At 64.6% G+C, this 57,543-nt stretch carries 53 protein-coding genes, 1 tRNA gene and 1 riboswitch (1 of these 55 cut by a window edge); of the genes, 31 read left to right on the forward strand and 23 right to left on the reverse strand.

The genetic code is table 11. The features are described from left to right. Positions 1–39: 39 nt before the first annotated feature. Complete coding sequence (locus tag K359_RS0102205) at positions 40–408, reverse strand: helix-turn-helix domain-containing protein (protein ID WP_029077866.1); 369 nt, start codon at positions 406–408, stop codon at positions 40–42. Positions 409–512: 104 nt separating this feature from the next. Here K359_RS0102205 and K359_RS0102210 point away from each other — a divergent pair, with 104 nt between their 5' ends. The 3 genes from K359_RS0102210 to K359_RS0102220 all read left to right on the forward strand — a co-directional run bounded on the left by K359_RS0102210 (position 513) and on the right by K359_RS0102220 (position 3,468). Beyond that, on the forward strand, positions 513–1,970 hold the full coding sequence (locus K359_RS0102210; RefSeq protein WP_029077867.1) for a CDGSH iron-sulfur domain-containing protein: 1,458 nt from the start codon (positions 513–515) through the stop codon (positions 1,968–1,970). A gap of 101 nt (positions 1,971–2,071) precedes the next feature. Next, entirely contained in the window at positions 2,072–2,974 is a 903-nt protein-coding gene (locus K359_RS0102215) for a PHB depolymerase family esterase (RefSeq protein ID WP_245284488.1), read from the forward strand. A 143-nt stretch (positions 2,975–3,117) separates the two neighbouring features. Continuing rightward, complete coding sequence (locus tag K359_RS0102220; RefSeq protein WP_029077869.1) at positions 3,118–3,468, forward strand: RidA family protein; 351 nt, start codon at positions 3,118–3,120, stop codon at positions 3,466–3,468. 91 nt (positions 3,469–3,559) lie between these two features. On the opposite strand, the gene K359_RS50910 is transcribed toward K359_RS0102220, so the two are convergent. Next, positions 3,560–4,708: an alpha/beta fold hydrolase gene (locus K359_RS50910; RefSeq protein ID WP_245284489.1), complete on the reverse strand. Its 1,149-nt coding sequence runs from the start codon at positions 4,706–4,708 to the stop codon at positions 3,560–3,562. A gap of 194 nt (positions 4,709–4,902) precedes the next feature. After that, a complete protein-coding gene (locus K359_RS0102230) occupies positions 4,903–5,970 on the reverse strand; it encodes an aromatic ring-hydroxylating dioxygenase subunit alpha (RefSeq protein ID WP_035975842.1) in 1,068 nt (355 codons plus the stop codon). 106 nt (positions 5,971–6,076) lie between these two features. Between K359_RS0102230 and K359_RS0102235 the strand changes: the two genes are divergently transcribed. The 7 genes from K359_RS0102235 (at position 6,077) to K359_RS0102265 (ending at position 11,384) form a co-directional block, all read left to right on the forward strand. After that, complete coding sequence (locus K359_RS0102235) at positions 6,077–6,985, forward strand: LysR family transcriptional regulator (protein ID WP_029077871.1); 909 nt, start codon at positions 6,077–6,079, stop codon at positions 6,983–6,985. 104 nt (positions 6,986–7,089) lie between these two features. After that, complete coding sequence (locus K359_RS0102240) at positions 7,090–7,779, forward strand: RNA polymerase sigma factor (protein ID WP_029077872.1); 690 nt, start codon at positions 7,090–7,092, stop codon at positions 7,777–7,779. 94 nt (positions 7,780–7,873) lie between these two features. Further along, complete coding sequence (locus K359_RS0102245; RefSeq protein ID WP_029077873.1) at positions 7,874–8,395, forward strand: DUF4142 domain-containing protein; 522 nt, start codon at positions 7,874–7,876, stop codon at positions 8,393–8,395. An 11-nt stretch (positions 8,396–8,406) separates the two neighbouring features. Continuing rightward, on the forward strand, positions 8,407–8,727 hold the full coding sequence (locus K359_RS0102250; protein WP_029077874.1) for a cupredoxin domain-containing protein: 321 nt from the start codon (positions 8,407–8,409) through the stop codon (positions 8,725–8,727). 93 nt (positions 8,728–8,820) lie between these two features. After that, the gene (locus K359_RS0102255) at positions 8,821–9,183 is read left to right on the forward strand and encodes a nuclear transport factor 2 family protein (RefSeq protein ID WP_029077875.1); all 363 of its coding nucleotides are present in this window, start codon (positions 8,821–8,823) and stop codon (positions 9,181–9,183) included. Between the two features lie 125 nt (positions 9,184–9,308). Continuing rightward, complete coding sequence (locus K359_RS0102260) at positions 9,309–10,106, forward strand: helix-turn-helix transcriptional regulator (protein ID WP_029077876.1); 798 nt, start codon at positions 9,309–9,311, stop codon at positions 10,104–10,106. 108 nt (positions 10,107–10,214) lie between these two features. Continuing rightward, complete coding sequence (locus K359_RS0102265; protein ID WP_029077877.1) at positions 10,215–11,384, forward strand: cytochrome P450; 1,170 nt, start codon at positions 10,215–10,217, stop codon at positions 11,382–11,384. Between the two features lie 6 nt (positions 11,385–11,390). Here K359_RS0102265 and K359_RS0102270 read toward each other — a convergent pair whose 3' ends face one another. Continuing rightward, positions 11,391–12,320, reverse strand: a complete 930-nt coding sequence (locus K359_RS0102270; RefSeq protein WP_029077878.1) for a dihydrodipicolinate synthase family protein — start codon at positions 12,318–12,320, stop codon at positions 11,391–11,393. A gap of 25 nt (positions 12,321–12,345) precedes the next feature. After that, positions 12,346–13,512, reverse strand: a complete 1,167-nt coding sequence (locus K359_RS0102275; protein ID WP_029077879.1) for an NADH:flavin oxidoreductase/NADH oxidase — start codon at positions 13,510–13,512, stop codon at positions 12,346–12,348. 246 nt (positions 13,513–13,758) lie between these two features. Between K359_RS0102275 and K359_RS0102280 the strand changes: the two genes are divergently transcribed. Then, the gene (locus K359_RS0102280) at positions 13,759–14,778 is read left to right on the forward strand and encodes an LLM class flavin-dependent oxidoreductase (protein WP_029077880.1); all 1,020 of its coding nucleotides are present in this window, start codon (positions 13,759–13,761) and stop codon (positions 14,776–14,778) included. A 550-nt stretch (positions 14,779–15,328) separates the two neighbouring features. On the opposite strand, the gene K359_RS58560 is transcribed toward K359_RS0102280, so the two are convergent. From K359_RS58560 to K359_RS0102295, 3 genes are all read right to left on the reverse strand, one after another. Next, positions 15,329–15,571, reverse strand: coding sequence for a DUF3551 domain-containing protein (locus K359_RS58560; protein WP_084518239.1), 243 nt, complete (start codon positions 15,569–15,571; stop codon positions 15,329–15,331). A 32-nt stretch (positions 15,572–15,603) separates the two neighbouring features. Further along, positions 15,604–15,677, reverse strand: a tRNA-Gly gene (locus tag K359_RS0102290). A gap of 98 nt (positions 15,678–15,775) precedes the next feature. Then, positions 15,776–17,323, reverse strand: a complete 1,548-nt coding sequence (locus K359_RS0102295) for a 4-amino-4-deoxy-L-arabinose transferase (protein ID WP_029077881.1) — start codon at positions 17,321–17,323, stop codon at positions 15,776–15,778. Between the two features lie 156 nt (positions 17,324–17,479). Here K359_RS0102295 and K359_RS0102300 point away from each other — a divergent pair, with 156 nt between their 5' ends. Genes K359_RS0102300 through K359_RS0102315 form a run of 4 tightly spaced genes read left to right on the forward strand, consistent with a single transcriptional unit; the run spans position 17,480 to position 19,782 of the window. Beyond that, a complete protein-coding gene (locus K359_RS0102300; RefSeq protein ID WP_029077882.1) occupies positions 17,480–18,058 on the forward strand; it encodes a methylated-DNA--[protein]-cysteine S-methyltransferase in 579 nt (192 codons plus the stop codon). 9 nt (positions 18,059–18,067) lie between these two features. Further along, positions 18,068–18,907, forward strand: a complete 840-nt coding sequence (locus tag K359_RS0102305; protein WP_029077883.1) for an AraC family transcriptional regulator — start codon at positions 18,068–18,070, stop codon at positions 18,905–18,907. Between the two features lie 57 nt (positions 18,908–18,964). Then, a complete protein-coding gene (locus K359_RS0102310) occupies positions 18,965–19,324 on the forward strand; it encodes a VOC family protein (RefSeq protein ID WP_029077884.1) in 360 nt (119 codons plus the stop codon). A 41-nt stretch (positions 19,325–19,365) separates the two neighbouring features. Continuing rightward, positions 19,366–19,782 carry an SRPBCC family protein gene (locus K359_RS0102315; RefSeq protein ID WP_029077885.1) on the forward strand — a complete coding sequence of 139 codons (417 nt, stop codon included), beginning with the start codon at positions 19,366–19,368 and terminating at the stop codon, positions 19,780–19,782. A gap of 203 nt (positions 19,783–19,985) precedes the next feature. Here the strand turns inward: K359_RS0102315 and K359_RS0102320 are convergent, their stop codons facing one another. From K359_RS0102320 to K359_RS0102330, 3 genes are all read right to left on the reverse strand, one after another. Further along, entirely contained in the window at positions 19,986–21,428 is a 1,443-nt protein-coding gene (locus K359_RS0102320) for an MATE family efflux transporter (RefSeq protein WP_029077886.1), read from the reverse strand. A gap of 119 nt (positions 21,429–21,547) precedes the next feature. After that, positions 21,548–22,603, reverse strand: coding sequence for a hypothetical protein (locus K359_RS0102325; protein WP_029077887.1), 1,056 nt, complete (start codon positions 22,601–22,603; stop codon positions 21,548–21,550). A gap of 232 nt (positions 22,604–22,835) precedes the next feature. Beyond that, the gene (locus K359_RS0102330) at positions 22,836–23,942 is read right to left on the reverse strand and encodes a 2'-deoxycytidine 5'-triphosphate deaminase (RefSeq protein ID WP_029077888.1); all 1,107 of its coding nucleotides are present in this window, start codon (positions 23,940–23,942) and stop codon (positions 22,836–22,838) included. Positions 23,943–24,064: 122 nt separating this feature from the next. After that, a riboswitch (SAM riboswitch) is annotated at positions 24,065–24,144 on the forward strand. Positions 24,145–24,218: 74 nt separating this feature from the next. Here K359_RS0102330 and K359_RS0102335 point away from each other — a divergent pair. Then, entirely contained in the window at positions 24,219–25,412 is a 1,194-nt protein-coding gene (locus K359_RS0102335) for an O-succinylhomoserine sulfhydrylase (protein WP_029077889.1), read from the forward strand. Positions 25,413–25,562: 150 nt separating this feature from the next. Here the strand turns inward: K359_RS0102335 and K359_RS0102345 are convergent, their stop codons facing one another. From K359_RS0102345 to K359_RS0102365, 5 genes are all read right to left on the reverse strand, one after another. Beyond that, a complete protein-coding gene (locus K359_RS0102345; RefSeq protein WP_029077890.1) occupies positions 25,563–26,336 on the reverse strand; it encodes an SDR family NAD(P)-dependent oxidoreductase in 774 nt (257 codons plus the stop codon). Positions 26,337–26,440: 104 nt separating this feature from the next. Next, positions 26,441–27,586 (reverse strand): pimeloyl-CoA dehydrogenase small subunit, encoded by a 1,146-nt coding sequence (gene pimD, locus K359_RS0102350; RefSeq protein WP_029077891.1) that lies wholly within the window; start codon positions 27,584–27,586, stop codon positions 26,441–26,443. A 162-nt stretch (positions 27,587–27,748) separates the two neighbouring features. Continuing rightward, positions 27,749–28,939, reverse strand: a complete 1,191-nt coding sequence (gene pimC / locus K359_RS0102355) for a pimeloyl-CoA dehydrogenase large subunit (RefSeq protein ID WP_029077892.1) — start codon at positions 28,937–28,939, stop codon at positions 27,749–27,751. A 218-nt stretch (positions 28,940–29,157) separates the two neighbouring features. After that, positions 29,158–30,846 (reverse strand): dicarboxylate--CoA ligase PimA, encoded by a 1,689-nt coding sequence (gene pimA, locus K359_RS0102360; protein ID WP_029077893.1) that lies wholly within the window; start codon positions 30,844–30,846, stop codon positions 29,158–29,160. Positions 30,847–31,023: 177 nt separating this feature from the next. Beyond that, positions 31,024–33,120 carry a 3-hydroxyacyl-CoA dehydrogenase NAD-binding domain-containing protein gene (locus tag K359_RS0102365; RefSeq protein WP_029077894.1) on the reverse strand — a complete coding sequence of 699 codons (2,097 nt, stop codon included), beginning with the start codon at positions 33,118–33,120 and terminating at the stop codon, positions 31,024–31,026. 164 nt (positions 33,121–33,284) lie between these two features. Here K359_RS0102365 and K359_RS0102370 point away from each other — a divergent pair, with 164 nt between their 5' ends. The 11 genes from K359_RS0102370 (at position 33,285) to K359_RS0102420 (ending at position 46,020) form a co-directional block, all read left to right on the forward strand. Beyond that, on the forward strand, positions 33,285–34,151 hold the full coding sequence (locus K359_RS0102370) for an IclR family transcriptional regulator (RefSeq protein ID WP_029077895.1): 867 nt from the start codon (positions 33,285–33,287) through the stop codon (positions 34,149–34,151). A 69-nt stretch (positions 34,152–34,220) separates the two neighbouring features. Next, positions 34,221–35,018, forward strand: coding sequence for an ABC transporter ATP-binding protein (locus K359_RS0102375; protein WP_029077896.1), 798 nt, complete (start codon positions 34,221–34,223; stop codon positions 35,016–35,018). Continuing rightward, positions 35,015–35,728, forward strand: a complete 714-nt coding sequence (locus K359_RS0102380; RefSeq protein WP_029077897.1) for an ABC transporter ATP-binding protein — start codon at positions 35,015–35,017, stop codon at positions 35,726–35,728. The genes K359_RS0102375 and K359_RS0102380 overlap by 4 nt, the downstream gene beginning before the upstream one ends. Positions 35,729–35,740: 12 nt before the next feature. Further along, a complete protein-coding gene (locus K359_RS0102385) occupies positions 35,741–36,619 on the forward strand; it encodes a branched-chain amino acid ABC transporter permease (RefSeq protein ID WP_029077898.1) in 879 nt (292 codons plus the stop codon). A 2-nt stretch (positions 36,620–36,621) separates the two neighbouring features. After that, positions 36,622–37,644, forward strand: coding sequence for a branched-chain amino acid ABC transporter permease (locus tag K359_RS0102390; protein WP_029077899.1), 1,023 nt, complete (start codon positions 36,622–36,624; stop codon positions 37,642–37,644). A 29-nt stretch (positions 37,645–37,673) separates the two neighbouring features. After that, entirely contained in the window at positions 37,674–38,903 is a 1,230-nt protein-coding gene (locus K359_RS0102395) for an ABC transporter substrate-binding protein (protein ID WP_029077900.1), read from the forward strand. 116 nt (positions 38,904–39,019) lie between these two features. Next, complete coding sequence (locus tag K359_RS0102400; protein WP_029077901.1) at positions 39,020–40,246, forward strand: ABC transporter substrate-binding protein; 1,227 nt, start codon at positions 39,020–39,022, stop codon at positions 40,244–40,246. Positions 40,247–40,472: 226 nt separating this feature from the next. Next, positions 40,473–41,702, forward strand: coding sequence for an ABC transporter substrate-binding protein (locus K359_RS0102405; RefSeq protein ID WP_029077902.1), 1,230 nt, complete (start codon positions 40,473–40,475; stop codon positions 41,700–41,702). 161 nt (positions 41,703–41,863) lie between these two features. Further along, the gene (locus K359_RS0102410; RefSeq protein WP_029077903.1) at positions 41,864–43,090 is read left to right on the forward strand and encodes an ABC transporter substrate-binding protein; all 1,227 of its coding nucleotides are present in this window, start codon (positions 41,864–41,866) and stop codon (positions 43,088–43,090) included. Between the two features lie 192 nt (positions 43,091–43,282). Then, positions 43,283–44,509 (forward strand): ABC transporter substrate-binding protein, encoded by a 1,227-nt coding sequence (locus tag K359_RS0102415; RefSeq protein WP_029077904.1) that lies wholly within the window; start codon positions 43,283–43,285, stop codon positions 44,507–44,509. Between the two features lie 227 nt (positions 44,510–44,736). Beyond that, positions 44,737–46,020 (forward strand): glycerate kinase, encoded by a 1,284-nt coding sequence (locus K359_RS0102420; RefSeq protein WP_029077905.1) that lies wholly within the window; start codon positions 44,737–44,739, stop codon positions 46,018–46,020. A gap of 203 nt (positions 46,021–46,223) precedes the next feature. Here the strand turns inward: K359_RS0102420 and K359_RS0102425 are convergent, their stop codons facing one another. After that, positions 46,224–47,393, reverse strand: coding sequence for a trans-acting enoyl reductase family protein (locus tag K359_RS0102425; protein ID WP_029077906.1), 1,170 nt, complete (start codon positions 47,391–47,393; stop codon positions 46,224–46,226). A 334-nt stretch (positions 47,394–47,727) separates the two neighbouring features. Here K359_RS0102425 and K359_RS0102430 point away from each other — a divergent pair, with 334 nt between their 5' ends. After that, positions 47,728–48,213, forward strand: coding sequence for an adenosine-specific kinase (locus K359_RS0102430; protein ID WP_029077907.1), 486 nt, complete (start codon positions 47,728–47,730; stop codon positions 48,211–48,213). 91 nt (positions 48,214–48,304) lie between these two features. Here K359_RS0102430 and K359_RS0102435 read toward each other — a convergent pair whose 3' ends face one another. Next, positions 48,305–48,823 (reverse strand): MarR family winged helix-turn-helix transcriptional regulator, encoded by a 519-nt coding sequence (locus K359_RS0102435; protein WP_029077908.1) that lies wholly within the window; start codon positions 48,821–48,823, stop codon positions 48,305–48,307. Positions 48,824–49,002: 179 nt separating this feature from the next. Here K359_RS0102435 and K359_RS0102440 point away from each other — a divergent pair, with 179 nt between their 5' ends. From K359_RS0102440 to K359_RS0102450, 3 genes are read left to right on the forward strand one after another with little or no spacing between them, the layout of a single operon-like run. Beyond that, on the forward strand, positions 49,003–50,043 hold the full coding sequence (locus tag K359_RS0102440; RefSeq protein WP_029077909.1) for a branched-chain amino acid ABC transporter permease: 1,041 nt from the start codon (positions 49,003–49,005) through the stop codon (positions 50,041–50,043). A gap of 5 nt (positions 50,044–50,048) precedes the next feature. Beyond that, complete coding sequence (locus tag K359_RS0102445; RefSeq protein WP_051345945.1) at positions 50,049–51,818, forward strand: ATP-binding cassette domain-containing protein; 1,770 nt, start codon at positions 50,049–50,051, stop codon at positions 51,816–51,818. Further along, positions 51,815–52,546, forward strand: a complete 732-nt coding sequence (locus tag K359_RS0102450; protein WP_029077911.1) for an ABC transporter ATP-binding protein — start codon at positions 51,815–51,817, stop codon at positions 52,544–52,546. Before K359_RS0102445 ends, K359_RS0102450 begins: the two co-directional genes overlap by 4 nt. Before the next feature lie 59 nt (positions 52,547–52,605). Here K359_RS0102450 and K359_RS0102455 read toward each other — a convergent pair whose 3' ends face one another. The 5 genes from K359_RS0102455 to K359_RS0102475 all read right to left on the reverse strand — a co-directional run. Next, on the reverse strand, positions 52,606–53,757 hold the full coding sequence (locus K359_RS0102455) for an ABC transporter substrate-binding protein (protein WP_029077912.1): 1,152 nt from the start codon (positions 53,755–53,757) through the stop codon (positions 52,606–52,608). Between the two features lie 104 nt (positions 53,758–53,861). Next, the gene (locus K359_RS0102460) at positions 53,862–54,281 is read right to left on the reverse strand and encodes a thioesterase family protein (protein WP_029077913.1); all 420 of its coding nucleotides are present in this window, start codon (positions 54,279–54,281) and stop codon (positions 53,862–53,864) included. A gap of 194 nt (positions 54,282–54,475) precedes the next feature. After that, positions 54,476–55,237, reverse strand: coding sequence for an SDR family NAD(P)-dependent oxidoreductase (locus K359_RS0102465; RefSeq protein WP_029077914.1), 762 nt, complete (start codon positions 55,235–55,237; stop codon positions 54,476–54,478). A 20-nt stretch (positions 55,238–55,257) separates the two neighbouring features. After that, entirely contained in the window at positions 55,258–57,126 is a 1,869-nt protein-coding gene (locus K359_RS0102470; RefSeq protein ID WP_029077915.1) for a feruloyl-CoA synthase, read from the reverse strand. After that, positions 57,123–57,543, reverse strand: the 3' portion of a protein-coding gene (locus tag K359_RS0102475; protein ID WP_029077916.1) for a crotonase/enoyl-CoA hydratase family protein. It continues 374 nt past the right edge of the window; only the last 421 of its 795 coding nucleotides appear in the window; its start codon lies off the right edge, out of view; its stop codon occupies positions 57,123–57,125. Before K359_RS0102475 ends, K359_RS0102470 begins: the two co-directional genes overlap by 4 nt.

Genomic DNA, 57,543 nt, shown 5'->3' on the forward strand with positions numbered 1-57,543 from the left:
GGTGCACCGAGGCTGCGGCCCGACCGATCCAACCTGATTTCAATGATCTCCCGCTCGCCTCTCATCCGCCTCCGCGCTGAGGAAGCGGACGCCGAACGTGTCGGCGTTGGCCTCGCCCCAATCATAGAGCGCCTGCAGCATCGGCTTCAGCATCTCGCCGCGCTTGGTCAGGCAGTAGCGCGAGGAGCCGCCGCCGCGATCCTGCCTGATGAAGCCTGAATTGCAGAGATCGCGCAGGCGCTCGGTCAAAACCTTGTCGCTGAGCTGCGGGATATCGTGACGCAGTTCGCCATAGCGCATCGGCCTGACCTTCAGCCGGCTCAGGATCACAGTCTTCCATTTGCCGCTGAGCTGATCGATCGAGAATTCGACCGGGCAACCATATTTGCGCTTGGTCTTGCGGATCATCCCGTTCTCCCGCGGCACTTTCCATCTGGTTCGTTGAGAGCCGCCGTCGATCCATCTAAGCACGCTTTGCGCGGGCTGGGCGCGTTCAGGGATCATTGCAAGGCATGACAGAAGACAGTTCCGCCCACCGACTGAGCGACCAGCAACAGGTTCGCAATCGCATCACCGTCAGACGCAACGGGCCCTACGAACCCGAGCCCGGCATTCCGATCGTCGATCATCTCGGCGTGCCTGTTACAGCCGAGGCGGCGGTGTTGCTCTGCCGCTGCGGGCAATCTCAGACCAAACCGTTCTGCGACGACAGCCACGTCGCGCGCGGCTTCACCGACGCCAGGGATCCGCGGCGCGTGCCCGACAAGCTCGACGTCTATGCCGGGCAGCAGGCGTATGTGTTCGACAATCGCGGCACCTGCGCGCATTCCGGCTTCTGCACCGACCGGCTCAGCTCAGTGTTTCATCTCGGCGAGGAGCCCTTCATCGCGCCGAGCGGCGCGCGGCTCGACGATCTCATCAACGCGGTGCGCAGGTGCCCATCGGGCGCGCTCGGGATCGGCATTGGCCCCGTGCGCGACGCCAACCTGTCCGACGTCAGCCGGCCGCCGCAGATCGAAGTGTCGAAGGACGGCCCCTATCGCGTCACCGGCCATGTCGAACTGGTCGATGAGGACGGCACGCCGATCGCACAGAACACCGGCGCGTCGCAGGAGCATGTCAGCCTGTGCCGCTGCGGCTCGTCGCTGAACAAGCCGTTCTGCAGCGGCATGCACTGGAACGTCGCGTTTCACGATCCCGTTCCCGATCCGATGCGCGAGCCGACGCTGTTCGAATGGGCCGGCGGCTATCCCGCGCTGCTCGACATGACGCGCATCTTCTACAGCCGCTATGTGCCGGAAGACCCGCTGCTCAGTCCGCTGTTCGCCGAGATGTCGCCGGATCATCCCGAACGGGTGGCGGCTTGGCTCAGCGAGGTGTTCGGCGGCCCGCGCTTCTACACAGAACGCTATGGCGGCTATCGGCGGATGGTGTCGCAACATATCGGCAAGGAGATCAGGCCGGAGCAGCGTGCGCTGTGGGCGACCTACATGGTGCAGAGCGCCGACGATGCCGGGCTGCCGTCCGATCCGGAATCCCGCGCCGCTTTCGTCGCCTACATCGAATGGGGCTCACGGATCGCGGTGGAGAATTCGGGCGTCGGCGCAAAACCGCCGCCGAACATGCCGGTGCCGCGATGGTGGTGGGTCTGCAACGCAACGCCCGCTGCGCGGCCATCCGCAATTGAAGGCGACGCGCGAGCCGCAACCGAGACCAGCATAGCGCTGCCCGGTCCGGGCGAGGCGCTGCAGTTCGAAGCGCACATCCGGCCGCTGTTCCGGCCCATGGATCGCAACTCGATGCTGTTCGCCTTCGACCTCTGGAAGGAGGAGGACGTGATCAAGCATCGCCGGCAGATCCTGGCCCGGCTGGAGGCCGGGACCATGCCCTGCGACGGCGCTTGGCCGGCTGAACAAGTCGCGCTGTTCGCGCGCTGGGCCGATGCGCTGAAGCCGCCGGCCGGATCGTGACGCCACGCTCCGGCAAGACTGGTTGAACCCGCCTCGCCGGCATGCTGCAATCGCCGCGGCAGGAGCAGGCTTGTTCGGCGATGCGACGATGTCCAATCGGTATGCTTGCTTTGGCTGGCGCAATCGCCTTGAGCATCGTGCCGGTGCGCGCGGATTCACTCACCATCAAAGGCACGACGCGAACATTCACGCTGCAGCCACCTGCAACCAGGCCCGCGCCGCTCGTCATCGTGCTGCACGGCAAGACCCAGAGCAGCGCCGACATGATCACACGGACGTCGTGGCCACTGATCGCCAGGCGCGACGGCTTCGCGGTGGCGTATCCCGATGGGTTGAACCACGCCTGGGCCGACTCCCGGCCGAACACGCGGCGCGCCGCCGGTCCGCCGCCGGAAGGCACCGACGACGTCGCCTTCATTGCGCAATTGATCGCGAAGCTGGTGGGCGACGGCACCGCCGATCCGAAGCGCATCTATGTCACCGGCATCTCCAATGGCGGCGCGATGGCCATGACCTTGGCCTGCGAACGCGCCGACCGGTTCGCGGCGGCGGCCAGCGTCGTGATGAACCTGACCGACGAATCCGCCGGCGCCTGCCGGCCTGTGCGTCCAGTGCCGGTGCTCCTGATGAACGGCACCGTCGACCCGCTGATCCCCTATCGGGGTGGACGCGGCACCAGCTATTTCGCTGTCGACGGATTCTGGTCGACCGAACGCACCCTGCAATTCTGGCGGCGGACCAATGGCTGCGAGAACAAGGACGCCGCAACCACCGATCTGCCCGACCGCAACCCTTCCGATCAATCAACTGTCACACGGATCGACTCGGTCTGTCCGCAAGGACGTGACGTCGTGCTCTACCGGGTGAATGGCGGAGGTCACCGCATGCCCGGCCACTTCCCGGACGCCCATTTTACGAAACTGGCGGCCGCGCTGCTCGGGCCACAAAACGGCGATATCGACGGCGCCGATACGATTTGGGCCTTCTTCGCGCGTTTTCCGTGAGCGGTGCTGCAAATTGTGCAGTGGCGGTGGTCGCCGCGGCAGGCTAGAGGTTCTCTCGTTTTGACGCGTTTTCTTCACGCGAACCGGTAGCCACTTCGCTTGAAAACGCTATAGACATGCCCGCCATTCAAGTGGAGACCCAAATGAGCATTCAACGTTTCGAAACAGGCCCGCGCATGAGCCAGGCCGTCGTGCACGGCAACACCGTCTATCTCGCCGGCGTCGTCGCCGGCAAGGCCGCGGGCGGCAGCGTCATCGACCAGACCAAGGACATCCTGTCGATCATCGACGGCCATTTGGCCAAGGCCGGCACCGACAAGTCAAAACTCCTCAGCGCGACCATCTACATCACCGACATGAAGACGTTCCCGGAGATGAACGCGGTGTGGGACGGCTGGGTCTCGGAGGGTAACACCCCGGCCCGCGCCACCGTCGAGGCCAAGCTCGCGGCGCCGCAGTACAATGTCGAGATCATGGTTGTCGCGGCGAAGTAAACGCGGCAACTAAACGCGACGCAAATTGTCGCGACGGATATCGGATGCCCCGGATTGCAGAATTGCAGTTCGGGGCATTTTCATTTTGCACTCACGCGCTGATCCGCGATCGCTCGCCCGCGGCCTCACCGAGATCGGACTGCAGCCAGCGGGCAATCCGGCGCCATGAACCGGCCAGAGCCCTGCAGCCCATGAACAGGCCGAGATGGCCACAGGGCTCGGTCTCCCTTCGCAGCCACGCGGGCGGCGTGCCCAACAGCCGCATTGTTGCAAATGCCTGGTCGGGCGGAACAACGATGTCGTTCTCCGCGGCGAGCAGGAAGACCGGCAGCTTCACCGCAGCAAGATCGATCTTGCAGCCCAGCGCGACGAAGTCACCGGCGGCGATCCGGTTCTGGCGAAAGATCCAGTCGGTCACTTCAAGGTAGTAGGTGCCCGGCAGATCGAGCGTCTCACTGTTCCAGCGCGTGAAACGATCGAGCAGCGCCCTTGCATCCTCCGACTTGCCGTCGAGGCGCCGCTGCAGCGCCGCTTCCACGTCAGGCAGGCTGAACGGAATGCTCCAGAGCTGCAGCATGTGCTTGCCACTGACGATCCCATCTCCCTGGCGCACCATCGCCTCGAAGCCTTGCTGTGGCAGCGAGGCGACCATCCTGGAAAGCTCCGACGGCACCGAGACGTCGACCGGGCTGCCTGAAAGCACGAGCCGCCGCACCTTGCCGGGAAAGCGCGCCGCATAAAGCAACGACAGCCAACCGCCTTGACAGAGACCTGCAAGGTCGACCGGCGGCCCGATCGTGTCGACGGCCACGTTGAGATCAGACAGATAGGTGTCGATCGAGAAATATCGCGTCTCCGGTGCCGCCGAGCGCCAATCCGTGAGATAGAGACGCGCCAGACCCGCCTGCTGTAACGCCTCCATCAGGCTGTGGCCGGGGGCAATATCCGCGATCTGCGCGCGGTGCAGCGCATAGGGCGCGCAGACCAGCAGCGGCGGGCCTTCGACCGCGCTTGAAAAGTCCAGCAGGCGCATCGACGGCAGTTGAAGCGCGACCGAGTGGGCCGTCGTCCAGGGCAGCGCCGCGTCGCCTGACGCATCCGCCGGCTCCGGCGCGCGATTGGGGTACCACTGCGAGTAGATGTCCAGCGCCAATCGCGTGGCTTCAAACGGCCACAGCCAGGCGTCCTGCACCCAGCTGGCGCTCGCACTTCGTTCCGATGGATCCGCCTTGTCGCGCAAGCTCATTCACCGATTGATCGCCACCAGGAAAGTCTGGCCAACGCGGGTCGAAGCCTTGACCCTGATCGAAAACCGACGAATTCAAGTTGATCACTTTACGCCAAACCCGCTGGAGTGCAGCCACGCCGGGACGTCACGATCTCGCGATCCCGGCGCAGCTTGCGATCAGGCCGTGACGGCCGTCGCTTCAGCGACTATGCCGCGCGTGCCGCGCCCTTCTCCGCATCGATCCTGCGCGCGAACAGCCAGCGGAAATAGGTCAGCGGCGCATCGGCGCCGATCGCGAGCAGCTGATAGTCCGGATCAACGTCGAACACCTTCTGCTGGGCTTCGATGATGTCCTTGTCCTCATTGAAGGCCTCCTCAAGGGAATGCCGCAGCGACAGCGCGATGTTGGGGTTGTCGGTGTCGAAGTCGTGCAGGTAATTCCAGAAGAAGTGCGTCGACGAGCGCGTCTCCGGCGTCATGAATTGCGCGTTGCGATATGAGCGCGTACCCGGAACCTGAGCGCCCTTCTCCACGCCCTGCCCGGCCGGCGCAAACGTGGTATCGAGCGTGAAGATACCCGGAACGATCATGCGGCCGATATTGCGACGATCGACCTTATCGGCCCGGTTGGAAATCACCTTCTTGTGGTAAGGCGGCGCATCGGCGCCCATGTGCCAACGCTCGACGCGGAAGCCGTCGTCCAGCTTCTCGATCGCGACCGGCTTGGTCTTGTAGGCGTATTCCTCGGAACCGCCGAGCGTGTTGGTGTGAACGAAGGCGAGATGGGCGAAGTCGCTGAGGTTGTCGACGATCAGGAGCCAGTTGGCCTTGTAGTGCATGTAGCCCGGCAAGCCGCGCCATTTTGGATCTTCGAGCGGCGGATAATCCAGGATCAGCTTCGGATCGGCCTTCTCGGGATCGCCGGTCCAGATGAAGATCATGTTGTAGCGCTCGACCACGGGATAGCTGCGCACGCCGAGCTTGGCGGGGATCGCGTCCTGGCCGGGAATCTGGATGCACTTGCCGTCGGCCGCGAACTTCATGCCGTGATACATGCACCTGATGTCGTCGCCCTCGACGCGGCCCATCGAGAGCGGCGCGGCGCGATGGCAGCAACGGTCGTCGAGCGCGACCACCTTTCCGCTCGAGCCGCGATAGAGCACGATCGGCCGCTCCAGGATGGTGCGCGCCAGCTTCTTGCCGTCGATCAGCTCGTGATTCAGCGCCGCCACATACCAGGCGTTGCGCAGGAAAATTCCGTTGTCGTCGACCATCTCGCCCTTCCGATGCAGATTTGGTTGCGACCAGGTTAGGTGATTGCGATCACCGCGATAATCCGATTTGGCTGGACACACTGTACCGCTGGATGGACAATCGGCCATGGAGTGGCGCGATTGGGAGCTGTTTTGCGAGGTTGTCGAGCATGGCGGCTTCACCGCGGCCGCGCGCGTGCTCGGACATCCCAAATCGAGCCTCAGTGCTGCGGTGCAGCGTCTCGAGGCCAATCTCGGGCTGCGGCTGATCGAGCGGACCACGCGACACCTGCGGCTGACCGATTCCGGCGAGACCATCTATCGCAAGGTGCGCCCGCTGTTCACCGCGCTGCACGACACCCACAGCGAGGCGCTGGCGATGAGCAGCGCGGTCGCAGGCACGCTGCGCATCAAGGCGCCTTACGAATTCGGCGCGCATCACGCAGGGCCGGTCGCCTGCGCCGTGATGGGCCGCTATCCGGAGCTTGCGATCCGGATCGATGTCGAGCACGACATCGTCAACCCGATCGCCGAAAACTACGACATCGTGTTCGCGATGCTGGAGGCGCCGCTGCCGTCGGCCGACATCGTGATCCGCCGCGTCTTCACCCTCGAACGCGGCCTGTTCGCGGCGCCGGCGCTGCTGGAGAAGTTCGGCGAGCCGCGCACGCTGATTGAGCTGAGAAAGCTGCCGCTGTTGACCGGCCCGAGCGATCCGCCATGGGCGATCACCGCTCCCGGCGGTGCGGTCGAGCATCTCGCGGTCGACCGCGCCCGGCTCACCAGCTCGAATGCCCATGTCCGCCTGCAGGCGGCGCTCGCTGGTCATGGCGTGCTGCGGGTCACCGCAAGCTACACCCGCGCCGCGGTCGCCGCCGGCGAGTTGCGGCGGCTGTTGCCCGACCACGCCTGCGAGCCGCTGAACGTGCACGCGCTGTTGCCCGCGCGGCAATTTGTCCCGGCCAAGGTGCGCTGCTTCCTCGATGCGATGGAGGCGCATGCGCGGGGCGATCCGGAGGCCTATATCAGACCGTGACTACTGATTGACGGCTGTTTTGGCCAACCACGATTTTCTCGGGAACCTGGCCGGCCCCGCGGCATCTAATGTCGATAATCAGTGAACAGTGAGGCGATCCAGCCATGCGCCAGGCCCAGGTAAAGCAACCACCGCCGATCAGCTCTGGCGATGCCGAATTGGTGCAACGCGCGCTCGCCCGCGACGAGGCCGCGGTTCGCGCCATCATGCAGGCGAACAATCGCCGGCTGTTCCGGCTGGCGCGCGGCATCCTCCGCAACGATAACGAGGCCGAGGATGTGGTTCAGGAGGCCTATGTGCGCGCCTTTACCCATCTGGACCAGTTCCGCGGCGACTCCAGCCTCTCGACCTGGCTGTCGCGGATCGCGATCAACGAGGCGCTCGGCCGCCTGCGCAGCAGGCACACAAGCGTGGAATGGTCCGAGCTGCCGAGAGGCGCCCTTGAGGCCCAGATCATCCAGTTCCCCTTGTCGTCAGCGGACGATCCGGAAAAATCCATGGCCCAACGCGAAATCCAGCATGTTGTCGAGCGCGCTATCGATGAACTGCCCGAGGCGTTCCGCCTCGTCTTCATCACCCGGGTGATCGAGGGCATGAATGTCGAGGAGACCGCTGAAATCCTCGGCCTGAAGCCGGAAACCGTGAAGACCCGCCTGCACCGTGCCCGGACCATGCTGCGCGACAATGTCGAGCGGAAGATCGGCCCCATCGTGATGGAGGCCTTTCCCTTTGCGGGCAGACGCTGCGAGCGATTGACCGAGGCGGTTTTGAAACGGCTCGGCGCCACAGCATAGATTTTCGGGAACCTCTGCGCGTCCGCACCATCCAACTCCTGTGCAACCAACAACGTGCCGCGCGCTACGCCCGGCTCAACAGGAGTGTCAAACCATGTTCGTTCGATTGAGCATCGCGGTCGCCGCGCTCAGCGTTCTCAGCGGAGCAGCACTGGCGCAGGGCGCAAAGCCGACCGATCCGCAGATCGCACACATCGCCTACACCGCCGGCGTGATCGACATCAATGCCGCCAAGCAGGCGGAGGCGAAGGCGTCCAACAAGGAGGTCAAGGCGTTCGCCCAGGACATGGCGCGCGACCATGAGGCGGTGAACAAGCAGGCGCTCGACCTCGTCAAGAAGCTGAAGGTGACGCCGGAGGACAACGACACCAGCAAGGCGCTGTCGAAGCAGGCGGCCGACAAGCTTGCCGAGCTCGGCAAGCTGACGGGCACCGCCTACGACAAGGCCTATATCGACAACGAGGTCGCCTACCACAAGACCGTCAACACGGCGCTGGAGACGCAGCTGATCCCCTCCGCCAGCAATCCCGAGCTGAAGGGCCTGCTGGAGACCGGCCTGAAGATCTTCCAGGGCCACCAGCAGCATGCCGAACATGTCGCGGCCAGCCTGAAATAGGGAGACGCATGATGTTGCCAGGACGCTATCTCGCAACGCTCGCCTTGCTCGTGTTCGGCGCGACGGCTGTCCCGGCGCATGCGGCCACCATCCAGATCGTGATGGAGAATTTGGTAATCGCGCCGGCCGAGGTATCGGCCAAGGTCGGCGACACCATCGAATGGGTCAACAAGGACGTCTTGGCCCACACCGCCACCGCGAAGAACGGCGACTTCGATGTGACGATTGCGCCGAAGAAAACGGTCAAGTCGGTTCTGACCAAGGCCGGTACGGTCGACTATTACTGCCGCTACCATCCCAACATGAAGGCGGTGCTGACAATCGCGCCGTAGCTCGCGCGATGACCTCCGAGGTAATCGATCGATGCCTGCGAACCTTCGATAGTCCGGACAGCCGCACAGTCCGGCCCATCGAAGGAGAGCACCATGACCGACCACGCCACCATCGCCCGCAATTACATCGAGCTCTGGAACGAGCGGACGCCGAGCCGGCGCCGGGAGATGCTGAGCCAGAACTGGACCGCCGATGCGCGCTATGTCGATCCGCTGATGAGCGGCGACGGCCATGAGGGCGTCGACGCGCTGATCGCAGGCGTGCAGCAGAAGTTTCCGGACTTCACCTTCAAGCTGATCGGCGAGCCGAACGGCTTCGGCGACCATGTCCGCTTCTCCTGGGGTCTCGGACCCGACGGCGTCGACAGCCCGATCAAGGGCACCGACTTCGCCATGCTGAAGGACGGCCGGATCAGGAGCATCACCGGCTTCCTCGACCAGGTGCCGGGCGCCTGACGCGAGCTTCTTGTTCGACTCGTTTTCTTCGCGCGAACCGGGCCCCACTTCACTCGAATACGCTATGGTCCGCTTCCAAGTCGGTGATGTCGCTGCTAATCTTCCCGAAACACAGGGAGGACGCCATGAAGGCAGATTTCGCCTTCAAGACTTCTGTCGTCAGCGACATCACGCCGGCGCTGCTGGCGATCGGCCGTGACAGCTTTCCGCAAGCCCTGATCGGTTCGCTGCGCCGCGTCGCCGGCGTCGGCCACTGCATGGTGTTCTCGTTTACAGGCCCGCGGTCCACCGCGTGCCTGCTCGACGTCGGCAACATCCCGACCGGGCGTGAGCTTGGGATCGCCTATTCCGAACATTTCCATCAGGCCGACCCGAACCGCGATGCGGTGTTCGAGGGGCAGGCGCAGGCCACGCCGATCGTGCTGCCGAACTTTGCTCGCCGGATGTACAGCGACGGCTACCGCAAGATCTTCTTCGACGATTCCGACATCGTCGACAAGTTCGCCTCCGCGATCTGGACCGGCGACACCTGCTTCTATGTCAACTTCTACCAGATCACAGCGCAGGGCCGCTTCAGCCGCGAACAGATCGCGCGGCTGGCCGCGGTCGCGCCCGCGTTGACCGCGGCCGTGGCGCGGCACTTCCAGCGCGACATGGCGCCGGATGCCGACCCGATCGCCCGGCTGCAGACCCTGTTTGCCACGGCAGCACCGCTCGCCCGGCTGACCGGGCGCGAGAGGGAGGTCTGCCTGCGCATCCTCTCCGGCCTCAGCTCGGAAGCGATCGCCGCCGACCTCGGCATCGGGCTGCACTCCGCCCTCACCTATCGCAAGCGTGCCTATGACAAGCTCGGCATTTCCTCGCAGAACGAGCTGTTCGCGATCGCGCTGCGCCTGATCGCGTCCGCGCGCCAGTTGAACTGAGGGGGCCTTGAGCGGTGGCTTCCGTCTGTCCCCAACGGTGGGGACAGACCGGCGGCGCTTTCCAGCCTATGCTTGGCCCGAAACCTGAGGCCAACCTGAGATCAAGTCGTGAGCACCGCACCCCATTTCGACATCGATGTGCCAGCCTTCTGGCAGGACCCCTATCCGACGCTCGCGCGGATGCGCAAGGAAGCGCCGATCGCCTTCGTGCCGCAGCTCGGCAGCACCCTGCTGTGCAACCGCGACGACATCTTCGTCTCCGAGAAGCAGATCGACGTGTTCTCGTCGCACCAGCCCGAAGGATTGATGAACAGACTGATGGGCCACAACATGATGCGCAAGGACGGCGATGCGCACATGAACGAGCGTAAGGCGATCTTCCCGGCGATCTCGCCGAAGACCGTCAGGTCGCACTGGACCGCGCAATTCGAGCGACATGCCACGCGCATTCTCGACGAATTGAAGCCGGACGGGCTGGTTGATTTCGTGCAGGCCTTCGCGCTGCCGTTCTCGGCCGAATGCCTGAAGTCGATCACCGGCCTCACCAACATGCGCTTCCAGGACATGAACGCCTGGTCGCAGGGCATGATCGACGGGATCGCCAATTATGTCGGCGACCCGGCGATCGAGGCGCGCTGCCACGCGGCGACCTCGGGCATCGATGCCGCGATCGACGACATGGTGCCGGTGCTGCGCAAGACGCCCGATCTCAGCCTGCTCGGCGTGATGCTGCAAACGGACATGCCGATGGAAAGCGTGCGCGCCAACATCAAGCTCGCGATCTCGGGCGGCCAGAATGAGCCGCGCGACGCGATCGCCGGAACGGTGTGGGCGCTGCTGACCCATCCGGATCAGCTTGCGCTAGCGACCAGCGGCGCGGTCCCGTGGTTGCAGGTGTTCGAGGAATATGCGCGCTGGATCTCGCCGATCGGCATGTCGCCGCGGCGGATCGCAAAGCCCTGGACGATCCGGGACGTCGCGTTCGAGACCAATGAGCGCGTGTTCCTGATGTTCGGCTCGGCGAACCGCGACGAGAAGCATTTCGACCGGCCCGACGCGTTCGACGTGCGCCGCGACGCCAGCAAGAGCATCGCGTTCGGCGCCGGCCCGCATTTCTGCGCCGGCGCCTGGGCCTCGCGCGCCATGGTCGCCGACGTCGCGCTGCCCGCGATCTTCAACCGGCTGAAAAACCTGCGCCTGATCGAGGACAAGCCGCCGCGGATCGGCGGCTGGGCGTTCCGCGGCCTGCTGGATCTGCCACTGGCGTGGGACGCATAAGCGCTGTTACCGTCCCCAACGCAGCACGACCGGATCGAGCGCGCGCGCGATCTCGATCAGCCCCGCTCGCGTAGCCGGGTGCAGCGGCTGTAGTGGATGGCGCACCATGTCGGACTTGATGACGCCGCCTTCGCGCATCAGGACCTTGCAGGCCTGCAACCCGCATTGGCGGTTCTCGTAGTTGATCAGCGGCAGCCAGCGCGCATAGGCCCGCACTGCTTCGTCGCGCCGGCCCGCGAAGAACGGATCCATGATCTGGCGGATGCCGTCGGGATAGCCGCCGCCGGTCATCGCGCCGGTGGCGCCGGCGTCGAGATCGGCCATCAGGGTGATCGCCTCTTCGCCGTCCCACGGCCCCTCGATCTCGGCGCCGCCCTTCTCGATCAGGCCGCGCAGCTTGTTCGCCGCCATCGGCACCTCGATCTTGAAGTACCTGATATTGGCAAGCCCCTTCGCCATTCGCGCCAGAAAATCCACCGAGAGCGGCGTGCCCGCGACCGGCGCGTCCTGGATCATGATCGGGATCTTGATGGCATCCGATACCACCCGATAGAACTCATAGATGCCCGGCTCCGGCACGCGGAAGGTCGCGCCGTGATAGGGCGGCATCACCATGACCATGGCGGCACCGGCGGCTTCCGCCTCCCGGCTGCGCGCCGCACAGACCGCCGAGGAGAAATGCGTCGTCGTGACGATGACGGGAATCCGCCCCGCAACATGTTCGAGCACGGCGTGCATCACGGTTTCGCGCTCGGCATCGGTCAGCACGAACTGTTCGGAGAAATTGGCGAGGATGCAGATGCCGTGGGAGCCGGCGTCGATCATGAAGTCGATGCAACGCCGCTGGCCTTCGAGGTCGACATTGCCGTTGGCATCAAAGATGGTCGGCGCCACGGGGAAGACGCCACGATAGGGACGCTTTGCGATTGATGTCATGATGACGACCTCTCAGGGCTTCATGTCAGATCTTGCGGAACGGCAGCGGCGGGCCTTCGAGCCTGCGCAGGCCCGGCTCGCGCCGCTCCAGCCACCAGCCATATTGCTTCGGCCAGGACGCGAAAACCTCGCCGCTTCTGCCGCCAAGCGCAAGCTCGGCATGCAGCGGCCAGTTCGGATCGAACAGCGCTTCGCGGCCGATCGCGACCAGATCGGCATGGCCGCCCGCCAGAACATCCTCGGCCTGCTGCGGATGCAGGATGAGGCCGACTGCAATGGTGGCAACATCGGCGGCGCGGCGGATTTCGGCGGCATAAGGCACCTGAAAGCCGTAGCCGCGCGGAATCCGCGCCGCCGTCGCCGAACCGAGCAGGCCGCCCGACGAGCAATCGATCAGATCGGCGCCGCGCGCCTTGGCTTCCCGGGCGAATGCGATCTGGTCCTCGAGCGCGAGTCCGCCGTCGATGCCGTCGACCGAGGAGATGCGTACCGACAATGGCCGCTCCGCGGGCCAGGCCACGCGCACGGTCTCGATGATCTCGAGCGGATAGCGCATCCGCCCGGCACGGTCGCCGCCATAGGCATCGCTGCGGCGGTTCGACAGTGGCGAGAGGAATTCGTGCAGCAGATAGCCATGCGCACAATGCACCTCGACGAATTCGAAACCGGCCTCCACCGCGCGCAAGGTGGCGCGCCGCCATTGCTCGCGCAGCGCTGCGAGATCGGCGACGTCGAGCGCGTGCGGCATCAGCCAGCCGTCTTCCATCGGGATCGCGCTCGGCGCCACCGTCCGCCATGGCAGTTCGCCACGGGCGCGGTCGGCCTCGTCGAGTGCGGCATTGCCGTACCATGGACGCTGCATGCTGGCCTTGCGGCCGGCATGCGCGAGCTGGATCGACGGCACAGCGCCGTTGTCCTTCAGGAAGGCCGCGATGCGCTCGAGCGGCGCGATCTGCTCGTCGTTCCAGATACCGACATCGCCATGGGTGATGCGGCCCTCGGCCGTAACCGCCGCGGCCTCGACCATCACGAGCCCAGCGCCGCCCTGGGCGAATTTGCCGAGATGCACAAGGTGCCAGTCATTGGCGATACCGTCGGTCGCCGAATATTGGCACATCGGCGAAATCAGGATGCGGTTTCGGGAGGTCACGCCGCGAAGCGTGATCGGCTGAAACAGAACGGGCTGCGACATCGGGACCTGCGGAAACGTGGTGGCGGGAAAACGGCCGCCGAAAGCTAAGCGGCGCGCCGCATCATCGCAAGCTGCACAACGGCGCAGGCGGCAGGACCTGGATGCATGCGCCGTGCACGCGATGGGGAATCATCCAAACCCGAAGCCCCGGCTGCAGAAATTTTCACGGGTTGATAAACACTTTCGTGTCACCGCCGTATCACGCAACCGATCGCAATTTGCGTCAGGCATGCCTACATTGCCGATATGAAAAAAATCGGATTCCTCTCGTTCGGGCACTGGACGCCCTCGCCGCAATCGCAGGCCCGCTCAGCCGCCGATGTGCTGCTGCAATCGATCGACCTCGCGGTCGCCGCCGAAGAGCTCGGCGCGGACGGCGCGTATTTCCGCGTCCATCACTTCGCCCGCCAGCTGGCCTCGCCCTTCCCGCTGCTGGCGGCGGTCGGCGCGAAGACCAGCCGGATCGAAATCGGCACCGCCGTGATCGATATGCGCTACGAAAATCCGCTCTACATGATCGAGGACGCCGGCGCGGCCGACCTCATCGCCGGCGGACGCCTGCAACTCGGCATCAGCCGCGGCTCACCCGAGCAGGTGATCGATGGCTGGCGCTATTTCGGCTATCAGCCGGGCGAGGGCCAGACCGACGCCGACATGGGGCGGCGTCACGCCGAGATCTTCCTTGACATGCTGCGCGGACAGGGGTTTGCGCAGCCGAATCCACGGCCGATGTTTCCCAATCCTCCCGGCCTGCTGCGGCTCGAACCGCTCTCGGAGGGCCTGCGCGAGCGCATCTGGTGGGGCGCCGGCTCGAACGCCACGGCAGTCTGGGCCGCGAAGCTCGGAATGAATCTGCAGAGCTCGACGCTGAAGAGCGACGAGACCGGCGAAGCCTTCCACATCCAGCAGGCCGCCCAGATCCGGGCCTACCGCGCCGCCTGGAAGGAGGCCGGCCACACCCGGGCGCCGCGCATCTCGGTGAGCCGCAGCATCTTCGCGCTGGTCGACGATCGCGATCGCGCCTATTTCGGCAACGGGCAGGAGGAGGACCAGATCGGCTTCATCGACGAGCGGACGCGCGCGATCTTCGGCCGCGGCTATGCCGCCGAGCCGGACAGACTGATCGAGCAGCTCAAGACGGACGAGGCGATCGCCGAGGCCGACACCCTGCTTCTGACCGTGCCCAATCAACTCGGCGTCGCCTACAACGCGCATGTCATCGAGACGATCCTGACTCAGATCGCGCCCACCTTGGGCTGGCGCTGAGTTTGGTGGCGCTGAGCTTGCCGCGGGATCAGGACCCGCGGCGGCCGTCTTCCAGGGGGTGGTTGAGAGGGGACGATCCGCCGCGGGCTTGAACCGACCGTTCTCGCCGGAGGATGGCCGGTTCTATATGGCCAATGCGGGAACCGGCGCGATCGTTCCGGCGGAACTTCGTTCTCAAACGCGGAGAACTACGGAAACATAACTGCGCCCTGTGAGAAGAACAGGTTGAGTACAGTGCGTTAGATGCGCACGTTGCGTGAACAGATCGCCGTATTATCCCGGGATCATCGCGGGAAGCCTGCCTGCGGATTGGCTCTGCGAATCTCGGTCAGGAATCCCTGTCGCGATTGCGGCGAGTGAGATCGAGACGCTCGACGCGCTCGTCAATCCGCCGGTTCAGTTCCTGATCCTCTTTCGAATTCTTGCCGCGACGGCCGCGAACCACAAATGCGCACCCGATCAGAACGACCGCAAAGAGCGCGTAGTGCCACCATTCCATGCATCGATCTCAAAATGGACGCCCGCGCATACGCGCGGAAAAAGTTACCGTTCACCTGTAAGGGCGCACCGATCTTGGCGCGTAAAAAGGGTTGACCAGACAGGTCGCCGGAAGCCCCATGGCGGCCGCCTGGCACTGATCCAGCGACGTGAAGATGCAGTCCATTCGATCGCCGATCAACGAACCGTAAGCATGCATGCAGACCGGATAGCGTGGATCATACATTTGTGCAGACGCCGGCCTTGTCATGCAAAGCGCGCTTAGCGCAAGCAGCAGCGCTCCAAGCAACTTCACATCAGGTCTCCTGCTATCACGGCGAAATACATTGGAGCGGGCGAAGGGAATCGAACCCTCGTATGCAGCTTGGGAAGCTGCCGTTCTACCATTGAACTACGCCCGCGATCTCAATTTCTTGAGGCCGACCCTGTCGGATGCGACCTGCCGGACCATAGCCCGGGCGGAGGCGGAGGATCAAGCGTGCATTCAGGCCCGGCGCCGCTAGTGGCCCATCCTCACGAGCACGTCATCGATGACAAAGGGCGCGGCGGCGGATGCGTCGCAGGTGCCGCTGCGTGCGTAGATGCAGGCATCGGCGATGCCGACTTGGGCACAGCTTTGCCGTGAAAAATCCGACGGCAGATCGCCGGCGGCCGCGGGCCGCGCAAGGATGCGGTTGAAGGCCGGCTTGGTCGCCTGCAACAGCGGCGGCAGGATCAGCTCGGCGAGCGGATCGGCGGGCGCAAACGCATAGAGCGGCACCGGACCGACCAATCGTTCCCGCCCCGGCAACAGCTGGAAACGAACGTTGTAAAGCGCGAGCCCGCACATCTGCGGATCGCTGCGCAGTTCGGCGGCGAGCTGCGCCGCGCCGACGCCGCGCGTCCAATAGTCGCGCATTCCTTCGCTGGCGCCCGCGAGCGCCACCGAGAGCAAGGCCCAACCGCCCATGACGATCGGCAACGCCCCGCGGCGCCATCCGCCTTTTGTGCGCAGCCATTGCACCCAATCGGCCGACCCGAGCGCCGCGACGATGATGAACAGCACCACCGACAGGAACACGAAGCGGTATTCCTTGTGTGCGATCAGGCTATGGAAGACGAGGTTTGCGACCGCGACGGCCAGCAGCAGCGGCGTATGCCGCGCGCCGCGCCAGATTGCGGCGAGCGGCAACACGATCGCCACCGACCACACGATCAGGAAGTTGATGAGATAGGCCGAAGGCGGCGTCACGCCGAATTCGGTCGCGCGATCGTGCAACAGGTTTTCCTTGATATTGCCGATCAGCCAGGCGAACGGCACGGCGCCATGCGCAAGATCGATCGCGCCGGCGAGCAACAGCGCGGCAAGCCCGCCGGCGACCAGCGGAATCAGGTTGCGCCAGTGTGTCCAGCAGGCGCCGAGCGCAAGCACGGCGATGGCCGGCGCATACTGGAAGCGGCAGACAAAGGCGAAGGCAAGCAGCGCGCCGCCGATCACGAGACGAAGCTGCGACGGGCGATCGGTCACCAGCAGCGCCGCCGGTACGATCAGCGCCGTCGCCAACGGCTCGCCCAATGTGTGTGGCGCAAGCAGGATCAACTCAAACCAGATCGCGGCAGCGAAACCCGCGACGACGGCATGGGTTCGCGAGATCCGTGCGCCAAAGAACCAGGCGCTGAGCACAATCGACAGCGACGCAAATGCAACGACCAGGCGCGGCGCCAGGAAGGCGCCCGCGCCACCGGGCGCAATCGTGTCACCCAGCGCAACCGGGCCGGCCAGCAATGTCGGCAGGAACCAGCCGCGAATGCCTTCGCGCCATTCCCACGTCAAAATGCCGTCATGGCCGAGCATCCGCCACGCCGGCTCGAGATACTGAAAGATCTCGTCGGGATACATCACGTTGGGCCAGACGGCGGCCGCAAGGCGCACGACCAGCGCCAGCAACAGCAATGCGACCAGCGGGTGAAAACGCCCGGTCGCTCTCCCGACCACGCCTTTGCTGCCGGGCGCGGTCTCGGCGCTCGTGCTCGTCATCGTTCCGCCGATCGTATCGTAAAGCAGCATGCTGGCGACCAGATAGCGGGCAAAGCCTTTAAGATGGGTGACTGGAATTTGGCGGGGTCACACAGAACCGGCCGCGACATGGTTAACTAAACGTCAAAATTCCAGATGCGCCGGACGGCGGCGATGCTTAGATCGCGCTCGGGGGTTGGTGGCGTCATGGCGGGGCGTGGGTACAGCATTTTCGACACGGCAATCGGCCGGTGCGCCATCGCATGGGGCGAGCTAGGCGTGGTCGGTGTCCAGCTTCCCGAGCTCCGCGAAATCGAAACTCGCAAGCGGCTGTTCCAGCACTATCCCGATGCACGCGAGATGCGGCCTCCCGAAGAGGTCGAGGCTGCGATCGAGGGCATTGCAGCGACCTTGCGCGGCGGCGATGGCGATCTCGCAGGCATTGCGCTCGACATGAGCGGCATCCCGGCCTTCAACCAGGGCGTCTACCAGACGGTCCGCAGCATTCCCCGTGGCGAAACCCGAACCTATGACGAGGTGGCGAGCGCCCTGCGCGCATCCGGCGCGGTCTATTCGGTGGTGCAGGCGCTCGGCCGCAATCCCTTCATGATCATCGTGCCCTGCCACCGCGTGCTCGAGGAGGGCAACTATGCCGACCGTATCTCGCCGAGCGGCGGCAGCGTCTCCAAGCGGCGGCTGCTCTCGATCGAAGGCGCCCAGCCGACCACCAGCAAGACCCTGTTCGACGTGCTGCTGCCTGTTGCACGGCCCCGGCCGCAAGCCTAAATCTGGGGTATGACCCGGACCACGCTGTTGCAGCGCGATCGCATCACGGTGAACGAGTTTCGCTGCACGGCGGAGCCCGGCGATAAGCCGTTCGTCGAGCAGTTCGCCTCTCATTCCGTATCCTATGTGCGCAGCGGCAGCTTCGGCTGCCATTGCCGCGGCCGTTTCCATGAGCTGGTGGCGGGCTCGATCCTGGTCGGCCATCCCGGCGACGAATACACCTGCACGCACGACCATGTGGTCGGCGACGAATGCCTGTCCTTCTTCCTGGACCCGGAGCTGGTCGAGACGATCGGCGACCGCGCGGCGGTCTGGCAGGTCGGCTCGGTGCCACCGCTGCCCGAATTGATGGTGATCGGAGAGCTCGCCCAAACGGCGGCAGTTGGCAACAGCGACGTCGGCCTCGACGAGATCGGTCACCTCCTCGCCAGCCGGCTTGTCGAGCTGGTGTCCGACCGCAAGGCAAGGCCGCTCACCGCCGGATTGCGCGATCGCCGCCGCGCCGTCGAGGCCGCACTGTGGATCGACGCCAATTCGCACCATCAGATCGATCTCGACGATGCCGCCGAGCAGGCCGGGCTCAGCACGTTCCATTTCCTGCGGCTGTTTTCCGCCGTGCTCGGCGTCACCCCGCATCAATATCTCGTGCGGTCGCGGCTGCGCCATGCGGCGCGACGGCTGGCGGACGACGACAGCCCGATCACCGACATCGCCTATGATGTCGGGTTCGGCGATCTCTCCAATTTCGTGCGTAGCTTCCACCGCGCGGCCGGTGCCTCGCCGCTGAAGTTCCGCCAGGCCTCCCGCGGCAACCGCAAGATTTTCCAAGAACGCCTTGCACTGCAATAGCTAGGGTTCATCCGGTCCGCGCGTCTCATGACGCGTCCAACGACTGGAGACTCTATCATGTACGACCATATCGGATTGCGCGTCGCCGACCTCGACGCCAGCGTTCGCTTCTACACCGCAGTGCTGGCACCACTCGGATTCGTGCTCTGCTCGCGCGACGACAGCGGCGCCGGCTTCGGCCCCAAGGGCGAGCCCGCGCTCTGGCTGCATCTGCACAAGGGCAAGGCCCAAGGCGGCGCGCATATCGCGTTCCGCGCGCCGAGCCATGACGCGATCAAGAAATTCCACACCGAAGGCTTGAAGGCCGGCGGCAAGGACAATGGCGCGGCCGGCCATCGCAAGGACTACAGCCCGACCTATTACGCGGCATTCCTGCTCGACCCCGACGGCAACAATGTCGAAGCGGTGTCCACGTAAGCCTTCATCGTCATCCTGATTTGCGAAAGGACTCAACTTCCATGGCTTCCATCTACAAGGACATCCCGATCGACGCGCCGGCAGATCACGTCTGGGACGCGCTGCGCGATTTCGGCGCGCTGCATACGCGGCTAGCGCCGGGCTTCGTGACTGACACGCAACTCGATGGCGACGTCCGCACCGTCACCTTCGCCAACGGCACCGTGGCGCGCGAGACGCTGGTCGATTGCGACGACAAACGACAGCGGCTGGTCTATGCGATCACCAGCGAACGGCTGAAGCAGCACTCCGCCTCGGCGCAGGTGTTTGCCGAGGGCGACGGGCGCTGCCGGATGGTGTGGATCGCGGATGTGCTGCCGCACGAGGTCGCGCCCTACATGGACGCGCAGATGGACCTTGGTGCTGCCGCGATGCAGGCGGCGCTGGCGCGATCGGCAAAGGCCAGGAACGCGGCGTAAACCGCTAGCTCTCGCTACCATTTCGTATTCGAACCGTGACCGTCACCCTGAGGGGGCCGCAACGCGGCCGTCTCGAAGGGCGACAGCCCGACTGTTTCCGCGAGCGCACGCCGACGCACGGGGGCCGTCGATCCTTCGAGACGGCCGCTTCGCGGCCTCCTCAGGATGACGGGGAGAGGGTCGAGATGACGGACCGAGAAATCTTACGACAGCGCCGGCTGGGCCTCAGCGACCGGCGTGGACTTGCCCCAGCGCGTCAGGATCACGCTGAGGCAGGAGAGCACGCCGAGCACGCCCATCGAGGCGGCGGCGAGTGCGAAGAAGTTTTGCGCACTCGCCTCATGCGTCGACAGCCACCAGCCGCCAGTGCCGATGAAGATCAGCCGCGCGGTCTGCGCCAGCACCGGGCCGAGCACCTTCGCGGCACCCTGCGAGGAGAAATACATCGACATCGCGAGGCCGATGAAGGCGTACATCGGCGCCGCGGTCGAGAGATATTGGTGGCTGGTCGCCCGCACATGCGGATCGCTGGTGAAGAGATTGACCCAGAGGTCGGGGAAGACGGCGATGAAGCTGCCGACCGCGCCGACCGACAGGAACGACAGCGTGCCCGCGGTCCAGGCGATGCGCCGCGCACGCGCGACGCGCTCGGCGCCGACGGCCATGCCGATCATCGGCACCGAGGCGATACCGACCGCGAACGCGACCGAGGTCAGCATGAATTCGAGCCGCGCGCCGATGCCGTAGCCGGCGAGCACGGCGGTGCCGAATTGCGCCAGTATGTGGGTGAAGATCGAGATCGTCAAAACCGACTGCAGCGGCGAGAAGCAGGAGACGGCGCCGACCCTGAGGATGTCGATGAACATCGCCCATTGCACGCGCAACCCCTTGAGCTTCGGCCTCACCCGGGCGCGGCCCGAAAACAGATACCAGCCCATCACGCTGATGCTGATCGAATAGGCGATCAGCGAGCCCGCGGCGACGCCGCGCATGCCGAATTGCGGCACCGGCCCGAGGCCGAGGCCGAGCGTGCCGCCCAGAATGATCTGCCACACCGCCGACGACAGGATCATGGTCGACGGCAGCTTCATGTTGCCGGTGCCGCGCAGGATGCCGGCCATCGTGTTCATCAGCCAGGGCAGGATCGCGCCGCCGAAGAAAATCTGCGAATAGGCGATCGCCTGCGCCAGCACATTGCCGCGGCCGCCGAGCAGTTCGAGCAGGCGCGGACCGAAGATCAGCATGCCGAGCATGAAGGTCAGGCCAAAGGCCAGGCCGATCAGCAGCGCATGCATGGCCAGCGTCGAGGCGCGCTCGATCTCGCCGGCGCCGAGCGCGCGTGCGATCGCGGATGCGACGCCGCCGCCCATCGCACCGCCGGACATCGTCATGGTCAGGATGACGCAGGGAAACAGCAGCGCCATCGCCGCGAGCGACTCGACGCCGAGCCGGCCGATATAGGAGGTTTCAGCGATCACGACGCAGGTGCCGGCGGAGAGCGCGATCACGTTCGGCCAGGCGAGCCACAACAACGTCTTCAGGATCGGCCCATCGAGCAGCGCGTTGCGCGCCGGCCTGGTCACCGGCGGCGGTAGCGGCCGCTCATGTTCGTCGACAGGTATTTCGGCGAGGCCGAGGTCGGACATTTCCACTCCCGCGCGCGATCTGGGGAGCCGCGCCATGGTGTTTCCCTACCATGGCAACAGCGGATTCCACGTGCGCGGGACGCAAGGGGGGCCTGCGCGATTGCAGGCGAACCTTGCCCCTAGCCGATCGACCAAACCAACGGCGCGCCCGCGGCGCCATTCGGCTTCAAATGCACCGGAATATGCCGCCCGCACCCGGCAGCCAGCCCCTCGAACAGGCCTGTCAGGACGCTGGCGCAGGCCGGGTGATCATCGGCTACTTCGGCCATCAGCTTCCAACCCTGCTGATGGATTTCGAATTGCCCCTCGGACTCGCTGATCTCGGCCAGATCGTCCTGCGACTCGAACAGAATGCGCAGGAAGCTGACAAACTCGCTGGCGCCACCGCGGCTGGCGCCGAGCGCCTGCGCGACCTCGTCATAATACTGCATGCCAATCAGTCTGCCGGTGAGGTGCAGCAGATAGCTCGCATCCTCCGGGCCGAACGCCTGCACCATGACGGGCGCGGCTGTCTTCACATATTCCATCGCGTAGTTGCGATAGGCCTTTTCCAGCCGTGGTTTCGGCCAGCTGTCGACCGGCAGCGCCGGCGCGGTTCTGGAATCGAACAACGGCGCCTCGAGATGACGCGCGAAGATGAGGCGCTGGTCGAGCTCGAGCGGATGATCGTATTCGCAATAGTAGCCCTCGAGCCCGTCTTGGCCGTCGACGCTCTGCTTGGTGCAGACGAAGCCGAGCCTGAGATCGCCGAGGGCCGCGCCGTTGTTGGCGTGCCAGCCGCGCAGCATCGCGCGCGAGACCTCGCCGGGCACGCCGCAGATCGCCGTTCCCTTCCAGATCCAGCGCGGCGGCGGATAGCGGATCCAGGCCTTGCGATCACTTTCGTACATGTATTCGACATGCACGCCGCCGATCCAGTTCGAGAGATAGTGATATTGCGCGGCCGCGACCGCGGGCGGCAGGCCGTCGAGGCCGAGCTTCTTCAAGCCGGGCAGGAAGCGCTCCTGCTGCTGGCGGCGAAACACGCGGAAGACGAATTCGGCGGCATCAGCCGTGCCGCGCCGTGTGACGACGGTGAGGATGAGACCGGTGAAGAAGGCATGATAGAGATCGGCGACGCTGCGCCATCTCCGCCATTGCGCTTCCTGCTGCGCTGAATCTGTTGCGGCGCTCATGTTCACTCCCGATCTCTTGTTTTGGTGGAGTGTGTCATCGTCAGCATGACGACGCAACCAAACCCAAGCGCGGTGTCATCGCCCGACTTGATCGGGCGATCCAGTATTCCAGAGACGGTCGTTGTCGATCGAAGGGCCACGGCGTACTGGATTCCCCGCTTTCGCGGGGAATGACAGCGAAGAATGATTGCAAGATGGTCTTGCTTCGCGACCCGATATCCGGGCTACGGAATTACACGCGAAAATGCTTTGAGAGCTTCAGGCCCTGCGCCTGGTAGTTCGAGCCGATACGCTGGCCGTAGAGCGCATCGGGGCGCTCGAGCATGCGCTCATAGACGAGGCGGCCGACGATCTGGCCATGCTCGAGGATGAACGGCACCTCGCGCGAGCGCACTTCGAGCACGGCGCGCGCGCCCTTGCCGCCGGCGCCGGCATAGCCGAAGCCGGGATCGAAGAAGCCGGCATAGTGGACACGGAATTCGCCGACCAAGGGATCGAACGGCACCATCTCCGCGGCGTAGTCCGGCGGCACCTGCACGGCCTCTTTCGAAGCCAGGATGTAGAACTCGCCGGGATCGAGGATGAGGCTGCCGTCGGGCCGCGCCTTGATCGGCTCCCAGAACTCGTCGACCGAGTAGCCGCCGCGGCGATCGATATCGACGACGCCGGTGTGGCGCTTGGCGCGATAGCCGACGAAGCCGCCCGAGCTCTCGCCGGAGAGATCGACCGAGAGTGCAACGCCGTGGGTGAGATCGGCATTGTCGGCGTCGACCAGCCGCTCAGCGGCGTGCAGCGCGTCGAGCTCGTCGGCCGTCAAGGTCGCCTCGCCGATCCGGAAGCGGACTTGGCTGAGCCGCGAGCCCTCGCGCAGCAGCACCGGAAACGTCTTCGGGCTGATCTCGGCATAGAGCGGGCCGTGATAGCCGGCACCGATCATGTCGAAGCGGCGGGTGCCGTCGGCGATCACGCGGGTGAAGACGTCGAGCCGTCCAGTCGAGCTCTTCGGGTTGGCCGCGGCCACGATCTCCGGCGGCAGCGCCAGGCTCTCCAGCAGCGGGACGATGTAGACGCAGTTGGTCTCCAGCACTGCGCCGTCGGAGAGATCGATTTCGTGCAGCTTCAGCTGGTCGATCCGCTCGGCGACGGTGGCGTCGGGCCCCGGCAGGAAGCTTGCCCGCACCCGAAAGGCGATGTCGCCGAGGCGGAGATCGAGGCTCGCCGGCTGGATCTGGCTCTCGACAAAGTCGTAGGCGGGCAGAATGAGGCCGGCCTCCGCCATCTCCGCGATCATGCGGTCGGGCAGAATTCCGTTGGATTCTTCTTCCAGCGTGAACGACACGGCGCGGTCCCTCGGGATGGCCCAAAATCAACCTCTGAGCGGCCATCAAGCCCCAATATATGGGCTTTTACGGGTTATCCGATGACCGTCTTGACGGAAAGGGCGCGAGGGAATATCAGCTGCACTTATCCCGTGGTGATTTGAGCCGGCCGGCTTGCAGCCACGTTAAATAAGTCGCTAAACAGGCCGGGGACAGTGTGATCCCGGCTTGTGGAGGTTTCTCCAGGCCGGTTTTTTTGTGGCCATTTCCAAGGGAATGGCCACCTCGGAGGTCACATGTCTGAATCCAAAGCTACCGCCCGCTTCCGTCCCGAAACCCGCCTCGTCCATGGCGGCACGCTGCGTTCGCAATTCGGCGAGACGTCGGAAGGGCTGTTTCTCACCCAGGGCTACGTCTACGACAGCGCCGAGCAATGCGAGGCGCGTTTCAAGGGCCAGGACCCCGGCTTCATCTATTCGCGCTACTCCAATCCGACCATTGCGATGTTCGAGCGCCGCATGATCGAGCTCGAGGGCGCGGAAGCCGCGCGCTCGACCGCTACCGGGATGGCCGCGGTGACCACCGCGATCCTCGCGCCGCTGAAGGCCGGCGATCACGTGGTGGCGTCGAAGGCGCTGTTCGGCTCGTGCCTCTATGTCGTGCAGGATTTGTTACCGCGCTACGGCATCGAGACGACGCTGGTTGACGGCCTCGATCTCGACCAGTGGCAGCGCGCGTTGCGGCCGAACACGAAAACCTTCTTCCTGGAGAGCCCGACCAATCCGACGCTCGACGTGCTCGATATCGCGGCAATCGCTGAGATCGCGCATAGCGGCGGCGCGCGGCTGATCGTCGACAATGTGTTCGCGACGCCGATCTGGCAGAACCCGCTGTCGCTCGGCGCCGACGTCGTGGTCTATTCCGCGACCAAGCATATCGACGGTCAGGGCCGCTGCCTCGGCGGCATCATCCTGTCGTCGGAGGCCTTCATCGCCGAGCACATCCATAACTTCATGCGCCAGACCGGCCCGTCGCTGTCGCCGTTCAACGCCTGGGTGCTGCTGAAGGGCCTCGAGACGCTTGCCGTCCGGGTCCGCGCCCAGACCGAAAACGCGGCGAAGATCGCCGAGGCGCTGGCGCAGCATCCCAAGGTCACGCGGCTGGTCTATCCCGGCCGCGCCGATCATCCGCAGGCCGAGACGGTGAAGAAGCAGATGGGCGCCGGTTCGACGCTGGTCGGCTTCGAGGTGAAGGACGGCAAGGCCGGTGCTTTCCGCTGCCTCAATGCGCTGAAGATCTCGCGCATCTCCAACAATCTCGGCGACGCCAAGAGCCTGGTGACGCATCCCGCGACCACGACGCATCAGCGCCTGGCGCCGGAGGCCCGCGCCGAACTCGGCATCAGCGAAGGTTTTATTCGCTTCTCGGCCGGGCTTGAACACCCCGACGACCTGATCGAGGATTTTGTGCGGGCGCTGGAGCAGGTTTGAGGCTGGCGCGATAGCCTCGTCATGGCCGGGCCTGTCCCGGCCATCCACGTCTTGCTCAAAACAACCGCCAAAGACGTGGATGCCCGGCACGAGGCCGGGCATGACGAGATTGTGTGACGTTTGAGCTCTATCTTGTAGAGAGCAAGCCGCTTACGTCGCCGCCGTCGTCACGCCGCCGTCGACCACAATGGTCTGGCCGGTCATGAAGGTCGACGCGTCGGAGGCAAGGTAAGCCACTGCGCCGGCGATCTCGTCGGGCTCGCCGATGCGGCGGAGCGGCGTCGACGCAGTGCGGCGCTTCAGATTGTCCGGGTCCTCCCACAGCGCGCGGGCGAAATCGGTCTTCACCAGGCCCGGCGCCACGCAATTGACCCGCACGCCTTTCGGGCCCCACTCGCCGGCGAGGCTGCGGCACAGCGCGAAATCCGCCGCCTTGGAGATGCCGTAGGCGCCGATCACGGTCGAGCCGCGCAGGCCGCCGATCGAGGAGATGATCACGACCGAGCCCTTGCCCCGTTCGGCCATCTGCGGGATCGCCAGCGCGGAAAGCCAGATGTTGCTCTTGACGTTGGAGCCCATGATCTTGTCGAAGGCCTCGTCCGTGATGTCGAGCAGCGGGCCGTAATAGGGATTCACCGCGGCGTTGCAGACCAGGATGTCGATCTTGCCGTAGTGCTTCAGCGTGCCTGAGATCAGCCCCTCGACCTCCGCGCGGCGCGCGATGTTGCAGGGGATCACGAGCGCGTCACCACCCGCCTTCTTGATGCCGTCGGCGACTTCCTCGCAGGCATCCGCCTTGCGCGAGGAGATCACGACCCTGGCGCCGAGCTTTGCCAGCAGTTCAGCCGAGGAGCGGCCGATGCCGCGGCTCGAGCCGGTGACGACGGCGACCTGGCCGGTGAGATCGAACGGGGTGTTTTTCATTGTTGTTTCCCTGACGTCTACAAAACCCGTCATGCGCGGGCTTGACCCGCGCATCCATCTTTTCAAGAGCGATGGGTTGCCGGGTCAAGCCCGGCAACGACATCTCAACCCAGCAGCCCGCCGCCCTCGCTGACGCGACGGAGGTGGTAGTCGGTGTCACCGAGCGTGTTCTCGATCATGGTCAGCCGCTTGAAGTAGTGACCGATCTTGGCCTCCATGGTCATGCCGATGCCGCCATGGAGCTGGATCGACTGCTGGCCGACGAACTTCAAGGATTTGCCGACCTGCACCTTGGCGGCCGCGACCGCGGACGAACGCTCCTTGGCATCGTCGAAATCAGACGCCATGGTCGCGAACATCGACATGCTGCGGGCCTGCTCCAGCGCCACGAACATGTCGGCGGCGCGGTGCTGCAGGCTCTGGAACGAGCCGATCGCAACGCCGAACTGCTTGCGGGTCTTGATGTACTCGACGGTCTCCTTCAGCGACTCATCCATCGCACCGACGGCTTCCGCGCACAGCGCAATGCGGGCTTCGTCCGCCACGCGCTCGATCAGGGGCAGGCCGTTCTCGGGATCGCCGATCACAGCATCCGCACCGACCTCGACATTGGTGAAGGTGATGTCGGCCGCGTGCAGGCCGTCCTGGGTGGGATAGCCCTTCCGGGTGACGCCCTTGGCGTCCGCCGGAACCAGGAACACGCCGATGCCGGTCTTGTCGCGCTGCGCACCCTTGGTGCGTGCAGTCACGATCAGCGTGTCGGCGTTCTCGCCGTTCAGCACGACGAACTTCTCGCCGTCGATCACCCAGCCGTCGCCCTTTTTCTTGGCGGTGGTCACGACGTCAAAGAGGTCGTAACGCGAGTTCTTCTCGAGCTGCGCAAAGCCGAAGGTCTTGCTGCCGTCGATGATGCCGGGAATGTACTTGGCCTTCTGCTCGGCCGAGCCGCCATGGCGCAGGAAGCCGCCGGCGACCACAACGGTGGCGAGATAGGGCTCGACCACCAGCGCCTTGCCGAGCGCTTCCATCACGATCATGGTCTCGACCGCGCCGGCGCCGAAGCCGCCGTCGGTCTCCGCGAACGGCAGACCGAGCAGACCCTGCTCAGCGAGCTTGCCCCATAGGGCTTTGCTCCAGCCGCCCTTCTCCTTCATGTACTTCTTGCGCGCATCGAAGTCGTAGGCATCGCTGAGGAGCCCGTCGACGCTTTCCTTGAGAAGCCGTTGCTCCTCGGACAGATCAAAATCCATGTTACCATCTCTCCAAAATCACGCGGGCGTCCGCCCTGATCTCCACTCGTCACCCCCGCGAATGCGGGGATCCAGTAATCGCCGGCAGTCGTTGTCTGCCATGACTGCCGCGGCGTACTGGGTCCCCCGCACAAGGCGGGGGACGACAGCTGAATGTGCGGCCTAAAGCCCCAGCACCGCCTTGCTGATGATGTTGCGCTGGATCTCGTTGGAGCCGCCGTAAATCGAAACCTTGCGGTTGTTGAAGTAGCTCGGCGCGATCTGCGCGGTCCAATCCATGCTCTCGTTCGAGCCGGCATCGCCATGCTCGTCATAGGGCGCGGCGAACGGACCGATGATCTCCATCAGGAGCTCGGTCGTGGTCTGCTGGATTTCGGAGCCCTTGATCTTGAGCACCGAGGACGCCGGATTTGGCTTGCCCTTGCCGTGCTTGCCCTCGTCGGCGACGACACGGAGCTGGGTGAGCTCGAGCGCCTTGAGTTCGATCTCGCAGGCGGTGAGCTTTTCGCGGAACGCCGGATCCTCGATCACCGGGCGGCCGCCGGCCTCGACCTTGGAGGCCAGCGCGCGGATGCGGCGCAGCCGCTCCTTCGATACGCCGACCCGGGCGATGCCGGTGCGCTCATTGCCGAGCAGGAATTTTGCGTAATCCCAGCCCTTGTTCTCCTCGCCGATCAGGTTTTCATAGGGCACCTCGACGTCGTCGAAGAACACTTCGTTGACCTCAACGCCGCCGTCGATGGTCTGGATCGGGCGCACGGTGACGCCCTTCGACTTCATGCTGAACACGATGAAGGAGATGCCCATCTGCTTCTTCGCATTGTTGTCGGTGCGGCAGAGGCAGAAGATCATGTCGGCGTGCTGGGCCAGCGTGGTCCAGGTCTTCTGGCCGTTGATGATCCACTTGTCGCCCTTGCGCTCGGCCTTGGTCTTCAGCGACGCGAGGTCCGAACCCGAGCCCGGCTCCGAAAAGCCCTGGCACCACCAGTCGTCGACACTGGCGATGCGCGGCAGATACTGCTTCTTCTGCGCTTCGTTGCCGAAGGTGTAGATCACCGGGCCGACCATGCTGACGCCGAAGGCGAGCGGCTGCGGCGCCGGATAGGACTGCAGCTCCTCGTTGAAGATGTAGTGCTGCACGGTGGTCCAGCCGGTGCCGCCATATTCCTTCGGCCAGTGGGTGACGCCCCAGCCCTTCTTGTTGAGGATGCGCCACCAGGTCACCATCTCGTCCTTCGACAGATGGCGGCCTTCCTGCAGCTTGCGCCTTGTCTCCGGCGGCACGTTGTTCTTGAAGAACTCCCGCACCTCCTCGCGAAACGCTATCTCTTCCTTGGTGAAAGCGAGATCCATCGGATCCTCCTTTTGAAAGTTGAATTACCCTTCTAACTCTCTCGCTGTCGTCCCTGCGAAAGCAGGGACCCATAACCACCGGCCATCACAACTGGCAAAGCCGGCCGCCGCTTGTGCCTCTTGCGCGGGCCGCGGCGTATGGGTCCCGGCTCGCGCTTTGCTTGGCCGGGACGACGAAATAACTACAACACCTCGAACAGGCGCGATGACTGCGTCCGTCATGACCGGGGTCCTGATGCAGGCTGTTGTGGTTTGGACGGAGATGTCTTCGGCTGCTGCTGGCGCAATTCGTGGCGCGACAGCTTGCCAACCGGGGTGCGCGGCAATTCAGCGACGAACTCGACCGCGGCCGGCAGTTCGTGCTTGCCCAATTTGCCGGTGAGGAACGCGCGCAGCTCGTCGACGGAGAACGCTGGCTGCCCGTCGCGCAGCTTGATGAAGGCTTTTGCCGCTTCGCCGCGGTAGTCATCAACGATGCCGATCACGATCACTTCCTGCACGGCAGGATGGGTGTAGATCGCCTGCTCGATCATCTGCGGATAGACGTTGAAGCCGCCGGAGATGATCATGTCCTTCTTGCGATCGACCAGATAGAAATAGCCGTCGGCGTCCATGTAGCCGATGTCGCCGGTGAGGAAGCGGTCGCCGACAAAGGCCTCCGCGGTTTCCGCGGGCCTGTTCCAGTAGCCCTTGGTGACGTTCGGGCCGCGGATGCGGATTTCGCCGACCTCGCCGACCGGCATCACCCTGGTGGAATCCTCCAGCGACACCACGTCCATCTCGATGCCGGGCAGCATCAGCCCGATCGAGCCCGGCTTCTCCGGTCCTTCCTTCGGGTGGCCGGTGCCGGGCGAGCAGGTTTCGGTCATGCCCCAGCCGCTCTTCAGCTTCATGCCGACCCGGCGCTCGAAGACCTTAGCGACTTCGACCGGCAGCGGCGCTCCGCCGGAGCCGGCGACCACGAGCGAGGAGAGATCGCGCTTGTCGAGATCGGGAAGCGAGGCGATCGCGATCCACATCGTCGGCACGCCGGGAAACACCGTCGCGCGCTTGACCTCAATGTCGCGCATCACCGCCTCGACGTCGAAGCGTTGATGCAGCGAGATCAGATGGCCGCGCCGGATCGCCGACAGCAGCACGACGGTCAGTGCATAGATATGAAAAAGCGGCAGCACGCAGATCACGCGCTCGATCGCATTGCGTTCCAGCCGTCCCGGCTTGCCCCAGACGTCGTAGATCGACACCGCCGCGGTGAGATTGCCGTGGCTCAGCATCGCGCCCTTGGGCAGGCCGGTGGTGCCGCCGGTATATTGCAGCAGCGCAACGTCCTCGACGTCGACCGCGGGCCATTGCGCCGGCCTGGTCGCGCCGTCGATGAACTGGCGGTGGGTGATGATGGCGGGATTGTCCGGCAACGCAGTCTGCGGCGTGCCGACCTTGCCCCAATTATCATCCTCGCAAACGATGAGCCGGTCGAGCAGACCCTTGGCGAGGAATTTCAGCGCGGTCGGCAACAGCGCCGAGAGGTTGCTGGTGACCAGCACGCGCGCGCCTGAATCGGACAGCTTGTGCGACAGCGCGATCTCGCCGTCGAGCGGCGACAGATGCACGACGCGAGCGCCGGCCTTCAGCGCGCCGAAGAAATTGATCGGATGATCGGGCGAGTTGCCGAGAAACAATGCGACCGACGTGCCCTTGCCGTAGCCGGCCCGCATGAAGGCGGCGGCGGCGGTCTCGACCAGGGTTTCCAGTTCGCTGTAGCTGATCTGGCGTTCCCGGAATTCGAGCACCGGACGCGCGCCGAACTCCGCGGCCGCATTCGAGAGCAGATCCGGCAGCGTGCCGCGTGCGATCTCGTCGCTCCACTGCACGCCGTTGGGATAATATTGTTCGCCGGGATGACCAATCATGAACGTCTTCGCTTTCGTAAGGTGAGCACCGGCGCGCGGGCTCCCCTCCCCCTTGCGGGGAGGGATTGGGGGAAGGGGTACCACTCGGGCAGTCCCGATGCCGCCACCCCTCTCCCTACCCTCCCCCGCAAGGGGGAGGGAACCCTGTCACCGCCTTCGCGTCGTCGAAGACGATCACGCCGCCTTCGATGCCGCGGCGAGCGAGGCGAAGGTCTTGCCCTCGTCGGCGAGCTTCTTGAGCAGCGGCGCCGGCTCGAGCGAGGGATCATTGGTCTCCTTGGCATAGAAGGCCAGACGATCGGCGATGTGCTTCAGGCCCACCGTGTCGGCCCAGAACATCGGGCCGCCGCGATAGATCGGCCAGCCATAGCCATAGAGCCAGACCACGTCGATGTCGGACGGCCGCGCCGCGATGCCCTCGGCGAGGATCTTCGCGCCTTCGTTGATCATCGGGTACATCATGCGCTCGAGGATCTCGTCGTCGCTGACGACGCGCTTCTTGCGGCCGAGGCGCAACAGCGTTTCGTCGATCAACTTCTCGACCTCCGGATCGGGCAGGGCCGCGCGCGAACCCTGCTCATACTTGTAGTAGCCCTTGCCGGTCTTCTGGCCGAAACGGCCGGCTTCGCACAGCGCGTCCGCGATCTCCGACTTGATGCCGCGGTCCTTGCGCGAACGCCAGCCGATATCGAGACCGGCGAGATCGCCCATCGCGAACGGGCCCATCGGCATGCCGAACTTCGTCACCACGGCGTCGACCTGCTGCGGCAGCGCGCCTTCGAACAGCAGCTTCTCGGACTGCTTGCCGCGCTGCGCCAGCATGCGGTTGCCGACGAAGCCGTCGCAGACGCCGACCACGGCCGGCACCTTGGCGATCTTGCGGGCGATCGAGACGGCGGTGACGAGCGCGTCCGGCGCGGTCTTGTCGGCGCGCACGATCTCGCACAGCTTCATGACGTTGGCCGGCGAGAAGAAGTGCATGCCGAGCACGTCCTGCGGACGCTTGGTCGATTGCGCGATCTCGTCGATGTTGAGGTAGGAGGTGTTGGAGGCCAGCACAGCGCCCGGCTTGGCGTACTGATCGAGCTTGCCGAACACTTCCTTCTTGACCGCCATGGTCTCGAACACCGCCTCGATAACCAGGTCAGCATCCCCGACGTTCTCGATACCGACGACGCCGCTGATCAAGGCCATGCGCTTGGCGGGCGCGTCCGCCGGGATGCCACCGCGCGCGGCGGTCGCCTCATAGTTCTTCTGCATGATGCCCAGGCCGCGCTTCAGCTGCTCCTCGCCGGTCTCGACCAGGGTGACCGGGATGCCGGCATTGGCGAACGACATCGCGATGCCGCCGCCCATGGTACCGGCGCCGAGGATGGCGACGCGCGCCACGTTGCGGCCCTTGGTGCCCTCGGGAACACCGGAGATTTTGGCGGCTTCACGCTCGGCGAAGAAGGCGTAACGCTGCGCCTTGGACTGGTCGCCGTTCATCAGCTTGAGGAAGCCCTCGCGCTCCTTCTTCAGGCCCTCGTCGAACGGCAGGTCGATTGCGGCACCGACGGCGTCGGCGGCAGCGAACGGCGCCTCGAGGCCACGCGCCTTCTTGGTCAGCGCGGCGACCGCATTGGTGAAGATCGAACGATCGGCCCTTGCCGCGGCGAGCTTGGAGTCGTCATCACGCAGCTTGCGCAGCGGACGCTTCTCGGCGACCAGCTTGCGCGCAAAGGCCTCGCCGCCCGACGCCGGACCTTCCACGATCTCCTCGATCAGGCCGTTCTTGAGCGCCACCTCGGCGCTGATCGGGTCGCCGCCGACGATCATCTTGACCGCGAGCTCGGGACCGACTGCGCGCGGCAGCCGCTGGGTGCCGCCGGCGCCCGGCAGCAGGCCGAGCTTCACCTCGGGCAGGCCGAGCTTGGCGTCCTTGGTGGCGACGCGATAGTGGCAGGCCAGTGCGACCTCGAGACCGCCGCCGAGCGCGGTGCCGTGGATCGCGGCAACGATCGGCTTCGGCGAGCTTTCCATCAGGCTCAGCACTTCGGCGAGCCCGGGCGGCTTCGGCGGCTTGCCGAATTCGGTGATGTCGGCGCCGGCGATGAAGGTGCGGCCGGCACAGGTCAGCACGATACCCTGAACCTGCGGATCGTCGATCGCGGCCTTGATGCCATCGAAGATACCGCCGCGCACGGCCGCGCTCAGCGCGTTCACAGGCGGACTGTTAACCGTGACGACTGCAATGTTGTCATGACGTTCGAGCTTGACGACTTCACTCACCGGGACTCTCCCTGGATGCTTGTTCTTGCGTTGAGTAGCTGCACGACTTGCGTTGAGCCGCTACGATTAGACCAATTTCGCACTGCGAAATTTAATTCCACATCTTGACACGGAGGGTTATTTTGAAGCACGAGCCTTGTCAACGAGCATGACAAGGTCAGGGAATGAAGCGCGCCGGAAAAAAAGCAGCGACCGATCGCAATTTCGTTGTCGCGCTTTCCCGCGGACTGGACGTCCTGCGTGCATTTCAACCCAATGACGGGCTGCTCGGCAATCAGGAGATTGCGGCCCGCACCAAATTACCGAAGCCGACCATTTCCCGCCTGACCTACACGCTGACCAAGCTGGGATACCTTACACCTGTACCGAAGTTCGAGAAGTACCAGCTCGCGCCGTCGGCGATGGCACTCGGCTACGCCGCGCTCGCCAATCTCGGCGTTCGGCATTTGTCCGAACCTTATCGGGAAGAAGTGATGCGCGCGACCGGCGGCGCAGTCGCCGTCGGCGGCCGCGACCGTCACAGCATGATCTATTTCGGCCAGAGCCGGAACGGCCTGGCGCTCGGCGTGCAACTCGACGTCGGCTCGCGGGTGCCGATCGCAACCACGGCGATGGGGCGTGCCTATATTTGGGCATTGCCACCCGAGGAGCGCGCGGCTTTATTACGCGAGCTGCGAGATCACTATGGCAGCCGCTGGGCCAAGATCCGCGACGGCATCGAGCGCTCCGGCGAGACGGTGGCGAAGCACGGATTCACCTTGTCCACCGGCGACTGGCAGGATGATGTCGCCGCGGCCGGCGTTGCATTGAAACTGAACGACGGAACCGGCCCCTATGCTTTCAATTGCGGCGCGCCGGCATTCCGCTTCACGGAAGATCGATTGCTCAACGACATTGGACCTCGCCTTGTCGCGATGGTAAGGAACATCGAGCAGGCGCTCGGTGGAATGGCGCCGCAATCCAAAAAAGAAACAAGCAAAAAGACCAGAGTAGGAGGGAAAGTTGCACGTTTGGCCGAGGGGATCAGATAGCCTCCATCACGTCCGGCGAAGCACATCGCAGGGCCGCTCGCACCGCTCGAAGACGGCGGGCGAGACGAGATGACGCAGGCACAGCTCGCGCAGGGGAATGATCCTCTGCTCGCGGTTCGCGACGTCAGCGTCGTGTTCGGCGGCATCATCGCGTTGAACGGCGTGTCGTTCGACATGCGTCATGGACAGATCCTCGGCCTGATCGGGCCGAACGGCGCCGGCAAGACGACGCTGTTCAACTGCCTGTCGCGGCTGTACCAGCCGTCATCCGGCGACATCCTGATGGAAGGCAAGAGCATCCTGTCGCGCCCGCCGCACCGGATCGCCGAGATCGGTATCGGCCGCACCTTCCAGAACGTCGCGCTGTTCCCCAACCTGTCCGTGATCGACAATGTGCGCGTCGGCGCGCATGCGCGCACCTCGAGCGACATCGTCAGCGACTCGCTGCGCCTCGCCTGGGTCCGCCGCGGCGAGCACGACATGAACAAGAAGGTGCACGACATCCTCGGCTATCTCGATCTCGAGGACGTCGCCCACACCGTGGTCTCGGGACTTCCGTTCGGCACCCAGAAGCGCGTCGAGCTGGCGCGCGCTTTGGCCGCGGATCCGAAGATCCTGCTGCTCGACGAGCCGGCCGGCGGCCTCAATCACGAGGAAGTCTACGTGCTCGGCGACCTCATCCGAAAAATCCGCGACGACCGTAAAATTACGGTGTTGCTGGTCGAGCATCACATGGGTCTCGTGATGTCGATCGCCGACCACGTCGTCGCGCTCAATTTCGGCCGCAAGCTTGCCGAAGGCACGCCGGCCCAGGTCCAGGCCGACCCTGATGTCATCAAGGCCTATCTGGGGAGCAAGGACCAATGACAGCGATGCTCAACGTCAAGGACCTGCGCGCCTATTACGGTCAGGTCCAGGCCTTGCACGGCCTCAGTTTCTCGCTCAACGAGGGTTCGTTGACCACGCTGCTCGGCGCCAACGGCGCCGGCAAGACCACCACGCTGCGGGCGATCTGCAACATGGTGCGCTCGACCGGCGCGATCGAGTTCGAGGGCAAGCCGATCGGCACCCGTTCGACCGAGAACGTGGTCCGCCTCGGGATTGCCCATGTGCCGCAGGGCCGCGGCACCTTCACCAACATGACGGTGGAGGAAAACCTGCAGCTCGGCGCCATCAGCCGCTCGGACAAGCAGGCCATCGGCTCCGACATCGAGCGAATGTACGAACATTTCCCGGTGCTGAAGCAACGCTACACCCAGCAGGCAGGCACGCTGTCGGGCGGCGAGCAGCAGATGCTCGCGGTGGCGCGCGCGCTGATGCTGCGGCCGCGGCTGATGCTGCTCGACGAGCCGTCATTCGGCCTCGCGCCGCTGATCGTGCGCGACCTGTTCCGCATCCTCGGCAAGATCAATCGCGAGGAAAAGGTGACCATCCTGGTGGTCGAGCAGAACGCGCAGCTCGCGCTCGAGCTCGCCGACCAGGCCTATGTGATCGAAACCGGACGGATCGTGATGTCGGGCAATGCCAAGGACATCGCGAACAACGAAGACGTCCGCAAATCCTATCTCGGCTACTGAGGAGCTGGCACAATGGAGCTTTTTGCCAACCAGGTCCTGGCCGGCATCGCCACCGGCGCGATCTATGCCTGCATGGCGCTCGCGGTGGTCATGATCTACCAGGCCATCGACCATCTGAATTTCGCCCAGGGCGAAATGGCGATGTTCTCGACTTTCGTCTCCTGGCAGCTGATGCAATGGGGCGTGCCATATTGGGGCGCTTTCGTGCTCACCGTCGCGTTTTCCTTCGCCGCCGGCATTGCGATCGAGCGGCTCTTGTTCAAGCCGCTGGCGAAGGCGCCGATCCTGACCAACGTCGCCGGTTTTATCGCGCTGTATGCGATCATCAACAGCGTCGCCGGCCTGATCTGGGACTTCACCATCAAGCAATATCCGACGCCGTTCGGCTCTTCCCCGTTCCTCGGCAGCCAGCTGATCTCGACCCACCAGGCCGGCATGATCGGCATTACGCTCTTGATGCTGCTCCTGCTGTTCTTCTTTTTCCGCTTCACCCGGGTGGGTCTTGCGATGCGTGCCGCCGCATCGGTGCCGGAATCGGCGCGGCTGGTCGGCATCAACACCTCGTGGATGATCGCGCTGGGCTGGGGCATGGCCGCGGCGATCGGCTCAATCGCCGGCATGATGATCGCGCCGGTGGTGTTCCTCGAGCCGAACATGATGCTGGGCGTGCTGATCTACGGGTTTGCTGCCGCCGTGCTCGGCGGCCTGACCAGTCCGTTCGGCGCGGTGATGGGCGGCTTCCTGGTCGGCATCTTCGAGAACCTCGTCGGCACCTACATCCCCGGGGTCGGCAATGAGCTGAAACTTCCGATCGCGCTTGCGCTGATCATTGTCGTCCTGGTCGTCAAACCGGCAGGCCTGTTCGGTCGCGCCATCGTGAAGCGAGTTTGATCATGAGCGCCGCTGAAGAAGTCGAAGTCGTCACCGAAGGCCAGGCCGTCGAGGCCGTTCCCAAGCGCGCCATGACGCTCGGCTATGGCACCTCGCTCGTGGTGCTCGCCGCGCTGATCCTGATCCCGCTGTTCGTGAAGAACTTCATCATCTTCCAGATGACGATGCTTCTGATCTACGGCCTCGCGGTGATGGCGCTCAACATCCTGACCGGCGGCTCCGGACAGTTCTCGCTCGGTCAGAGCGCGTTCTACGCCGTCGGCGCCTATACCTCGGCGATCCTGATGGAGCATGTGGGCATGAACTATGCCCTCACGCTGCCTATCGCCGGCATCGTCTGCTTCGGCTTCGGCTTCCTGTTCGGCCAGCCGGCGCTGCGGCTTTCCGGCGTCTATCTGGCGCTCGCCACCTTTGCGCTCGCAACCGCGATGCCGCAGCTCCTCAAGCTCGGCTATTTCGAGCACTGGACCGGCGGCGTGCAGGGGCTGGTCGTGACCAAGCCGGATGCGCCGTTCGGCCTGCCGATGGGGCAGGACATGTGGCTGTATTACTTCACGCTGGTGGTCACGATCGCGATCTATATCGCCTCGGTGAACCTGTTGCGCTCGCGCTCCGGCCGCGCCTTCATGGCGATCCGCGACAACGAGATCGCGGCCTCCGCGATGGGCGTCGACGTCGCGCTGTACAAGACGCTGGCGTTCGGCGTCTCGGCCGGCATTACCGGCGTCGCCGGCGGTCTCGGCGCCATCGCGGTGCAGTTCGTGGCGCCCGACGGCTACACCATCCAGCTCGCGATCTCGCTGTTCCTCGGCATGGTGGTCGGCGGCGTCGGCTGGCTGCCCGGCTCGATCGTAGGCTCCGCCTTCATCATCTTCGTGCCGAATATCGCGGAAGGCATCTCCAAGGGCCTTTCGGGTGCGGTGTTCGGCGTGCTGCTGTTCCTCGTCATCTTCCTCGTGCCGCACGGCGCCAGGCAGGTTGCGATCGTTGCCCAGCAACTGGCCGCAAAGCTCAAGAAAAACTAACAGCCTATCGAAGCAAACCAGGAGACATTATGCTTTCTACCGTTCGGATCGCCGCGATTTCCGCGGCGATCGTCGCTGTTGCTGCGACGTCCACTGCCGCATTCGCCCAAAAGAAATACGACACCGGCGCAAGCGATACCGAGATCAAGGTCGGCAACATCATGCCGTATTCGGGACCGGCCTCCGCCTATGGCGTGATCGGCAAGACCGAAGAAGCCTACTTCAAGATGATCAACGATCAGGGCGGCATCAACGGCCGCAAGGTCAGCTTCGTGAGCTATGACGACGCCTATTCGCCGCCGAAGGCGGTCGAACAGGTGCGCAAGCTGGTCGAGAGCGACGAGGTGCTCGTCGTGTTCAACCCGCTCGGCACGCCGTCGAACACCGCGATCCAGAAGTACCTCAACTCCAAGAAGATCCCGCAGCTGTTCGTCGCCACCGGCGCCACCAAGTGGAACGACCCGAAGAACTTCCCGTGGACCATCGGCTGGCAGCCCAGCTACCAGAGCGAAGCGCAGATCTATGCCAAATGGCTGTTGAGGGAGAAGCCCGACGCCAAGGTCGCGATCCTCTATCAGAACGACGATTTCGGCAAAGACTACCTCAAGGGCACCAAGGACGGTTTCGGCGCCAAGGCGGCCTCCAGCATCATCATGGAGGAGAGCTATGAGGTCTCCGAGCCGTCGATCGACGGCCATATCGTCAAGATCAAGGCCGCCAATCCCGACGTGCTGCTGATCTACACCACGCCGAAATTCGGCGCCCAGACCATCAAGAAGACCGCCGAGCTCGGCTGGAAGCCGCTGCAGATCATCACCAACGTGGCGATCTCGGTCGGCAGCGTGATGCAGCCCGCCGGCTTCGAGAACGCCCAGGGCGTGCTCTCGGCCGCCTATGCCAAGGACGGCTCCGACCCGCAATGGGGCAACGATCCCGGCATGAAGAAGTGGAACGCCTTCCTCGACAAGTACATGCCGGGCGTCGACAAGACCGACAACGGCGTCGTCTACGGCTATGGCGCCGCGCAGACGCTCGCCAAGGTGCTCGAAATGTGCGGCGACGATCTGAGCCGCGCCAACGTCATGAAGCAGGCCGCGAGCCCGAAGGACTTTACGCCGGACACCCTGTTGCCCGGCGTCAAGATCAACACCTCGGCCACCGATTTCGCCCCGATCGCCCAGCTGCAGATGCAGCGCTTCAAGGGCCAGAAATGGGAACTGTTCGGCGAGATCATCTCCGGCGACGTTCCCTCCGAGTAACGTTGCACTGCGGGAATAAAACAACGGCCTCCGCGATCCCGTCGCGGGGGCTTTTTGTTGACGCCCGGCGCCGATGGTATTGAATACACGGCACAAGAATACGAGGTGGGGAAACCATGATTGCCGTACGCCCGTCCCTGACGGCGCTATTGTCCGCATTCGCTCTGATCCTGACGAGCTGCAATGCCGTGCTGGCGCAGAAGGCCTACGACACCGGGGCCAGCGACACCGAGATCAGGATCGGCAACACCGTGCCCTACAGCGGTCCCGCCTCAGCCTATGGCGTGATCGGCAGGACCGAGGCGGCCTATTTCAAGATGATCAACGCGTCCGGCGGCATCCGCGGCCGCAAGATCACGTTCATCTCCTATGACGACGGCTACTCGCCGGCCAAGACCGTGGAGCAGACGCGCAAGCTGGTCGAGGACGACGAGGTGCTGCTGGTGTTCGGCTCGGTCGGCACCTCAAGCAACGCCGCGATCCGAAAGTACATGAACGAGAAGCAGGTGCCGCAGCTGTTCATCGCTTCCGGCGCCTCCAAGTGGAACGACCCCAAGGACTATCCATGGACCATGGGCTGGCAACCGTCCTACCAGGACGAGGCGCGGGTGTACGCAAAATACATCATGAAGCACAAGCCCGACGCCAAGGTCGGCGTGCTTTACCAGAATGACGATTTCGGCAAGGACTACCTCAAGGGACTGAAGGACGCTTTCGGCGACAAGGCCACGATGATCGTCGCCGAAGAGGCCTACGAGACGTCGGAGCCCACAATCGACAATCGCATCATCAAGCTGAAGGCCGCCGGCGCCGACACCTTCGTCAGCGTCACGACGCCAAAATTCGCGGCGCAGGCCATCAAGAAGGCGGCCGAGATCGCGTGGACGCCGCTGCAGTTCGTCGCCAACGTTTCGGCTTCGGTCGGCGGCGTGATGCAGCCGGCGGGCTTCGAGAATTCGCAGGGCATCCTGTCGGCGTCCTACCTCAAGGACGGCGCCGACCCACAATGGGACAAGGATCCCGGCATGGAGAAATTCCTTGCCTTCCTCAAGAAGGATTATCCCGACGCCAACAAGCTCGACGGCGCCACCTCCTTCGGTTACGCCGCCGCGCAGACCATGGCGAAGGTGCTGGAAATGTGCGGTGACGATCTGACCCGCGCCAATATCATGAAGCAGGCCGCGAGCCTGAAGGATTATGTCCCCGACACGCTGCTGCCGGGCATCAGCATCAACACCTCGGCCACCGACTTCGCGCCGATCAAGCAGCTGCGCCTGATGCGGTTCAAGGGCGAGAGGTGGGAGCTGTTCGGTGACATCATTTCGAGCAATCTGAGCAACTAGGACGACGCACGGCCTCAACGCAAACGTTTCGCGTGTATCGCGAGGCGCTTCCGCAACGCAGGTTTTCCTCGCATCGCGTTCGACTAAATGACGCCCTCCGCGGCACCACCGCGGGGGGCTTCCTGTTGCTGGCACCAGGCGAAAGGTATTCAATGCCGCGAGGGGCCGCGAAGTGCTCCCATTCCAAAAATCGTGACACATTCATGGTGATCCAAGGGAGATCAAAATGCCTGCTATCCACTTGCGATTGGGGGCCATTTCGGCTGCCCTCGCACTGCTCGCGGCGGCCACGAGCCCCGCCGTCGCGCAGAAGAAATACGACACCGGCGCCAGCGACACCGAGATCAAGATCGGCAACATCATGCCCTACAGCGGAGCAGCCTCCGCCTATGGCGTGATCGGCAAGACCGAGGAAGCCTATTTCCGCAAGGTTAACGCCGAGGGCGGCATCAACGGCCGCAAGATCACCTTCATCAGCTACGACGACGCCTACACGCCGCCGAAGACCGTCGAGCAGGCGCGCAAGCTCGTCGAGAGCGATGAGGTGCTGATCATCTTCAATTCGCTCGGCACGCCGCCGAACTCGGCGATCCAGAAATACATGAACCAGAAGAAGGTGCCGCAACTGTTCGTCGCCACCGGGGCCACCAAGTGGAACGACCCGAAGGAATTCCCCTGGACCATGGGCTGGCAGCCCAACTACCAGAGCGAGTCCATCATCTATGCGAAGTACATCCTGAAGAACAAGCCGGACGCCAGGATCGCGGTGCTCTACCAGAACGACGATTACGGCAAGGACTATCTGAAGGGATTCAAGGACGGGCTCGGCGCCAAGGCCGCCTCAATGATCGTCGCCGAGGACAGCTACGAGGTGACCGAGCCGACCATCGATTCCCACATCGTCAAGCTCAAGGCCACCGGCGCCGACGTATTCTTCAACATCACGACGCCGAAATTCGCGGCACAGGCCATCAAGAAGAACAACGAGCTCGGCTGGAAGCCGCTGCATTTCCTCAACAACGTCTCCTCGTCGATCGGCAGCGTGATCAAGCCGGCGGGCTTCGAGAACGCCCAGGACATCGTCTCGTCGCAATATCTGAAGGATCCGACCGATCCGCAGTGGAAGACCGACAAGGGCATGATCGCCTGGAACCAATTCCTGGATAAGTACTACCCTGAAGCAAACCGCGCCGACGCGTCCGTGATGTACGCCTACACCGTCGCGCAGGGTCTCGAGCACGTGCTGCGGGCGTGCGGCGACAATCTGACGCGCGAGAACATCATGAAGCAAGCCGCCAGCATCCGCGACCTCGAGCTCGGCGGCCTGTTGCCGGGCGTCAAGGTCAACACCTCGGCGACCGACTTCGCGCCGCTTTCGCAACTGCAACTGATGCGGTTCAAGGGCGAGACCTGGGAGCGCTTTGGTGAAATTTTGAGCGGCGACGTCGGCGGCTAACCCGAAATTGTCGACTAAAGACGAGAGCCCCTGCGGCGTTGTCGCAGGGGCTTTTCATTGAGACCGACCGCCTAAAATGCTAATCACTACAGCCAAATAAGAGAGCCCTCGAAACAAGGGGGCCGCGACACATCCGTCTGACAACAGGGAGAGAGACATCAATGTCCGCTACCACTAGACTTGCGGTCCTCGGGGCCGCGCTCGCGCTCGTCGCCACGTCCGGCAGCGCCGCGTTTGCCCAGAAGAAATACGACACCGGCGCCAGCGACACCGAAATCAAGATCGGCAACATCATGCCCTACAGCGGACCCGCATCCGCCTACGGCATCATCGGCCGCACCGAGGCCGCCTATTTCAAGAAGATCAACGACGCCGGCGGCATCAACGGCCGCAAGATCAACTTCATCTCCTACGATGACGCCTATTCGCCGCCGAAAGCCGTGGAGCAGGCCCGCAAGCTGGTCGAGAGCGACGAGGTGCTGCTGATCTTCAACTCGCTCGGCACGCCGTCCAACTCGGCGATCCAGAAGTACATGAATTCCAAGAAGGTGCCGCAGCTGTTCGTCGCCACCGGCGCCACCAAGTGGAATGACCCGAAGGACTTTCCCTGGACCATGGGCTGGCAGCCCAACTACCAGAGCGAGACCCAGATCTACGCAAAATACATTCTGAAGAACATGCCGAACGCCAAGATCGCGGTGCTGTTCCAGAATGACGATTACGGCAAGGACTATCTGAAGGGTCTCAAAGACGGCCTTGGCCAGAAGGCCGCCAGCATGATCGTCGCCGAAGAGAGCTTCGAGACTTCCCAGCCCACGATCGACAGCAACATCGTCAAGCTGAAGTCCAGCAACGCCGACGTCTTCATCGACATCGCGACGCCGAAATTCGCGGCGCAGGCGATCAAGAAGATTGCCGAGATCGGCTGGAAGCCGACCCACTTCCTCAACAACGTGTCGGCCTCGGTCGGCAGCGTGATCAAGCCGGCCGGCTTCGAGAACGCGCAAGACATCATCTCGGCCGCCTACCTGAAGGACGCCTCCGACAAGCAGTGGGACAATGATCCCGGCATGAAGGAATTCTACGCCTTCATGGCCAAGGACTTCCCCGAGGGCGACAAGCTCGACGGCGGCACCGTGGTCGGCTTCGGCGTGGCCCAGACCCTGGTCCAGGTGCTCAAGCAGTGCGGCGACAACCTCACCCGCGAGAACATCATGAAGCAGGCGGCGAACCTGCAGGACTTCCGCACCGAGGTGCTGCTGCCCGGCATCAAGATCAACACCGCCGCGAATGATTTCGCCCCGATCAGCCAGTTGCAGCTGATGAAGTTCAAGGGCGAGAAATGGGAACTGTTCGGTGACGTCATCAGCGCCGACGTCGGCGGCTGATTTCCCGCAAATTACCGGCTGAGAATGGCCCCCTGCGATACCGTCGCAGGGGGCTTTTCATGAGCTAGAGCACCCGCCCGCCGCCCGGCCCGGGCGATGCCGCTTACACTTTGCCCGGCAATGCGCTAGGAAATCCCGCAAGAAACCGCCCCTCGCGCGGCGGCAACAACAAGGAGATTTCGGGAAATGCCGATGCCGATCCGACACCGTATCGCAACCGCCCTGCTCGGCCTCGCTGTCGCCACCGCGGCCGGCAATGCCGCATGGGCGCAGAAGAAATACGACACCGGTGCGAGCGATACCGAGATCAAGATCGGCAACATCGTGCCCTATAGCGGCCCGGCGTCGGCCTATGGCGTGGTCGGCAAGGCGATGGCCGCCGTGTTCAAGAAGGTCAACGACGACGGCGGCGTCAACGGGCGCAAGATCAACTTCGTGTCCTATGACGACGCCTATTCGCCACCGAAGGCCGTGGAGCAGGCGCGCAAGCTGGTCGAAAGCGACGAGGTGCTGTTCCTGTTCGGCACGCTCGGCACCGCCTCCAACACCGCGATCCAGAAGTATCTCAACGCCAAGAAGGTGCCGCAGCTGTTCGTCGCCACCGGCGCCACCAAGTGGAACGACCCGAAGAGCTTCCCCTGGACCATGGGCTGGCTGCCCAGCTACCAGAGCGAGTCGCGGATCTACGCGAAATATCTGCTCAAGGAGAAGCCGGCCGCCAAGGTCGCGGTGCTCTACCAGAACGACGACATGGGCAAGGACTACCTCAAGGGCCTGGAGGACGGCTTCGCCAGCGATCCCGCGCGGATCGCCGCCAAGGAGAGCTATGAAGTCGCCGAACCGACCATCGATTCCCATGTGGTGCGACTGAAATCCTCCAACCCCGACGTCATCATCTTCTTCACCACGCCGAAATTCGGCGCCCAAGCGATCAAGAAGCTCGGCGAGATGAACTGGAAGCCGGTGACGTTCGTTTCCAACGTATCGGCCTCCACCGCGACGGTGATGCGTCCGGCCGGGCTCGACAATGCGCAGGGCGTGATCTCGGCGGCCTACGCCAAGGACGCCAGCGATCCGCAGTGGAAGGACGACGCAGGCATGAAGGCGTTCGACGATTTGCTCGCCAAATACATGCCCGACACCAACCGTGTCGATGCCTCGGCGATGACCGGCTACAACATGGCAACCACCATGGTCGAGGTGCTGCGCCGCTGCGGCGACGACCTCACCCGCGCCAATGTGATGAAGCAGGCGGCAAGCCTGAAGCAGTTTGCGCAGGGCGGCCTGCTGCCCGGCGTCACGCTGAGTACAAGTCCCGACGACTTCCAGCCGATCGAGCAACTGCAACTGATGCAGTTCAAGGGCGAGCGCTGGCAATTGTTCGGCGACGTCATCAGCGGCGAAGTCGTCGGAAACTAGAGACGGAACGGAGCTTGTTTCGATTGGAGGCAACGCACCTTCCTTCACCTCTCCCGCTTGCGGGGGAGGTCGGATCGCATCAAAGATGCGATCCGGGTGGGGGCTTTCCCCCGCAGTGCGACTCGTGGCAGCACCCCCACCCTAGCCCTCCCCCGCGAGCGGGAGAGGGAACACAGCGTTAATGCGGCCCAATCTACCCACGTCCCGGCTCTCGCGAAGGTATACCCATGCCCGACCGTCGTCCGTTCCTGCGTTCGATCTTTGATGCCGCGGTGGCGGCTGCGCATCCCGATGTCGTGCTGGCATCGCGGTTGCGGCCGGCGCCGAAGGGACGCGTGATCTGCCTTGCCGCCGGCAAGGGCGCCGGCGCCATGGCCGCGGCGGCGGAACGGCACTATCTCGACACGCTCGGCCTTGCACCGACGCGGCTGGTCGGCATCGCCACCACGCGCCATGGCCATGGTGTGCCGACCCGCCGGATCAAGGTGGTCGAGGCCGGCCACCCGGTGCCGGATGAGGCCGGCCTGCGGGCGGCCGACGATACGCTGCGGCTCGCCGCCGAGGCGACGGCAGACGATCTCCTGCTGGTGCTGCTGACCGGCGGCGGTTCGGCGAACTGGATCGCGCCGGTCGAAGGCGTGAGCTTCGCCCAGAAGCAGCAGGTCAACCGCGCGCTGCTGCGCTCCGGCGCGCCGATCGGCGAGATGAACATCGTCCGCAAACACCTGTCGCGGATCAAGGGCGGACGGCTGGCGCGCGCCGGCCAGCACGCCGCCGAGATCGTCACGCTGGCGATCTCAGACGTGCCGCATGACGATCCCTCCGCGATCGCCTCGGGACCCACGGTACCGGATCCAACCACGCTCGCGGATGCCCGCGCGCTGGTCGCCAGATACGATCTCTCCGTCGATGACGCGGTCCGCCGCGCGCTTGACGATCCCAGGAACGAGAGCTGCAAGCCCGGCGATCCCGCCTTTGCGCGGGCGACGTTCGAACTGCTGGCGAAGCCGAATGCCTCGATCGATGCCGCCGTGAAGGTCGCGCAGGACGCCGGCTATGAGACCATCGCGCTTGGCGCCGATCTCGAAGGCGAGGCCCGCGACGTCGCGGCCGGGCACGCGCGGCTCGCGCTGAAAGCGCGCAGCGAAGGCAAGCGGATCGCAATCATCTCCGGAGGCGAGCTCACGGTGACCGTGCGCGGCAATGGCCGCGGCGGGCCCAACCAGGAATACGCGCTGGCGCTGGCCGATCTGCTCAAGGATGTGCCCGACATCTCCGCGCTCGCCGCCGACACCGACGGCGCCGATGGCGGTGCCGGCAACGCCACCGACCCCGCCGGGGCCGTGATCGATCAGGCGACGTTCGCGAAGATGAAATCGATCGGCCTCGATCCGAGGGCCTATCTCGAGAACAATGACGCCACGGGCTTCTTCGCGCAGACCGGGGACCTGTTGCTGACCGGGCCGACGCTGACCAACGTCAACGATGTCAGGGTGATCCTGGTGGATTGATCCATCGTCATTCCGGGGGCGATGCGTAGCATCGACCCCGGAATCTCACTCGACCACCTCTGGATTCCGGGTTTGCGCTGACGCGCGCCCCGGAATGGCGCGTAACCATCCAGTCATTGCATGACAGGCTCCGCGACTTGTCCGCCGAAACCTTGGCGATGGCGCAAGCAATCCAGCACGCCGCCCCAATCCTGCGCGCGACCTCAACGCGCGCTGAAGGTGAGGCCGGCACGGGCCTTCAGACGGTCGCGCAAGGCCGGCCCCATCAGTGCGCCTGGCGTCCAGATGCCGCCCTCGCCCTGCACGTCGCGCACGAGGCAGAGTGCGCTCTCGGCGATCATCTTGCTGGTCGAGCCATAGCCCGGATCGCGGTCGCCGGTGACGACGGCCTCGACCGGTCCGCCATCCGGCACCTCGCCCAGAAAGAAGATGTCGTAGAAGCCCCTCTCGCGCGCTTCCCGGGTCGGGCCTGCGCCGCGTTTGAGACCGCCGGTCCCGAACAAGGACACCACCGTGGCGAGCGCCTCCGTCGTCACGCTCGCGATGTCCCCAAGTCCCGGCGCCACCATCATCTCGTCATAAACGAAGTCCCTGCCGTAGGGATGTCCCAACAGGAAGTTCGTGCGGTGCACGTTCTTGGTGTTGATCGGCGCCATTGGGAACGGCACGAGCCACGCGTGCATGCTCGTGTCATATTCGGGGACGAGGCCCGATGGCTGAGACGGCCCGGTGAAGCCCGGCGTCAACGCGAACGGATCGGTCAGCAGCCGGATCAGGGCCGGGTCGCGCGCCGCGGTGGCCAGCGTCGCCTGAGCGCTCGCCGCGGTCCCACCGGACATGCCGCCCTTCACCTTGCGCAGACGAGCCTTGACCCGCCGCGCCGGGCGTCCGAATTTCTCGCGCGCTTTCTCCTGCAACGTGAGCACACCGAGGTCGAACGGGATGGAATCGAAGCCACAGGAGAAGACGATGCGCGCGCCGGTCCGTTTCGCCTCTTCGTGATGGACGTCGATCATGCGCCGCATCCAGCCCGGTTCACCGCAAAGATCAACATAGGCCGTGCCGGTGGCCGCGCAGGCCGCCACTAGCTCGGGACCGTGAAGCTGATAGGGCCCGACCGTGGTGACGATCACGGCCGCGCGCTCGCACATCGAACGCAGGCTGGCCGGCTCGGCGGCATCCGCCTTCACCAACGGCAAATCGTCCGGTGCGCCGATGTCGGCACGGACCTTCTGGAGTTTGTCGGTCGAACGTCCCGCAATTGCCCAGGACGGAGCATCGTCGCCGCGATAAGATGTCGCCAGATATTCGGCGATGAGACGGCCAGTGTAACCCGTCGCGCCATAGACGATGAGGTCGAAGTCCCGCTTCACGGCGTTGATCCTCCTCGGGCCCCCCGGAAGCGATCCCTTCAGATCCGTTAGCAACGCTCGGTACGCTTCGCGGCCACTTTGGCGAGGGGCCATGCAACATTCGGGCGCACCCTGTCGCGCTCGACGGAGGATACCACAGTTCCCGTCCTTGGGCGCGTAACCCTCCCCGGCGATTTCCGGCCTTCCCTCGAGAGCCGTCGTGAGTACGGATGCTGGGTCTGGTCGGCGTGAGCTCGAAGCAGACAGCCGACACATTTGGCCGCCTGTGGCCGCTTGCAAACGCCCTCCGACGGCCTACCATGGATTGGGGAGCTCACCGTGCAGGAGCGAAGCCATGGAACTCACCGTGGTGCCCATCGTCAAGCCGGATGAGACCAACTTCATCTTCGGCCAGTCGCACTTCATCAAGACCGTGGAAGACCTTCACGAAGCGCTGGTGGGCGCGGTGCCGCGCATCCGCTTCGGGTTGGCTTTCTGCGAGGCCTCCGGCAAGCGGTTGGTGCGCTGCTCCGGTAACGACGACGCCTCGTTCGCCTTGGCACGCGACAACGCATTGGCGATCGGCGCCGGTCACACCTTCCTGATTTTCCTCGGCGACGGGTTCTTTCCCGTCAACGTGCTGGCGGCGGTGCGCGCGGTGCCAGAGGTCTGCCGCATCTATTGCGCGACGGCCAATCCCACACAGGTGATCGTCGCGCAGACGGAGCTCGGGCGCGGCGTGCTCGGCGTGGTGGATGGCGCCTCGCCGCTTGGCGTCGAAACCGACGCCGACATAGCGTGGCGGAAGGATCTGCTGCGAAACATCGGCTACAAGCTTTAGACCGCGATGGGTTCGTCGCCTGGCGGCGCCCGCATGCCGGATATGTATCAACCCAGCGCGTCATTGCGAGCGGATGGGCCGTCACACCCCCTCAAAACTCCTGCGCGAGCTTCGCCAGCATCTCCAGCAACGCGGCGTGGTTGGCGGGGCCGAGCACCTCGATCAGCCGCGCCTCGTGCTTGTTGGCCACCAGCTTCTTGGCGCGCGCCAACACGGCGCGGCCCCTGTCGGTCAGGACCAGGATGTGGGAGCGGCGGTCGTTGGTGGAGCGCATCCGCGCGCAAAGGTCGCGGCTCTCCAGCGCATCGAGCATGGCGACGAAATTCGGCCTGAGGATGCCGAGCGTGTTGGCGATCTCGGTCTGGTTGCGGCCCGGATTCTTGTCGAGCAGCAGCAGCACCGAGAACTGCGCCGGCGTCAGCTGCAGCGGCGCGACGCAGCGCAGGAAGTCCTCGAAGACCTTGAGTTGCGCACGCTTCAGCGAATAGCCGAGCAGTCCGGACAGTTCGCCCAGTTGCAGCATGCTGTCGTCCCCGGCAGGATCGACCGGTTCCCTGCGCAGGGCACGCGGTGATCGGACGGCATCGGCGGCGGTCTTGGAAACAGTCATCGCTCCAGGCTCGCAATCCCGGTACAAAAACCCCGCGGGACGCTCGGGGACCTTGAGATTATATCCAATAATCGTTATGCACTATATCAAATATCGGCGCCTATCAACAGCCGATATCGGCCGACCCGACCGGCGCAACCGGTTGCGGCGGTCCGACGCCTAAGGGGGAGCGCCCGGCCTTGAACACAACGATCATGCTGTTCCTGCTGCAGGACGGCATCACCAATGGCGCGATCTACGCACTGCTCGGGCTGGCCCTGGTGCTGGTGTTCGCGGTGACGCGGGTGATCCTGATCCCGCAGGGCGAATTCGTGACCTACGGCGCGCTGAGCTACGCCATGCTGGCGACCGGCCAGGTGCCCGGCACGGTGCGGCTTGCCGTCGCGATGGGCCTCGTGGCTTTCGCCCTCGACCTGTTCTTCGCCCGCAAGGCGCTGCATGCGCGGCTGATGATGCGCTCCGTCGCGCTCAACATCGTCTTCCCCTTCGCGCTGCTCGGCCTCGTTTACGCCCTGGTTGGTCCCAACACGCCGGTCGCCGTCAACATTGCACTGGCGCTCCTGATCGTGGCGGCGATCGGGCTGTTCCTCTACCGCATCGCTTTCCAGCCGATCGCGCACACATCGGTGCTGGTGCTCCTGATCGCCTCGGTCGGCTGCCACCTCGCGCTGCAGGGCCTGGGCCTGGTGTTCTTCGGCGCCGAAGGCCTGCGCGCCCCGGCGCTGTCGAACGCCGCGCTGACCGCGGGCCCGCTGCGCTTCACCGGCCAGAGCCTCGCCGTCTACGCCTTGACGGTCGGCTTCATCGTCGCGCTGTGGCTGTTCTTCGGCTACACCAAGACCGGCAAGGCGCTGCGCGCCACCGCGGTCAACCGCCTCGGCGCCCGCCTGGTCGGCATCCGCACCACGCTGTCAGGCCAGATCGCATTCCTGCTCGCCTCCGTGATCGGCGCCATCTCCGGCATCCTGATCGTGCCGATCACCACGCTCTATTACGACACCGGCTTCCTGATCGGCCTGAAGGGCTTCATCGCCGCCATCATCGGGGGCCTGGTCAGCTATCCCCTGACCGCGGTCGCCGCCATCGTGGTCGGCATCGTCGAGGCCTTCTCATCCTTCTACGCCAGCAATTTCAAGGAAGTCATCGTGTTCACGCTGATCCTCCCCGTGCTCGTGTTGCGCTCGCTTGCAGCGCCCGCGGTCGAAGAAGAGAAGGATTGAGCGCGATGACGCAGCGGCTCCCTCTCATCATCTTCGCGCTCGTGCTGGCGGTGATCCCGCTCGTCCCGGGCATTCCGCCGTTCTGGATCGTGCTGCTCGACAATATCGGCCTCGCCGCGCTGGTCGCGATGGGGCTCGTGCTGCTCACCGGCGTCGGCGGCCTCACCTCGTTCGGGCAGGCCGCGTTCTGCGGTTTCGGTGCCTACACCACGGCGGTGCTGACCACCGCCTATGGCGTCTCGCCCTGGCTGACGCTGCCGGCTTCGCTCGTGGTCAGCGGCATTGCGGCCGTGCTGCTCGGCATTGTCACGGTGCGGCTGTCGGGCCATTATCTGCCGCTCGGCACCATCGCCTGGGGCATCGGCCTGTTCTATCTGTTCAGCAAGCTCGAATTCCTCGGCCGCAACGACGGGATCTCAGGCATTCCGCCGCTCTCGATCGGCTCGTTCAAGATGCTGAGCCCGGATACGATCTATTACGCGATCTGGGTCGCGGTGCTGATCTCCGCGCTGCTGACCATGAACCTGCTGGACTCCCGCACCGGGCGCGCGATCCGCGCCTTGCGGCGCGGCCATGTCGCGGCCGAAGCGTTCGGCGTGCAGACGCCGCGCGCCAAGCTCCTGGTGTTCATCTATGCCGCGGTGCTGGCCGGCCTGTCCGGCTGGCTCTATGCGCATTTCCAGCGCGCCGCCAACCCGACGCCGTTCGGCGCGCAGGCCGGCATCGAGTATCTGTTCATCGCCGTCGTCGGCGGCGCCGGTTACGTCTGGGGCGCGGTGCTCGGCGCCGGCATCGTCGTGATCCTCAAGGAGGTGCTGCAGAGCTACCTGCCCTACATCTTCGGCGGCCAGAGCCAGCTCGAGACCATCGTGTTCGGCATCATGCTGGTGCTGCTGCTGCAACTCGCGCCATCCGGCGTCTGGCCCTGGCTGATGTCGCGGCTGCCGCTCAAGCCGGCCCGCAAGACGCCGGACACGTCGCTGAAGCTGGAGCATCGCGAGCGCGCACCAGGTTCGTCTTCGGTGCTACTGCACATCGACAAGGCACGCAAGCAGTTCGGCGGCGTGATCGCAGTGAACGACGTTTCGTTCGACGTCAACGCCCGCGAGATCGTCGCGCTGATCGGCCCGAACGGCGCCGGCAAGAGCACGACCTTCAACCTGATCACCGGCGTGCTGACCGCAACCGGCGGCAAGATCTCCGTGCTCGGCAAGGAAGTGGAGAACGCGCCGCCCCAGGAAGTGGTCAAGCTCGGCGTTTCCAGAACCTTCCAGCACGTCAAGCTGGTGCCCGACATGACCGTGCTCGAGAACGTCGCGATCGGCGCGCATCTGCGCGGGAATTCCGGGGCGATCTCCAGCATGCTGCGGCTCGACCGCGCCGATGAGGCAAAACTGCTGGCGGAAGCCGCGCGGCAGATCGCGCGCGTCGGCCTGTCCGACCAGATCGACCAGCTCGCGGGCTCGCTGTCGCTCGGCCAGCAGCGCATCGTCGAGATTGCGCGTGCGCTGTGCGTCGATCCGATGCTGCTGTTGCTCGACGAACCGGCCGCCGGCCTGCGCCACATGGAGAAGCAGCGGCTGGCCGCGCTGCTCCGGCAATTGCGCGACGGCGGCATGTCGGTGCTGCTGGTCGAGCACGACATGGGGTTCGTGATGGATCTCGCCGACCGCATCGTGGTGCTGGATTTCGGCACCAAGATCGCCGAAGGCACGCCGGCCGCGATCAAGCGCAATCCCGACGTGATCAAGGCCTACCTCGGAGCCGCCGCATGAGCGCGCTGCTGTCGGTTACCGACGTCCACATCGCCTACGGCAAGGTCGAGGCCGTGCGCGGCGTCTCGCTCGACGTTGCCGGGAACGAGATCGTCACCATCATCGGCGCCAACGGCGCCGGCAAGACCACGCTGCTCAACGCCATCATGGGCGTGCTGCCGCTGAAGGGCCGCACCACCTTTGCCGGCGTCGACATGGCGCCATTGGACATCGAAGACCGCGTCGCCACCGGCCTGAGCCTGGTGCCAGAGCATCGCGAATTGTTCGGCACCATGAACGTCGAGGACAATCTCGAGCTCGGCGCCTTCCGGATCGCGAAGGCAACCGCAGCCGTTTCGCTGGAGCGGGTCTATACGCTGTTTCCGCGGCTCAAGGAGCGCCGCAAGCAGCTCGCCGGCACGCTGTCCGGCGGCGAGCAGCAGATGCTGGCGATGGGCCGCGCGCTGATGGGCGCGCCGAAGCTCTTGATGCTGGACGAGCCGAGCCTCGGCCTTGCCCCGATCATCGTCGCCGACATCTTCCGCATCGTCGGCGAGCTCCGCTCCGCCGGCGTCTCGGTGCTGCTGGTCGAGCAGAACGCCCAGGCCGCATTGCAGATCGCCGACCGCGCCTATGTGATGGAGCTCGGCGAATTCGTGCTGTCGGGTCCCGCGAAGGAGATCGCCGCCAACAAGGGCGTCGCCGCGAGCTATCTCGGCTTCCAGCACGAAGGCGAGAGCGTGATTTAGATGACGAAGCCGGCCTTCTTTCGAGGGCCGGCTTGTTACCTCAGCGGATCGTGGCCGGCTCACATCGCCGGGATGTATTTGCCGTCCTTGACCGTCAGCAAGATGCGCGAGCGGTCGTCGAGGCCGTAGCGGTCCTTTTCGGTCCAGTTGTAGACGCCCTGGCTCGCGACGATCTCCTTCTCGGAGATGAACGCCTGACGGATTGCCTCGCGGAATTCCGGCGTGCCGGGCTTGGCGGTCTTCAGCGCCGTCGGGATGATGCGCTTCAGCACCTCGAAGGCATCGTAGGAATGGCCGGCGAACTGGCTGCGGCTGTTGGCACCGTATTTGGCTTCGTAGGCGGCGTTCAGCGTCAGGCCCGGCTTCTTGGTCAGCGCGCTGTCCGCTTGCGTTTCCGGCGACATGATCGGGCCGGCCGACATGATGACGCCTTCCGCCGACGCGCCCGCGATGCGGATGAAGTCCATCGTGGCGGCGCCGTGGGTCTGGTAGATCAGGCCCTTGTAGCCGCGCTCGCGTAGCGCGGTCTGCGGCAGCGCCGCGGCGGTGCCGGACGCGCCGACCAGGATAGCGTCGGGATTGGCGGCGACGAGCTTCAGCACCTGGCCCGCAACCGATGTATCCGGGCGCGCGAAGCGCTCCTCATCGATCATGGTCAAGCCCATCGGCACGGCCTGCGCCTTGAAGTCGTTGACCCAGAGATCGCCGTAAGAATCCGAATAGCCGATATAGCCGACGGTCTTGATGTTGTGCGCCTTCATGTGCTCGTAGAGCACCTTGCCCATGATCGGGATCGACTGCGGCAGGTCGACCGACCATTTTGCGCGGGCCTCATTGATCGCGAATGGCGCCAGCCCAAGATGCGGAATGCCGGCCTCGTTGGCGACCGTCGACACCGCGATCGTCGTCGGCGTGATGCAGGAGCCCATGATGATGTCGGCCTTGGACTCGGTGACGAAGCGCCTCGTATTGGTGGTCGCAGCCGTCGGATCGCCGGCGTCGTCGAGCACGATCAGCTTCAGCGGCACGCCGCCGATCTCCTTCGGCACGAAATCGAGCGCGTTGCGCTCGGGGATGCCGAGCGCCGCGGCGGGCCCGGTGGTCGAGATCGTGATGCCGATGGTGATTTCGTTGGTCTGCGCCTGTGCGGACGCGCCCGGCAGCGCGATCACTGCGGCGAGCACGGCTGCGGCGAGAGTGGCCTTCTTCATTCATTCCTCCCTGCAAGTAAGTCTTTTGGGTTTAAGCCGGTTTTGCGGGCCAATTCAGCCCCTTCTTTAGGTCATGAGGGGCTGCAAGTCAGCCCTTCATCAAGTCAGCCGTTCATAAAGCGGTCGATGATCTCCTGCGGAAATGGCGCCGATTTCAGCTTGTCGGGATCGTCCGGATGACGGCCGACCAGCACCCTTGTTTCGAATGCCTCGATCGCCAAGGCCTCGCCCTTGAACACGCGGTGCACCACCTCGAAGCTCGAGCGCTTGATGCTGTCGATCCGGCTCTCGATGGTAATCCAGTCGCCATGGGTCGACGGGATGTGGAATTTCGCCCGCGTGTCGACCATGGGAATACCGACCAGGCCGTATTTGTGGATCAGGTCCTGCTTCGAGCAGCCGGCGGCCTCGAACATGATCGAGGTCGAGTCGTCGAACATCGCGAAATAGCGCGGGTAATAGACGATGTTGGCGGGGTCGCAATCGCCCCACTGGATCTGCACGTCGCGCCGATGGACGAACATGATTTATCGAACTCCGATAGCGCGGCAACGGCGGTGAGCTCCCTCTCCCATGGGGAGAGGGCTGGGGTGAGGGGGTACGGTCTTCGTTGTTGATCGTAGCCCCTCACCCGGATCGCTGCGCGATCCGACCTCTCCCAATGGGAGAGGTGGAAGCGAGCTCGCCGGATGCTGCTGGTTCATCCTCATGACCATAGTCAGCGCGGCGCCATCCGGAGCGCGGCATCGAGCCGCACCACTTCGCCGTTCAGATAGGGATTGTCGATCATGTGCAGCGCCAGCGAGGCGAACTCGTCGGCCTGGCCGAGCCTTCGCGGGAACGGGATCGCGGCGGCGAGCGAATCCTGCGCCTCCTGCGGCAGGCCGGCCAGCAAGGGCGTCATGAACAGGCCGGGCGCGATGGTCAAAACGCGGATGCCGAATTGCGCGAGCTCGCGCGCGATCGGCAAGGTCATCGCGACTATCCCGCCCTTCGAGGCCGAATAGGCCGCCTGCCCGATCTGGCCGTCATAGGCCGCGACCGAGGCCGTCGAGATCACGACGCCGCGCTCGCCGGTCGCGAGCGGCTCGAGCTTCGCCATGTCAGCGGTCGCAAGCCGCAGCATGTTGAAGGAGCCGATCAGATTGACCTTGATCACCTTGTCGAAATCGACGAGCGCCATCGGTCCCTCGCGGCCGATCACGCGTTTTGCTACGCCGATGCCGGCGCAGTTCACCAGCACTCGCGCCGGGCCATGCGCCTTGGCGGCGGCAGCGAACGCAGCCTCGGCGGCCGCCGCATCGGCCACGTCGCAGACCACAGGAATGCCGCCGATCTCGGCCGCCACGCTCTCGGCGAGCTTGGCATTGAGGTCGCAGACCGCGACCTTGGCGCCTTGCGCCGCGAGACGGCGCGCAGTCGCCGCGCCCAATCCCGATGCGCCGCCGGTGACGATGGCGGCCTGGTCCTTCAACTGCATGGAATTCTCCTCTTCAAATGTCAGACTGACGTGATCACCGATGCCGATGGCACCGGCGCATAGAGCGCTTCGATGATGTCAGTGCGATGCTCCAGCACCGCGCGCTGGTTGATCGAGCCCTTGTCGGTGACCTCGCCGCGATCGATTGACAGCGGCGTATCCAGCAGGATCGCCCGCGCGATCCGGTTCGACGAGCCGGTGGCGCCGGCAAGGACGCGTGCGAAGCGTTCACGAAAGGCAGCCCGCACCAGCGGATCATTGGCCGCGGCCGCGATGTCGCCAGCGGCAAGCTCTGGATTGATCAGGCGGCAGCCGTCGAGATCGAGGATCACGATCGCCGCGAGCTGGTCGCGGTTGAGCCCCGCGATCACGACGTCGCGTACCAGCGGCGCGCAGGTGCCGACAAAGCGCGCCCTTAAGGGTCCAACGCTGACCCAAGTGCCGCTCGCCAGCTTGAAATCCTCGGCGATCCGGCCATCGAAATCGAAACCGGCAGCGAGATCACCAGCGTTGGCGGGCTTCAGCGCATCGCCGAACTTGTAGAAGCCCTCCTCATCGAACGCCTTGGCGGTCAGTTCGGGCTGACGCCAGTAGCCGGGCGTCACGTTCGGACCCTTGGCGCGCACCTCGAGCTTGCCGTTGTTGGGGACGAGCTTCGCGTCATTGCCCGACACCGGAAGCCCGACATGGCCGGAGCGGCTGGTATCGGGCCGCACCGACATGAAGAACGGCGAGGTCTCGGTGGCGCCGAGCCCCGTCAGCATCGGCACGCGATAGCCCTTCTCCTGCACGGCGAGCGCATCGAGGCTGTTCCAGATGAACGGCGACAGCGCGGCGCCCGAGAAGAACATCGCATGCAGCCGATCGAAGAATTTCGCCCGCAAGGCAGCGTCGTCGCGCAGATAGGGCAATAGCGATTCATAGCCCTTGGGCACGTTGAAATAGACCGTCGGCGAGATCTCGCGGAGGTTTCGCACGGTCTCCTCGATGCCGCCGGGCATCGGCTTGCCCTCGTCGAGAAACATCGAGCCGCCGTTATAGAGCGTCAACCCGACATTGTGGTTGCCGCCAAAGGTGTGATTCCACGGCAGCCAATCCACGATGACCGGCGGCTCGTCCTTCAGGAACGCCAGCGTCTCGCGCAGCATCACCTGGTTGGCGCAGATCATCCGCTGGGTGTTGATCACGGCCTTGGGATTGCCCGTCGAACCCGACGTCAGCAGGAATTTCGCGATCGTGTCCGGCCCGATTCCCCCATGGGTCGCGTCGAGGCGCGGATCTTCCGGCGCCGCCATGAGATCGGCGAGCCGGGTCACCTCGCGGCCGGGCACGGTTCCGCGGCTGGCCGCGATCTCGACATCCGGCGCGACATTGACGCGCAGCGCATCGGCAAATTTGCCGGCATCGTCGGCGAAGACCAGACCTGGCGTCAGAAGCTTGATGACGAAGCCGAGCTTGCCGTAGTCGCGCGACACCAGCGAATAGGCCGGCGACACCGGGCAGAAAGGAATGCCGGCATAGAGCGCGCCGAGTGCCATCAGCGCATGATCAATCGAATTGCCCGACAGAATCACGACCGGCCGCTCGGCCGACAACCCGCGCGCGATCAGCGCGGAGGCGATGCGCCGGGTCGTCTCCAGCAATTGCGCGTAGGTGATCTGCCGCCAGCCGCCGCCGGCGCGTTCGGCCATGAACACGCGGTTCGGTTCGGCGGTCGCCCAGTGATGCAGGCGGTCGGTGAGACGAGCGGGATAATCGGTAAGACTGAGCTTCGGGCGAAGATAGATCGTGCCGTCGTCGCGGCGTTCGACGCTGACGTCGGGATTGCCGAACGAGATCGGGCGCAGCGGATGCACGCTCGCAGCTGGTGCGGACGGCGTGGCGCTCATGTCGGCTTCACCTTGGCGGTCTTGCGATCCAGGAAGGCGCGGATGCGCTTTTTGGCTTCCTTGTCGCTCTGCGCCACCGTCGCCATCAGCGATTCCATCAATAGGCCGGTCTGCGGATTGGCCTCGGCGATCATCGGCAGCGCCTGCAACACGGCGAAGTTGGTCAGCGGCGCATTGGCAGCGACGCGCTCGGCAAGCTCCAGCGCTTTCGGCAGCGCGCCGTCGGCCTCGGTGAGATATTGCGAGAAGCCATAGGCCGCGCCCTCGGTCGCCGAATAGACCCGGCCGGTCAACATCATGTCCGCCAGCCTGGGCACGCCGATCAGGCGCGGCAGCCGCACCGATCCGCCGCCGCCGACGAAGATGCCGCGCTGGCCCTCGGGCAGCGCGAAATAGGCCGAGGGCTCGGCGACGCGG

It is taken from the genome of Bradyrhizobium sp. th-b2 (assembly GCF_000426785.1).
In the GTDB taxonomy this organism is placed as follows: Bacteria; Pseudomonadota; Alphaproteobacteria; order Rhizobiales; family Xanthobacteraceae; genus Bradyrhizobium; species Bradyrhizobium septentrionale.

Coding starts and splice junctions, on each gene's coding strand:
- K359_RS0102445 (WP_051345945.1), top strand. CDS start 50,049: ATGACGCAGCGGCTCCCTCTCATCATCTTCGCGCTCGTGCTGGCGGTG.
- K359_RS0102385 (WP_029077898.1), top strand. CDS start 35,741: ATGGAGCTTTTTGCCAACCAGGTCCTGGCCGGCATCGCCACCGGCGCG.
- K359_RS0102455 (WP_029077912.1), bottom strand. CDS start 53,757: ATGAAGAAGGCCACTCTCGCCGCAGCCGTGCTCGCCGCAGTGATCGCG.
- K359_RS0102430 (WP_029077907.1), top strand. CDS start 47,728: ATGGAACTCACCGTGGTGCCCATCGTCAAGCCGGATGAGACCAACTTC.
- K359_RS0102300 (WP_029077882.1), top strand. CDS start 17,480: ATGGCGGGGCGTGGGTACAGCATTTTCGACACGGCAATCGGCCGGTGC.
- K359_RS0102435 (WP_029077908.1), bottom strand. CDS start 48,823: ATGACTGTTTCCAAGACCGCCGCCGATGCCGTCCGATCACCGCGTGCC.
- K359_RS0102260 (WP_029077876.1), top strand. CDS start 9,309: ATGAAGGCAGATTTCGCCTTCAAGACTTCTGTCGTCAGCGACATCACG.
- K359_RS0102410 (WP_029077903.1), top strand. CDS start 41,864: ATGTCCGCTACCACTAGACTTGCGGTCCTCGGGGCCGCGCTCGCGCTC.
- K359_RS0102380 (WP_029077897.1), top strand. CDS start 35,015: ATGACAGCGATGCTCAACGTCAAGGACCTGCGCGCCTATTACGGTCAG.
- K359_RS0102220 (WP_029077869.1), top strand. CDS start 3,118: ATGAGCATTCAACGTTTCGAAACAGGCCCGCGCATGAGCCAGGCCGTC.
- K359_RS0102305 (WP_029077883.1), top strand. CDS start 18,068: ATGACCCGGACCACGCTGTTGCAGCGCGATCGCATCACGGTGAACGAG.
- K359_RS0102320 (WP_029077886.1), bottom strand. CDS start 21,428: ATGTCCGACCTCGGCCTCGCCGAAATACCTGTCGACGAACATGAGCGG.
- K359_RS0102370 (WP_029077895.1), top strand. CDS start 33,285: ATGAAGCGCGCCGGAAAAAAAGCAGCGACCGATCGCAATTTCGTTGTC.
- K359_RS0102405 (WP_029077902.1), top strand. CDS start 40,473: ATGCCTGCTATCCACTTGCGATTGGGGGCCATTTCGGCTGCCCTCGCA.
- K359_RS0102275 (WP_029077879.1), bottom strand. CDS start 13,512: ATGTCGCAGCCCGTTCTGTTTCAGCCGATCACGCTTCGCGGCGTGACC.
- K359_RS0102240 (WP_029077872.1), top strand. CDS start 7,090: ATGCGCCAGGCCCAGGTAAAGCAACCACCGCCGATCAGCTCTGGCGAT.
- K359_RS0102295 (WP_029077881.1), bottom strand. CDS start 17,323: ATGCTGCTTTACGATACGATCGGCGGAACGATGACGAGCACGAGCGCC.
- K359_RS0102470 (WP_029077915.1), bottom strand. CDS start 57,126: ATGAGCGCCACGCCGTCCGCACCAGCTGCGAGCGTGCATCCGCTGCGC.
- K359_RS0102415 (WP_029077904.1), top strand. CDS start 43,283: ATGCCGATCCGACACCGTATCGCAACCGCCCTGCTCGGCCTCGCTGTC.
- K359_RS0102210 (WP_029077867.1), top strand. CDS start 513: ATGACAGAAGACAGTTCCGCCCACCGACTGAGCGACCAGCAACAGGTT.
- K359_RS0102400 (WP_029077901.1), top strand. CDS start 39,020: ATGATTGCCGTACGCCCGTCCCTGACGGCGCTATTGTCCGCATTCGCT.
- K359_RS0102250 (WP_029077874.1), top strand. CDS start 8,407: ATGTTGCCAGGACGCTATCTCGCAACGCTCGCCTTGCTCGTGTTCGGC.
- K359_RS0102235 (WP_029077871.1), top strand. CDS start 6,077: ATGGAGTGGCGCGATTGGGAGCTGTTTTGCGAGGTTGTCGAGCATGGC.
- K359_RS0102345 (WP_029077890.1), bottom strand. CDS start 26,336: ATGAAAAACACCCCGTTCGATCTCACCGGCCAGGTCGCCGTCGTCACC.
- K359_RS0102390 (WP_029077899.1), top strand. CDS start 36,622: ATGAGCGCCGCTGAAGAAGTCGAAGTCGTCACCGAAGGCCAGGCCGTC.
- K359_RS0102465 (WP_029077914.1), bottom strand. CDS start 55,237: ATGCAGTTGAAGGACCAGGCCGCCATCGTCACCGGCGGCGCATCGGGA.
- K359_RS0102270 (WP_029077878.1), bottom strand. CDS start 12,320: ATGACATCAATCGCAAAGCGTCCCTATCGTGGCGTCTTCCCCGTGGCG.
- K359_RS0102315 (WP_029077885.1), top strand. CDS start 19,366: ATGGCTTCCATCTACAAGGACATCCCGATCGACGCGCCGGCAGATCAC.
- K359_RS0102420 (WP_029077905.1), top strand. CDS start 44,737: ATGCCCGACCGTCGTCCGTTCCTGCGTTCGATCTTTGATGCCGCGGTG.
- K359_RS0102205 (WP_029077866.1), bottom strand. CDS start 408: ATGATCCGCAAGACCAAGCGCAAATATGGTTGCCCGGTCGAATTCTCG.
- K359_RS0102215 (WP_245284488.1), top strand. CDS start 2,072: ATGCTTGCTTTGGCTGGCGCAATCGCCTTGAGCATCGTGCCGGTGCGC.
- K359_RS0102325 (WP_029077887.1), bottom strand. CDS start 22,603: ATGAGCGCCGCAACAGATTCAGCGCAGCAGGAAGCGCAATGGCGGAGA.
- K359_RS0102395 (WP_029077900.1), top strand. CDS start 37,674: ATGCTTTCTACCGTTCGGATCGCCGCGATTTCCGCGGCGATCGTCGCT.
- pimD (WP_029077891.1), bottom strand. CDS start 27,586: ATGGATTTTGATCTGTCCGAGGAGCAACGGCTTCTCAAGGAAAGCGTC.
- K359_RS0102255 (WP_029077875.1), top strand. CDS start 8,821: ATGACCGACCACGCCACCATCGCCCGCAATTACATCGAGCTCTGGAAC.
- K359_RS0102280 (WP_029077880.1), top strand. CDS start 13,759: ATGAAAAAAATCGGATTCCTCTCGTTCGGGCACTGGACGCCCTCGCCG.
- K359_RS0102450 (WP_029077911.1), top strand. CDS start 51,815: ATGAGCGCGCTGCTGTCGGTTACCGACGTCCACATCGCCTACGGCAAG.
- K359_RS0102230 (WP_035975842.1), bottom strand. CDS start 5,970: ATGGTCGACGACAACGGAATTTTCCTGCGCAACGCCTGGTATGTGGCG.
- K359_RS0102245 (WP_029077873.1), top strand. CDS start 7,874: ATGTTCGTTCGATTGAGCATCGCGGTCGCCGCGCTCAGCGTTCTCAGC.
- K359_RS0102375 (WP_029077896.1), top strand. CDS start 34,221: ATGACGCAGGCACAGCTCGCGCAGGGGAATGATCCTCTGCTCGCGGTT.
- K359_RS0102460 (WP_029077913.1), bottom strand. CDS start 54,281: ATGTTCGTCCATCGGCGCGACGTGCAGATCCAGTGGGGCGATTGCGAC.
- pimC (WP_029077892.1), bottom strand. CDS start 28,939: ATGGATCTCGCTTTCACCAAGGAAGAGATAGCGTTTCGCGAGGAGGTG.
- K359_RS0102335 (WP_029077889.1), top strand. CDS start 24,219: ATGTCTGAATCCAAAGCTACCGCCCGCTTCCGTCCCGAAACCCGCCTC.
- K359_RS0102310 (WP_029077884.1), top strand. CDS start 18,965: ATGTACGACCATATCGGATTGCGCGTCGCCGACCTCGACGCCAGCGTT.